We start from the raw sequence: 56,319 nt of genomic DNA on the forward strand, positions 1-56,319 counted from the left end.
ACGGCCGCCCCGTCGTTCGCCGCCAAGTGGCTGGTGCCGCGGCTGGGCCGGTTCGAGGAGTTGCACCCGCAGGTGGACGTGTGGCTGTCGGCGGGGCTGGAGCTGGTCGACCTGACCGCCGGCGAGGTGGACGTGGCGATCCGCTACGGCGCCGGGCGCTATCCGGGGCTGGAGGTGCGCCGGCTGATCGGCGAGACGGTGATCCCGGTGCTGTCGCCCGAACTGGCCGCCACGACGCCGCTGAACACGCCGGCGGACCTCTCGGGCCACATCCTGCTGCATGACGGCTCGCCCGAGCCGGACGATTCCTGCCCCGACTGGACCATGTGGCTGGCGGCCCGCGGCCTGCGCGGCATAGACGGGGCGCGCGGCCCGCGCTTCAACCAGTCGAGCCTAGTGATCGAGGCCGCCGTGAACGGCCGCGGCGTGGCGCTGGCCAAGCGCACCCTGGCCCAGGCCGACCTAGACGCCGGCCGGCTGGTGGCTCCGCTGCAGATCGCCACCGCCGTCGACTTCGCCTATTACGTGGTCCACCCGAAGGCCAAGGGGCGGCTGCCGCAGGTCAAGGCCTTCATCAACTGGATCGCCGCCGAGGCCGAAGCGCACGAGGCGGCGCTGAGAGCCCTGGACAACGGGGCCGGGATTTAGTCCTAAGCGCCCATGAACATCGTTGTAGACGAGCGGCCGCTGCCGGCCGACTGCGAAACCATGCTCGAGGTCCGCAAGGGCGTCGACGCCCTGGACCGCGCCCTGGTGCTGCTGCTGGCCGAGCGCCAGCGCTATATGGACGCCGCCGCCCGCATCAAGGGCGAGCGCCATACCGTGCTGGACACCGCGCGGATCGAAGACGTGGTGGACAAGGTCAAGGCCGCCGCCCGCGCCGCCGGGCTGTCGGAAGAGATCGCCGAACCGGTCTGGCGCACCCTGATCGACCGATGCATCGCCTACGAGTTCGGCGTCTGGGATCAGCTTCGCGGCGTGCGCAGGGACTGAAGCGCGCGCTCGTGCGCATAGGCCGCCACGTCGGCCAGGGCGATGTCCAGGGCATCGCGCACCGCATCTATGCCGCCGGGCCCTTCGGACTCGGCGCGCACGCACGCATCGCCAAGCTGGAAGGCGCCGATTCCGCGCGCCGCGCCCTTGATGGTGTGGACCGCGTCGCGCCACCCCTCCCCGGCCGGGTCGAGCAGGGCCGACCAGATCGCCGCCTGTTCGCGGAACAGGGTCAGCACCTCGTCGATCACCTCCCCATCGCCGGCGGTGAAGCTCTCAAGATATTGAAAATCAACGGCTCCGGTGAGGTCGCGCCTCGCCATGAAAATTCCCCCAAACAGCCCCTTGCTTTCGGTCAGGCTTCAAGTATGTTCCGCGCCCTTGCCGCCGGGCAACGCAAGGCCACGGTGACGAGACGGGTGTATAGCTCAGTTGGTAGAGCAGCTGACTCTTAATCAGCGGGTCCAAGGTTCGAATCCTTGTACACCCACCATTCATTCTCCCGCCAACGTGGCGTGATTTTTCTCTCCGCGAGTACCTTCAGGACGTCCGCGACAGGCGGCCATCTATCCCTGCGCCGGGCTCTCCGGGAGCCGCAATCACCATCCTCCCGCGAACCGAGACGTCGTTAACCGCCCGAGCGACGAACGTGACCTCGATCAGCCTTGATGCAGGATGAAGCCATGGCGATCCTGCAGAGGGTGAGCCGAGAATTCGACCGCAAGAATGGGACAAAGGTGTCTAAGTACCTGGACGGGGGCCTAGCAAAAGGTACGCCTTCCGCGTCCCCGCCTTTCCCATAGTGGAGCTTCATCCTTGCCCTCTGCAGGCCCGCCCGTCCAGCGCTGGCTATGGTACGACACCGAGACGGCCGACTGTGTCTCGCTGGATCGAACATCTTATGTCGAAACCATCTTTGATGGTCGACCCGTTCCGCTTCCGAAATGGGCCTGCAGAGCGCCCGATGGCGGCCTTCACAAGAACGCCGACCTCCTCGCGCTGGATGTGAATATCACCGAAGCGCCTAACACCCGCGATGAACTTAGCTGGACGTGCAACTATACTGTCCATCTACTTGCACATAGCTGGCTCGACGAGATTCGTGATCTCATCGACGAAGAGCGGATTGGGCTCGGCGTGCTCCGCCAGAGCGGCGAAGTCGTCGCGGGATGGTCGACGATTCATGAGCGTCGGCCGCCGCTTCTCCTAGCCACTGAGGGACATGTGAAGACCTGTCCCATCTGCGGCGGTTCCTACACGGTTCTTCATGGACGAGAGTACTTCTCCGATCCCGCGGTGATCGGGAGACCGCTCATCGTCAACAGCAATGGCCTGTTCGTCCGCGAAGACATCGCTAGAAGCCGACGTCTACGGACGCCCCGCGGGGCGTTCGAACCGGCGGTGGTCGAATTCGAACCTTCAGGCGTGTAGACGACGCCAGCGGCCGGGTTTCTCGTTCGGCGAGTTCGTCGGAGGGGGCGAGCGACCTATCCGAGCTGGAGGCTCGCCCCCTCCATTCGCCCGCGGGCGACCCCCCCGCCGCGGGCGAGGCGTCAGCGCCGGGCGCGCGCCAACTCGTCGACCGCCACCTGGTTTTGCAGGGCCAGGGCCTGCAGGGCCAAGCGCGTATAGGCTTCCGGATCGACCTCGAAGCGGCCCACGGCCGAAGCGTGCGAGGCGTAGCCGAGGCGGTTGTCCCAGGTGTCGACCGCGCGGCCTCCGGCCAGGGTGGAGACGGCGGGGCCGCGCCCCGAGCTGACCGATCCGAACGCCCCCGGCGCCTCGAGCGAGCCGTCGACCTTGTATTCCATGAAGCCGCCGTGCTGGCCGACGCGGACGCGCCAGGGCTCCATCGAGAACCCGCCGATTACCGGGCCGCCGTGGATCTTCGGCTCGAAGGACGCCTGCGCGCCGCGGGCGACGATGGCCATGGGGCCGCCGCCGGAAGCCTTCACATAGGCGTAGTTAACGGTGAAGCGCGGCGCGACCATGGTGGCGTCGAGCGACCGCGTCATACTGCGGACCGGCCCGAGATTGACCGGCATGGCGGTCTCCGGCCAGGAGCCGAGGCCGGTGGGATGCACCAGGGCGTAGGCCTGGCGGGCGCCGAGATTACCCATGGACTGGATCTCGATGTCGCCGGAGCCGGCCTTGAGCTGGGCTGCGCCGTCGGCGGCGCGCCACTCCTCCTGCGTCACCACCGTGAAGCCCGCAGCGGTCAGCCGTTCGATGAAGTCGGCATAGGCGCGGTCGGTGATCGCCTGGATCAGTTCGGGCTCGGCGCCGCTGAGCACCGTTTCGGCGCTGGCCGTGGTGTCGGTGGTCCGCGCGCGCGCTCCGGCGCTGACCATGAACGAAACGCGGTAGGAGGGCACGAACACCCGCGGGCGCACCTTGTCCCCGGCCAGCACGTTGCGGGTGAATTTCGCCGGCGGCGGGGATGGAAGCACGATCGGCGCATCGAGCGCCGCCGGACGCTCGGCCGCCGCCACGTCGCCCGCCATGACCACCGCCGCCAGCGCCGCCGCGCTCTTCGACCACTTCATCGTCCACCCTCCAGATCGAACTGCAGGGTGGAATCTGCAAAGGGCGCGGGGACGCCGCATCCCCGCATTGGATACCTGCGCCGACATCGCAGGAACGCCTGGACCTGCGTCCGTTGTGGCCGAGACGCCCCGAGCAAGGCTAAGCTGGCCGCCCCCGCAGGCCTGAAGAGTCTTCCTGGTGCAACGCCCACACGATCGCAGCTCGGCGCTCGAGGCCGAGCGCTTCTTCGAGCTTTGGGAGCGGCTGGAAGACGAGCTGGAAACCCGGGGCGGCGCAGGACTCGAGGCGATCCGGCAAGCCCACGAAGAGCCGTTCGCATGCCGCCCGCTGGCCCCGAGCTGGGGCCTGGCCGCGGCGGTCTTCGTCGGCGAACGCCCGATCTGGATCGGGCCTGCGTGGCGCGGCCTGTTCGGCGAGCCCCAGGGGGGCCTGCCCGCCATCGCCTTGCGCCCGCCCAGGACGGCGATCGCCTATGCGCCCCTGCCCGATCGGCGGGGCCAGCCGGTGCTGACCGCATTCGCCAGGGCGCCCGTCGCCAGCGCCTGGCCGGTCGCGAGCGCATGGCGCGAGACGGCGGGGGCCGACCGGAACGGCGCGGTGATCGCCATGGCCTTCGCCCCGACCAGGATGGGCGGCTTTGCGGACTTCGCCGCCCGCGTGCACGGGCTGAGCAGCGCCGAGCACGACCTCTTGGAGCAACTGGTCGCGTCCCGCGACTTGGAAACGGCGGCGGCGCGGCTGGGCATACTGGAGGCGGCGGCCCGCAAGCGCGTCCGCGGCCTGCTTCGGCGCACCGGGGCGCCGCGGCGCGCAGCGCTGCTGGCCCGCCTCACCCAGCTCGTGGCCGATGAGAGCGTCTGCGACTGGGCGCGGGAGGTCGGCCTGCGCCGCGCCCTGGGGCTTTCGCCCGCCGAGATGCGCCTGACCCACGCCCTGGCCGAGGGCCGCCCCCTGCCCGAGGCCGCCGCCGCGCTCGGCCTCAGCATCCATACGGTGCGCGACCAGGCGCGGGCGCTGCTGGCGCGGACCGGACTGACGCGCATGGCCGACCTGCCGCGATACCTGGCCGAAGCCCGCGCCCTGACCGCCTTCGCCGAAGCCGACGAGACCGGCCGCTCGGACCGGGAGGGGCTGCTGGGCGCAACGCGGATCTTCCACGCCCAGGGCCGCCAGATCGCAGCCGCAGACTTCGGTCCGCCGCAGGGCGACCCGGTGCTGTTCGTGCACGGCGGGATGGGATCGCGCCGGGTGGCCCAGCGCCTGCGGGAGGCGTTGCAGAAGCGGGGCCTGCGGCCGATCGGCGTCGACCGGCCGGGGTTCGGCCTCACCGATTTCACCTCGGACGGAACCGCGCCGTTCGCGGCGGCCGCCGACGACATGGCCCGGGTGCTGGACCAGATTGGCGTCGAGCAGGTGCGCCTGCTGTCGCGCGACGGCGGCGCGCCGGCCGCGCTCGCCTTCGCCGCGCGCCATCCGGGCCGCATCCTGGCCGGGGTGCTCATCTCGCCGCGCCATCCCCGAGCCGCGCCGCCGGGCCTGAAGATGATCGACGGCTGGGTCAGGATGGGCGCCGAGCGGCCGGGCGCCATCGTGGCGGTCTATGGCCTCTTGCGGCGCAAGGCCGGGGTGCGGCTCACCGAAACCCTGATGACGCGCCTGTTCGCCCGCCATCCGGCCGACGCGGCCCTGATCGCCGATCCGGCCTGGCGGCACGCCGCCGTCGCCGAACTCCTGACCTGCGGCGCCAGGACCGCCGCGGGGCTCAACGCCGAGCAGACCGCCTATCCGGACTGGAAGCCGCCGCCGCTCGCCGGGCCGGCGCCCTGGACGGTGGTGTCCGGCGCGCTCGATCCGCTCTGGGGCGCGGCAAGCGACGAAGACCCCTGGCGCGACCTTCCAGGCCTGCGTCACGTCAGGTTGGAGGGCGGCGGCCGGTTCATCCAGGACACCCACGCCGACGAGATCGCCGCGCTGATCGACGACCGCGGAAGCCGGCGCCTTCGCTAGGCTAGGCCGACGCGGAGACCGCCCCGTCGCCCGAGGCGGGCGGGCGGCGGTTCGCGGCCGCGACGATGGCGGCCGATGGAGCCGGGGCGACGGGCTCGACCGAAGGAAGCGTCTCGATCTCGCGCAGGGCGGCCAGGGCGCGCTCGATCAATTCGTGCGCCTCCTCGGCCGAGAGGGCGCGGCGGCAGGCGGTGAGGCCCAGCTCCAGCCGGCCGGCGTAGCTCTGCACGGTGATGTTCAGCGCATTGCCGTGATAGGGGATCGAGACCGGGAAGTAGTGAACCATCTCCGCCCCGGCGACATAGAGCTTGGCCGGCGGCCCCGGGACGTTGGAGATCAGCACGTTGCCGGACGGCGGCAACTGGCTGGCGATGCCCGAGCGGCCGATGAAGCTGGCCATGCCGCTCATCAGCCAGGGCGCGCCCAGCATGGGCACGTCGACGCCCAGGACGGGCTTGAGCTCGCGCACCACCGCCTTGCCCGCCTCCGACGAGGCGTGGATGGCCTTGAACCGCTCGGGCAGGTCCTTGATGTCGGTGGCCAGGTCGACGCGGATCATCGTCACCTGGTTGTTCATGGAATCGTCGTCGGCCGCACGCAGGCTGACCGGCACCAGGGCGATCACCGACTCCTTGGGCAGGACGTCGCGGTCGGCGAGAAAGCCGCGGACGGCGCTGCTGCACATCGCCATGACGATGGTGTTGATGGTGCCGCCCACCCGCTTGCCCAGCGCCTTCACCTCGTCCATCGGCAGGGAGAGGGTGGCGAAGGTGCGTTGATTGGTGATCGCGCAGTTGAAGATGGTGCGCGGTGCGGCCCCGACCGGCAGCGGACGCCCGCCATCGGGGCGGTAGTTCTTGGCCATGACGGTGGCGCTGGCCGACAGCGCCTTGGCCGCGGTCGGCAGGAGGTCGCCCAGCTTGCGGTACTGAGCCGCCGAATTGGCCACCGCCGCCTGCAGCAGTTCGCTGACCCCGAGCTGATAGCCGTGCCCCGTCCGGCGGCGGCGCGGCGGCGGCGTCTCGCGGATTTCCGGCGTGGCGTCGTAGAGCACCTTGGCCAGCTCGGCCCCGGCCTTCCCGTCGACGCCGCTGTGGTGGATCTTGGTGTAGAAGGCGATCCGGCCGTCCTCCAGCCCCTCGACCACGTACATTTCCCAGAGTGGCCGGCTGCGGTCGAGCAGGCTGGAGTGCAGCCGTGCGATCAGTTGCTCGACCTGGGCCATGCTGCCCGGCTTGCGCAGGGTCAGGCTGCGGACGTGGTAGTCGAGGTCGATGTCGTCGTCGTCGATCCAGACCGGCTCGGCCAGGTCGAAGGGCATGGTCGCCAATTTGCGCGTCAGGGCGCGGGAGAGATGGACCCGCCGGCCCACCATGTCCTTCAGTTCGTCATAGAAATCGCCCGCATAGCCTTCGGGCAATTCCAGCAGCATCAGGCTGCCGACATGCATCGGGGTTTCGGGCGTTTCGAGGTGCAGGAACGAGGCGTCGAGGCTGCTCAGGTGTTCCACTTGCGGATCCTCCCCACTCTTTTGATTTCCGAGGATGCGCCTGGCGGGCTCCGCGGTGTTTTCTTGGCCAAGAGCTTGGCGCTTCACAAGAAAGCCGTCAAACACGCGCGGCTGAGACGGCGAATTGTCCGGATATTCCGCAATATCGGCCGCGCACGATCTGCGCGGGGATCGCTCATTTTTTAGTGAGCGGCGCCCCGCCGCGGGGCCGATGGGGGCTTGCAGGAGCCGCCGCCTCTGGCCTGATGTGCGCCTGGGCGGCGATCGCGCCGCGGGGAGAACCTCATGACCTTGACGACAGACTTGACCGGCCGCGTGGCGCTGGTCACCGGCGCCTCCAGCGGCTTCGGCCATCGTTTCGCACGGGTGCTGGCCGCATCCGGCGCCGAGGTGATCGTGGCCGCGCGCCGGGCCTCGGCGCTGGAGGAGCTGGTCGCCGAGATCACCGCGGCGGGCGGCAAGGCCCGCGCCGCACCGCTGGACGTCACCGACCCGGCGGCGATCGCCGAGACGATCTCGGCCCTGCCGGCGCTGGACATCGTGGTCAACAATGCGGGCGTGGCCGGCGAGAGCATCGCCATCGACTGCGAGGCGGACGAATGGCGCTGGACCTACGACGTCAATGTCCATGGCGTGTTCTTCGTGGCCCGCCAGGCGGCGCTGAAGATGCGCGAGCAGGGCCGCGGCGGCAGCATCGTCAACATCGCCTCGATCACCGCCTTCCGGCCGGGCGGCGGGGCGGCGGCCTATTCGTCGTCCAAGGCTGCGGTCGCCCACATGACCCGGGCGCTGGCCATGGAGTGGGCGCGGTACGGCATTCGGGTCAACGCGCTGGCGCCCGGCTATTTCGAGACCGATCTCAACCGCGATTTCCTGAAGTCCGACTTCGGGCAGAAGATGATGAAGCGCGTGCCTCAGCGGCGGTTCGGCGAGGCCCACGAGCTGGACGGGCCGCTGCTGCTGCTGGCCTCGGACGCCTCGTCCTACATGACCGGCAGCATCATCACCGTCGATGGAGGGCATCTGGTCAGCGCGCTCTGACCGACGGGCCTGCTGGCCGCGGCTCCTCGCGCGGCGCGAATTGTCTTCTCTAATCCCTTACATTGCAAGGGCTTGACGGGAGGGCCGCGCCGCCGCCACGCTTCGCCTATTGGAGCGGCCCGCTGAGAGGTCGCCCGGGAGGTGCGCCGATGACTCGGCCGACGGACTTTTTGGACCTGTGGCGCGACGCGCTGCAGAAATGGGAGCGCCAGACCAACGAGGTGCTCAACGACGTCTCGGCCGACGAGGGCGTCAGCCGGGTGATGAACCAGTCGCTGGCGGCCATGTCGCGGCTGCAGGCGCAGCAGGGCGAGGCCATCGAACGCCTGCTGGTGCGAGCCAATCTGCCCAGCCGCGCCGACTTCCGCGTGTTGGGCGAGCGGCTGGACGGGATCGAAAGCCAGCTCGCCGAACTCAAGGGCCTCCTCCTCGGACAGGCCGCCGAGGCGCGGGGCGAACCGGCGAGCGAGGCGCCCAAGCCCGCGCGCACCCGCAAGCCGCCGCAGCCGGAGGCTCCGCGATGAGCGCCGCCGCCGCCGAGGCCCCTGACCCTCTGGATCGCATGCGCCGCGAGATCGAACGGGCGCGGGACCGCAACATCAAGGGCTGGAACTATCTGATCTCGCCGGGCGCGCGGCCGGGCGTGACGCCCAAGGACGTGGTGCTGAACCGTGGCACGCTGAGCCTCTATCACTACCGGCCGCAGGTGTCGGAGGTCTATCGCACGCCGATCCTGTTCGTGATGGCCACGACCAATCGCGCCTACATCTTCGATCTCGCCAAGGGGCAGAGCTTCGTCGAGTTCCTGCTCCAGCGCGGCTTCGACGTCTATGTCATCGACTGGAACCCGCCGCGCGAGGACGAGCGGCGGCTGCGGCTCGAAGACTATGTCCTCGACTTCATCCCGAGCTGCATCGCCGAGGTTCAGGCGCGGTCGGGCGAGGAGCAGATCAGCCTGGTCGGCTACTGCATGGGCGGGGTGCTGTCGCTGATGTATTCGGCGCTGCACGCGGACGGGCCGGTGCGCAACCTCGCCTGTTTCACCACGCCGTTCGACTGGAGCAAGTTCGGGCTGTTCAACCGCTGGGCCGACCCGCGCCACTTCGACGTGGACGGCATCGTCGACACCTTCGGCAACATGCCCGCCGACCTGATCGCCGCCTCGTTCGACATGCTGCGGCCGGTGACCAAGGCCGTGGGCCAGGTGCAGCTCTGGGACAACATGTGGAACGACGAGTTCGTGAAGTCCTATCGCGCCTTCGACCGCTGGGGCGCCGAGACCCTACCGTTGGCGGGCGAGTATTTCCGCCAGACCACCAAGGAGCTGATGTTCGCCAACAAGCTCTATACCGGCGAACTGGAGATCGACGGGCGGCGGGTCGACGTCGCCAATATCAAGGTCCCGTTCCTGCACGTCGCGGCCGAGCACGATCATATCGTGCGCACGGAGGCCTCGCGCGACCTGACGCCGCGCATCGGCTCCGAGGACAAGAAGGAGATCGTCCTGAAAGGAGGGCATGTGAGCCTCGTCGCCGGACCCAACGCCGTGCGCCGCCTATGGCCGCAACTCGACTCCTGGCTCGCCCCGAGGTCGGCATGAACGAGATCGCAAACGCACGCGCCCTGCCCCGCCAGCTCGATTGCGACGGCGAAGCGGTGACGCTTCGCCTGATGGAGGCCGCAGACGGCCCGGCGGTGCTGGCCTTCGCCGGCGCCCTGCCGGGGCACGACCTGCTGTTCCTGCGCCGCGACATCAGCCATCCCAAGGTGGTGGAAGCCTGGATCGGGGAACTGGGCTCGGGCCTGGAGACCCTGCTCGCCTGGAACGGAGACGAGGTGGCGGGATGCGCCACCATCGTGCGCGATCCGCTCTCCTGGTCGCCGCACGCCGCCGAACTGCGGATCGTGCTGTCGGAGAAGCTGCGCGGGCGCGGCCTTGGCAGCCTGCTGGCCCAGGAAGCCTTCGCCCGGGCCGTGGCCGGCGGGGCCGAAAAGCTGTTCGCCCAGATGACGGTCGACCAGAAAGGCGCGATCGCCCTGTTCGAAGGGCTGGGATTTTCGCCCGAGGCGGTCTTGCGCGACCATGTCCGCGACCGCGACGGCCGCAAACACGACCTCGTGGTGCTGAGCCACGACGTCGAGCGGGTGCGCGCACGCCACGCCGCCTTTGGACTGAACGACGCCTTCTGAGGATCAAGGAGAAAACGGCCATGGCCGAAACTGACAAGAGCGGCGCCGAGCGCTGGACCGATGGCCTCAAGGCGACCGGTGAAAAGCTGCGAAGCGCCGGCGAGCGGCTGGGCGAGAACACCCGTGCGGTCAATCTGCGGATGCTGGAACAGGCCGAGGAGAACGCCCGCGAGGCGTTCCGCGCCATGCGCGAGGCGGCCCAGGCCGGCTCGCTGAAGGACGTGGCCGAGATCCAGGCCCGCTACCTGCGCGAACAGGGCAAGCGCGGAACCGAGCAGATGCGCGAGATCGGCGAACTGATCGCCCGCTTCGGCCGCGATGCGGTCTCACCGGCCAAGGACGAGGCGAAAACCACCGCCAAGTCCGGCAAGGGAAAGAAGGACGCCTCCGAAGGATCGGCGGACGCCTGAAGCAAAGGCGGACACCTCAATCGGAAAGGCCCGGCTCTTCGCGAGCCGGGCCTTTTGCCTGTCCGATCAATTGATGCTGGGCGAGGACGGGTAGACCCCGCTGAGCCAGCTTTCGCGGCGGAACGGCTTCCACGCATCGACGGGCGTCGCCAGCCGGTCGGCCACGACATAGAGCACGGCGGGATTGACCCCCATGCCGCAATGGCTGCCGTGCACCTCGATGTTCTCGGCGCGGGCGTGAGACGGCTCGATGCAGTTCCGCCACGGCACCACGCCGTCCTCGCGGCTGTAGATCGAGGTGGTCGGCACCGGCAGCGGCTCGACGCTTTCACGCAGGCGGCGGGCCAGCGCCTCCCCGGCCAGGGCGTCGCCGGTCAGATGTTCGTAGAGCTTGGCCGGCGTCGTCGCCTGCGGGTCGCCGGTGAACGGCGAGCCGAGCGAGATCACCCGCTGGACCATGTCGGGCGCGGCGCGGGCCAGCTCGCGGGCCATGATGCCGCCGAGGCTCCAGCCGACGACGCTGACCTTCTGACCGGAGGTCTCGAAGATCATGCTCAGACGCTCGAGCAGCTTCTCGCCTTCCCATCCGATGGCCTTGGGCCCCAGGTTGCGCCCGAGCTTCCAGGCGTGGGCGTCGTAGCCCTGGCGTTCCAGATAGCCGCGCAGCAGCCGGGTCGACCGGTCGCTGGTGATGAAACCGGGCAGGACCAGGACGGGGCTGCCGTCGCCCCGAGGGGCCAGGGCCAGCAGCGGAGCGGCCAATGGAAGAGAGGCCAGCTCAAGGCTGGCGCGATGCAGCTCGGTCAGCGTCAGCAAGACGGACGGCGGCCTGATTCCGGAAGTCTGTGACGCTTGCATACACAACAGCTCCGTTTGTTTCGGGAAGCTTGACCCGTTCGCGGGACAGCGTCAACGCGCACACAAGCCGATGGTCGCAGATGAATCTGACCGAAATCTTCCCGGCCTCCCGCAATATCGGCGGCGGGCGGATGGCGCGCAGCGCCGAGCCGACCGATACTGCCGCCAGCCAGATCGAATTCGACAAGGGAAGAAACCTCCATGAAGACGCGCATCACCGAACTGCTCGGCGTCGAGCATCCGATCGTCCAGGGCGGCATGCATTTCGTCGGCCTGGCGCCGCTGGCCGGCGCGGTGTCGGAGGCCGGCGGGCTTGGGATCATCACCGCCCTGACCACCGGCTCGCCCGAGGCCCTGGCCCGCGAGATCGCCAAGTGCCGGGAAACGACCTCCAAGCCGTTCGGGGTGAACCTGACCTTCCTGCCTTCGGTCACGCCGCCGGACTATCCGGGCTATGTGCGCGCGATCATCGAAGGCGGTGTGAAGATCGTCGAGACCGCCGGCAACAACCCCTCGCAGGTGCTGCCGGTGCTGAAGGAGCATGGGGTCAAGGTGATCCACAAATGCACCTCGGTCCGCCATGCTCTGAAGGCCGAAGCCATCGGCTGCGACGCGGTCAGCGTCGACGGGTTCGAGTGCGGCGGCCATCCGGGCGAGGACGACGTGCCGAACATGATCCTGCTGCCGCGGGCGGCCGAGGAGCTGAAGATTCCGATGATCGCCTCGGGCGGCATGGCCGACGGCCGTTCGTTGGTGGCGGCCATGGCGCTGGGCGCGGACGGCGTCAACATGGGCACCCGCTTCCTGGCGACCAAGGAGGCTCCGGTCCACGACAACGTGAAGCAGGCGCTGATCGCCGCCAGCGAACTGGATACGCGCCTGGTGATGCGCCCGCTGCGCAACACCGAACGGGTGCTGACCAACCCGGCGGTGGAGCGGCTGCTGGAGACTGAACGACGGCTGGGCGCGGCGACGACCTTCGCCGACATCGCCGCCGAAGTGGCCGGAGTCTATCCGCGGGTGATGGTCGACGGCGAGGTCGAGGCCGGCGCCTGGTCGTGCGGCATGGTCGCGGGCCTGATCCACGACATCCCGACCGTGCGCGAACTGATCGAGCGGACCATGAGCCAGGCCGAGACCCTGATCCGCCGCCGGCTGGCCGGGGCGCTGGAAGGCGAAGCCCTGACGCCGGCCTGACCCGGAGACTGGACGAAGCCGCAGGCGCCGTGACGATGCTCGCCGCGGTGATGGCCCTCCCCGCTCCGCCCTTGAGCGTGATCCGTTGGATCACGCTCAAGACTCTTTGAATTTAGGGCGTTTTCTGCGCCGAACCGGCAGCCGCTTCGGCTGAAAATGCTCTAGCCTTCAACCGACTGGCTGGCGACCAGGGCGGTCATGTTGACCACGCCGCGGGCGGTGGTCGCGGGGCTGAGCACGTGCAGAGGCCGCGACAGGCCCAGCAACAGAGGCCCCACGGCGATGCCCTCGGTCACGCCGCTGACCAGGGTGAGCGCGATATTGGCCGCGTCGAGCGACGGGGCGATCAGCAGATTGGCGTCGCCGTCCAGGGGGCCGCTGGAGATATAGCGGCCGCGCACCGCCTCCGAGAGGGCCGCGTCGCCGTGCATCTCGCCGTCCACGGCCAGGCCCGGCGCCAGCTCGCGCACGATCGCCAGGGCCTGGCGCATCTTGCGCGCCGACGGCGAATTGGACGAGCCGAAGCTGGAGTGGGACAGCAGCGCCACCTTGGGCGTGACGCCGAAGCCGCGCACGGCCTCGGCCGCCAGGACGGTCGATTCGGCGATCTGTTCGGCGGTCGGATCGACGTTGACGTGGGTGTCGCAGAAGAACAGCGCGCCCTTGGGCATGATCACCCCGGAGAGGGCCGAGATGCGCGACACCCCCGGCCGGGCCGGAATGACCGGCAGCGCATAGGTGAAGTGCCGCCACCAGTCGCCGCCGCCGCCGACCAGGGCGCCGTCCACCATGCCCCGGCGCAGCAGCATGGCCGCCGTCACGGTCGGCCGGTTCACGGCCCGGCGGACGGCCGCGGCCGGCGGCACGCCGCGCCGCTCGACGATGGCGCGGTATTCGGCCGAGATCGCCTCGATGGCCGGATCGGCGTCGGGATCGAAGATCTCGATGTCGCGTCCGGGGGCCAGGCGCAGGCCCATCTCGCGCACCTTGGCCTCGATGGTCTCGCGGCGGCCGACCAGCACCGGGCGGGCTAGATTCTCGTCGACGACGGTCTGGACGGCGCGCAGGACCCGCTCGTCCTCGCCCTCGGCGTAGGCGATGCGGCGCTTGCAGTCGCGAGCCTTGGCGAAGACCGGGCGCATCAACTGGCCCGAGCGGTAGACATAGCCTTCCAGCTCGCGGTGATAGGCCTCGAAGTCGGCGATCGGACGGCGGGCGACGCCGGATTCCATCGCCGCCCTGGCCACGGCCGGCGCGATCTCCAGGATCAGGCGCGGGTCGAACGGCTTGGGGATCACGTAGTCGCGGCCGAACAGCGGGACCTGGCCGGCATAAGCGCTGGCGACCACGTCGCTGACCTCGGCGCGGGCCAGTTCGGCGATGGCCTCGGCGGCGGCCTTCTTCATCGCCTCGTTGATCTCGGTCGCGCCCACGTCGAGCGCTCCGCGGAAGATGAACGGGAAGCAGAGGACGTTGTTGACCTGGTTCGGATAGTCCGAGCGGCCGGTGGCGACGATGGCGTCGGGCCGGTTGGCCATCACCAGTTCCGGCAGGATTTCGGGCTCGGGATTGGCCAGAGCCATGATCAGCGGGCTCTTGCCCAGCAGGGGCAGCCACTCGGGCTTCAGCACCCGCGGCGCCGAGAGGCCGAGGAAGATATCCGCGCCGACCAGCACGTCGGGCAAGGTGCGCGCGTCGGTCTTGCGGGCGTAGCGCGCCAGTTCGGGCGTCAGGCCCTCGCGATCCTGGTGCACGACGCCGTTGATGTCGGTCAGGGTGATGTTGTCGGCCGGCAGGCCCATGCTGACCAGCAGGTCGACGCAGGCCAAGGCGGCCGCGCCGGCCCCCGAGGTGACCAGCTTCACCTCGGCCAGGCTCTTGCCCTGGATGGTCAGGGCATTGCGCACCGCCGCGGCGCAGACGATGGCCGTGCCGTGCTGGTCGTCATGGAAGACCGGGATGTTCATCCGCTGGCGCAGGGCGCGTTCGATGTAGAAGCACTCCGGCGCCTTGATGTCCTCGAGGTTGATCCCGCCGAAGGTCGGCTCCAGCGCGGCGACCACCTGGACGAAATGGTCGGGATCGGTGGAGGAGACCTCCAGGTCGAAGACGTCGATGCCGGCGAACTTCTTGAAGAGGACGGCCTTGCCCTCCATCACCGGCTTGGAGGCCAGCGGCCCGATGTTGCCGAGCCCGAGGACCGCCGTGCCGTCGGTGATGACCGCCACCAGGTTGCCGCGGGCGGTGACGCGCTCGGCCCAGGCCGCGTCCTCGACGATGGCCTCGCAGGCGGCGGCGACGCCGGGCGAATAGGCCAGCGCCAGGTCGCGCTGGGTGGCCATCGGCTTGGTGGGTTCGACGCTCAGCTTCCCCGGGCGGCCGATCTGGTGATAGGCGAGCGCTGCGCGCTTCAGGGAGTCATCCAAAGCCGGGTCCTTCCGTCGTCACTCTCTAGCGGGCGCGCCGTGAGGCGCAGCCTTCGATACGACGCAGGCGATCCCCGAGCCAGCCCGCAGGCGCGGAATTCCGACCGGGCGCCTCGACTTATCGCCGATCGACGCATCTTTCCCCGCCGGGCGCCGGCCTTGCGACCGCCGGCCGCACCCACGGTTAAGCCTGGAGAAAGTCTTTTCGGGGCAAGGATACGCCCGTGAGCGACACCAGCTATCTCGACCGCCGCGAACATGCGCGCGAGTCCGCCAATCTGCGGGCGCGTGTGTTCTATGGGCAAGGCATGGCGCACTGGGCCGACTGCATGATCGTCGACCTCAGCAAGGGCGGCGCGCGCCTGCAGATATCCTCGATCTATCCCCTGCCCTCGCGGTTCGTGGTGCTGCAGTTGCTGGGCGGCGTGGTCTATGACGTGCGGGTCCGCTGGCGGCGCGGCGACATGACCGGCGTGTCGTTCGACGCCCAGACCCAGATCGAGACCAGCAAGGAAGAGCGGCTGGCCATCGTCCACCAGGCCTGGAGCGCGCTGAAAGCCGCCTGAGGCGTCTCAGGCGTCCCAGGTGCGCCCGCTGTGGGCAACGTGGAAGTCGCCGCTGACCGACAGCACGATCCAGTCGCCGGAATGGGCGATCGTCCAGCCTTCCGGCGTGCAGACCTGCACGGCGCCGGCCTCGGTCATGGCGTGGGCGTCCTCGCCCAGCCAGGCCCATAGCCGGCTCCAGCTACGGGAATCGTGGGGCGGAGGCACCCGGAGCGCGGCGCCATGATCGAAAGCGGGACTGGAACGGGCGGACCTCATGGGCGCGAGTACGCCGCTGCGTCGGTCACCAGATTCTTAAAATGGGATCATTCCGTTCTGAGAGCTGCGGCGGGCCGGCGGGCCAGGGCGTGGAGCGATGCGGAGACCCCGCCGAGCCCGGCCAGCAGGGCCGCGCCGGACACCAGCAGGAAGACGCCCGACCAGTCGACCGCCCATTGCGCCTTGAAGACCTGGGTCACCACCGGCCAGGCGGCGAGCGCGCCCAGGGCGACGCCGGCGGCCCCGGCGATCAGGCCGACAGCGCCGTATTCGAGCACATAGGCCCCCAGCACCTGCCATCGGGCCGCGCCCAGCACCTTGAGGATCGAGGCCTCGCGCACCCGCGCCTGGGCCCGCGCGGCAATGGCGCCGGCCAGGACCAGCAGGCCGGCCAGGGCCGCGACCGCAGCCGCCGCCCGGATCGCGAGGGCCAGACGGTCGAACAGACCCGTCGCCGCCTCGAGTTGCTCGCGCACCGAGATGACGTTCACTTCCGGGAAGTCGGCGCCGAGCGCGCGGGTGACGCGGGCCTCCTGCTCGCGGCTGGCCTTGGCGATGGCGACGTGGCGCAGGTCTGCGCCCTCCAGGGCCGAAGGGGTCAGGATCAGCGGGAAGTTGGCGCCGAAGCCGCCCATCTCCACCTTGCGCAGCACGGCGAGCTTCGCCTCGATCTCGCGGCCGAGGACCGAGAGCATCACCGCATCCCCGACCTTCAGCCCGCCGCCGCGGGCGGCCTCGACCTCCATGGCCAGTAGCGGCGGGCCTGCGTAGTCCGCCGGCCACCAGCGCCCCTCGACGATCTGCGGGTCCTTGGGCTGGGGGCCGATGGCCGAGATCGAGATGTCGTTGTCGTAGGCCCAGCGCTCGCGCTCATCGACGGCCTTGCGGTTCACCGGCTTGCCATGGATGCGGACGATGCGACCGGTGAAGAACGGCGCGCGCAGATAGGTGTCGGCGGTGAGCGGCGTTCCGAAGGCGGCGGCGACCACACGGTCGAAGCGCGCGACCTCTCCGCCCGGAATCTCGGTGAAGACCAGAGCCGGCGCGGTTTTCGGTGCGATTTCAGCGACCTGGCGCAGAAGGCTCGACTGGATCAGCACCACGGCGGCGAGCAGGCCGACGCCAAGGCCGATGGCGGGCGCGGCCGTGCGCGCGGCCGAACGCGGACCCGCGAGATTGGCGAGGCCGATGCGCATGGCGCCGCGTGCGCGGCCACGCAGCCGGCCGGCGGCCAAGGCGGCCAGCCGGCCCATGCCCCAAAGCAGCGCGAACGAGACCGCCACGCCGCCGATCATCAGGGCCGCAGCCAGCGGCGTCGGGGCGGTGAGCACCGCCAGGGCGGCCAAGGCCAGAGCCGAAAGCGCGGCGGCGACGATTTCCAGGCTGAACCCGATCGCGCCCGAAGCCTCGCGACGGAACAGGCTGGCCGGCGGAGTGGCGCGCGCCCTGGCCAGCGGGACCAGCGAAAAGGCGGCGGCCGAGAGCAGGCCGAAGGCCGCGGCCCGCAACAGCGGCTCTGGATAGACCGCGAACAGGGCCGGGACCGGCAGGTCGTCCGGGATCAGTCCGGCCAGGACGAAGGGCGCAGCCGCGCCCAAGGCCACGCCGATCAGCACGCCGGCCAGGGCCAGGACGCCGATCTGCAGAAGATAGAGGTTGCGGATCAGGCTGCTCTGCGCGCCCAGCGCCTTGAGCACGGCGATGGACGGCTTGCGCTCCTCAAGGAAGGCGTTGACCGCGCCGAACACGCCGAGCCCGCCGGCGACCAGCGAGGCCAGGCCGATGAAACCCAGGAAATATTCGAGCTGGTCGATCAGCCAACTGACGCCGGGGGTGGCGTCGTTGCGGTCGCGCAGGCGCACGCCACGGTCCTTGATCGCCTGGCGCAGCGCCTTGCGGGCCTCGGCCGGCGAGGCCTGGTCCGGCAGCGCGATCCGCGCGGTTTCGAGGAACGGCAGGCCCGGCTGGAGGAAGCCGCCCTGCTCGACCGCCTCGCGCCGGACCATGACGCGCGGGCCCAGGGCGAAGCCGCGCGACAGCCGGTCGGGTTCCTGCACCAGTACGCCGTTGATCACGACCGGCAGCTCTCCCACCGTAATGCGGTCGCCGAGCTTGAGGCCCAGGCGATCCAGCAGCACGCGCTCGACCACCGCACCGGCCGCCCCGTCCGCGGCGGGTGTAAGCGCCCTGCGCAGCGATCCGCCTCCCTCCAGGGTGACCTCGCCGGCCAATGGATAGTCGGCGGAGACGCCGCGCAACTCGACCAGACGGCGCTCGCCCGAAGCGGCCTGGGCCATGGCGCGGGCGCTGACCACCCAGGCGACCTTGCCCGCGCGGTTCAGCGCCGCCTGCTCCTGAGGGGTGAAGCGCCGCTGCTCGACGGTGACGGCGACATCGCCGCCAAGAATCTCGCGGGCCTGGGCGGCCAGGCCATGGCGGAAGGCCTCGGCCGTCGAGCCGGCCGCGGCGATGGCGGCGACGCCCAGCGCCAGGCAGGCCAGGAATATGCGAAAGCCGCGAACCCCGGACCGCAGTTCGCGCAACGCAAAGCGCAGGGAAAGCGGCATCAGGCGCGCCCGCCGTCGAGCCGCACCTGGCGGTCGGCGCGCGCGGCCAGGGCCGGATCGTGGGTGACCAGTACCATGGCGGCCCCCTCCTCCGCCACCAGCCCGAACAGCAGGTCGGCGACCTTGGCGGCGTTGGCCGCGTCGAGATTGCCGGTGGGTTCGTCGGCGAACAGCAGCGCCGGGCGCGGGGCCAGGGCGCGGGCCAGGGCCACGCGCTGCTGCTCCCCGCCGGAAAGCTGATGCGGATAGTGGCGGGCGCGGCCGGCCAGGCCCACGCGGTCCAGCCAGGTACGCGCCACGGCCTCGGCGTCGGGCCGCCGGGCGATCTCCAGCGGCGCGGCGACGTTCTCCAGCGCGGTCATGTTGGGCAGCAGGTGAAAGGCCTGGAAGACCAGCGAGACCCGGCCGCGGCGCAGGCGGGCGCGGCCGTCTTCATCCAGGCGCGCCAGGTCCTGGCCCAGCAGTTCGACCGAGCCGCCGGTCGGCCGCTCCAGCCCGGCGGCCAGGGCGATGAGGCTGGACTTGCCCGATCCCGAGGGGCCGGTGATCGCCACCCGCTCGCGCGGCGCCACGGAAAAGCTCAGGTCCTTGAGGATATCCACCGGCCCAGCCGCCGAGGGAAGCGTCAGCGAGACGTTGCGGACGGCGAGCGGCGGAACGTCGGACAAGGGCGGTCTCCGATGGATTGAGCTTGGCGGGCTATGGCCTAGATAGGATGGCGAAATGGCCAGGACATCCATGCTTTTGCAGACGCGCAGAACCTTCCTCGCCGGCGCCCTGTCGACGGCGCCCGCGGTCGCGTTCGCGCAAGGCGCGCCGGTCGTCACCCTGCTGGGCGATTCGATCACCGCCGGCTTCGGCCTGCCAGCCAGCGCGGCGCTGCCCGCACAGCTCCAGGCGGAGCTGCGGCGGCTGGGGTCGAAGGCCGTGATCCGCGGGGCCGGGGTTTCGGGCGACACCACGGCCGGCGGCCTGGCGCGGGTGGATTTCAGCGTCCAGCGCGACACCTCGCTCTGCGTGGTCGCCCTGGGCGGCAACGACCTGCTGCAAGGGCTCGATCCCAAGCGCACCCGCGCCAATCTGGAGAAGATCGTCGCGCGGCTGAAGGCCCGGAAGATCGGCGTCGTGGTGGCCGGACTGCAACCGCCGCCGGTGATCGGCCGCGCCTACGCCCAGGAGTTCGCGGCGATCTTCCCAGCCCTGGCCAAGGCGCAGGGTGTGGCGCTCTATCCCAACCTGTTGGCCGGGGTGGCGCAGAACCCCGCCCTCAACCAGCGCGACGGCTTCCATCCCAACGCCAGGGGCGTGGCCGTCATCGCCAAGGGCCTGGCGCCGGTGCTGATCAAGGCGCTTCGGGCTTAAGCCTCATGCGGGGCCGGCGCGCGTGAGGACGCCGGCGCAGCAGCTCCGGAGGTCTTGCCGCCGTCCTCGAAGGTCACCGAGCCTGCGCCGCCGACGTCCGTCTCCAGGCGCTTGGGCCGGGTGGCCAGGCGCACGGAAGCCGAACCGGACACCTCCAGATTGGCGGCCTCGGTGGGGGCGATGGAGGCTTCGGCCGCGCCGGACAGGTCGACATCGGCGTTTTCGACCGCCAATCGGCGAAGGTCGGCCTCGCTGGAGCCGGAAAGCTCCAACTCCAGGTTCCTCACCTGCCCCTCGACCGTAACTTCCGAGGAACCGCTGGCCTCCAGGTCGAGCCGATCCTGGCGGAAGCTGCGAATGTCCAGGCGGCTGTCGCCCCCGACCTCGAAGGCGGTCACGTTGGGAGCCGTCATGGTGATGCGCAGCCGCGCGCCACCCAGGATCGGGCCGTCGAGGGAGAGCTTGCCGCCGGCCAGGGCGACGCGGTCGACCATCTCGCGCGGGCCCTTGATGACGAGCTTGGCGTCAGGGCCCTGGACATAGTCGATCACGGCCGGGAGCTCGAAGACGGCGCGGGACGACCCGTCCCAGGCCAGCTCCCTGGAGGCCTGCTCGCCGAGGTCGCTCCGACCGCCGACGCGGACGCTCGCCTGTCGGTCCCAGCGGCGGTCGTGCTCCCACGGGCCATCGTGATCGAAGATCAGCCAGCGCCAGTTGCGGGCGGCCAGTTCCGGGCCGCCGAGGGCGGCGGCCCCAGCCAGGGCGACGACGCCGGCCAGGAAACCGGCCACAGCGATAAGGACGAGAACGCGGATCATGGGTGCGGCTCCTTGTTCAGGCCTGCGCCTGGGCGGGGTCGATGGCCGGCTTCAGCAGCCGGTAGTGCAGTCGGCCGTACCAGACGAGGGCGTTGACCATGCCGACGACGACGATGGTCAGGATCGCCGCGGCCGAAGACGCCAGGGCCATCAGGCCGATCCCGGCCAGCAGGGCCGCAGCCGGGCCGCCCGGCGGGTCGAAGAACGGTCCGGCGGCGAAGACCACGCCCCCGGCCACGAACACGCCGACCGCCGCGACGATGCAGCCGAAGATCGTCCCGCCCACCGCCATCAGGATCGGCAACAGGACCAGGACATCGATGGCGCCGAGGCCAAGGACGGCGAAGATCGCCCCGGCCGCCGAGGTCGGATTGCGGGTCTCTTCCCACTTCTTGAGGCCAATCTCGGCGCGCAGCTCGCGGGCCAGGCGGGCCGGATCGCCCAGGGCGGCGGCGACCTCCTCCTCGGTACGGCCGGCGGCCGCGCCCTCCGCGAAGTGAGCCTCGTAGTCGGCCACCGCCTCGTTGATGGCGGCGGCGGGCAGGCCCGAAAGCCCCAGGCGCAGGCGGTCGATGAAGGCCTGGCGGTTCATCAGGCGTCTCCCAGGATGTTTTCGACCGCGCGGGAAAACGCAGCCCATTCGGCCTTTTGGGCGACGAAGCTCGCCTTGCCGGTCTCGGTCAGCTTGTAATATTTGCGCGGCGGCCCGGACGGGCTCTCGACCAGATAGGTCTCCACCAGGCCGTCGCTCTGCATCCGCCGCATCAGCGGATAGATGGTGCCTTCCCCCATATCGATCCCTTCAGCCAGCCGGCTCGCGATCTCGTAGGCGTAGCTGTCATGCGAGGAGAGCAAGGCGAGCACGCAGAGCTCGAGCACCCCCTTCTTCAGTTGGACTTGCACGGCTTCCGCCACGACGCGAACCTCCAGTTCCCGCTATCGACTAGCGCATGGTAGCGTGCATCACAAGGTAGCTTGCATTACATCTTAGTAAGGCTTGCGGCCTGCGGAACGGCGGCGCGTTTCCGCAAAGCCCCCCTGGGCGCCGGCGGCAGGTTCGCCAATAGTCGATGCATGATCCGCACCCTCGCCCTCACCGCCGCCGCGGCCCTCCTCGCCCTTCCCGCCATCGCCGCCGACTGGCGCCCGCTCGATCCGCAGAACACGCTGGTGATCGACACCAGCAAGGGCCGGATCGTCGTCGAGATGCGGCCGGACTTCGCGCCGAGGTCGGTGGAGCGCGTGAAGCTGCTGGCGCGCGAAGGCGTTTATGACGGCCTGCTGTTCCATCGGGTGATCGAGAACTTCGTCGACCAGACCGGCAACCCGGACAACAGGGGCGGCGGCTCGAGCCATCCGGACCTGGCGCCGGAATTCACCTTCCGCCTGAAGGGCCTGGATCACGCCAAGGTGGCGGTGCGGTCCAGCGACGGGATCGCAGGCTTCATCGGCGCCACGCCCTTCGCCGCCGGGTCGGACCTGGAGGCCGAGCGCGATAAGGACATCGGTCGCCGGGCCTGGGGCGCCTATTGCCCCGGCGTGGTCGGGATGGGCAGGAACGCCGCCGAGGACAGCGGCAATTCCGAGATCTTCTTCATGCGCGCCGCCGCCCGGCGGCTGGACCGCGCCTACAGCGTCTGGGGCCGCACGGTGGTCGGCTTCGACGTGGTGAAGGCCGTGGCGGTCGGCGTGCCGCCGGCCAATCCCGACCGGATGATCAAGGTGCGGGTCGCCGCCGACATGCCGCCGGCCGAGCAGCCCCGGATCGAGGTGATGGACGAACGCGGGGCGGCCTTTGCGGCGCTGGTCGAGAGGGTCCGCAAGGCCAAGGGCGCGGACTTCTCGATCTGCGACATCGAGGTTCCGGCCCGCGAGGTCCGTTAGAGCGCGTTAGGGCGAAGTGTAAGCGGTTCGCCCGCCCGAACGCGCTCTACAGTCTTGATTTAGAGCCCTTTTCAACGGGTTTGGTGATTCCACCAAACCCTAAGGGGCTCTAGGCCGCGGCCGTCATTCCCCTCGCCTGGCGACGGATCATCAACGAGGCGACCGCCGCGATCCCTGCGGCGAACCCGGCGATGACGAAGGCCTCCAGATAGCGTCCCTGGGCCGCGCGCAGCATGCCGGCCGCCATCGCAGCAGTCGCCGCCCCGGCCTGGTGGCCGGCGGCGATCCAGCCGAAGACGATCGGCCCGTCCTGATCGCCGAACGCCTCAGTGGCCAGGCGCACGGTGGGCGGGACCGTGGCGATCCAGTCCAGGCCATAGAAGACCGCGAAGATCCCCAGCGAGACCAGCGAGAAGTCGGTGAAGGGCAGGACCATCAGCGACAGGCCCCGCAGGCCGTAATAGACGAACAACAGTTTGCGCGGGTCGTAGCGGTCGGTGAGCCAGCCCGATGCGGTCGTGCCGATCAGGTCGAAGATTCCCATGACGGCGAGCAAGGTCGCCGCCCGCGTCTCGGGCAGGCCCTGGTCGGCGCAGAGCGCGATCATGTGCACGCCCACCAGGCCGTTGGTGGTCAGGCCGCAGACGAAGAAGCCGGCGAACAGCAGCCAGAAGGTGCGCGTGCGCGCCGCGCGCGCCAAAGCGCCGAACGCGCCGCGCAGGGCGCCGGCGGCCGGGACCGGCGGCGGCGGGGCGTAGTCCTCCGGCGCGCCATACGGCTTCTGGCCGATAGAGGCGGGCGATTCAGGCAGCAACAGCCAGACCAGGGGCGCGAGCAGCGCCGTCACCACGGCGATGGCCAGCACGACCGGACGCCAGCCGCCCGCCTCGGCCAGGGCGGCCATGCCCGGCAGGAAGACCAGCGAACCGCTGGCCGCCGAGGCGCTGAGCAGGCCCATCATCAGGCCGCGCCGCGCCACGAACCAGCGGTTGACCACCATCGCGCCCAGCACCATGGCGACCGCGCCGGAGCCGACACCGGCCATCACGCCCCAGGTCGCCACATATTGCCAAGGCTCGGTCATCAGCGACGAGAGGCCCGTCGAGACCGCCATCAGGACCAGAGCCAAGGTCACGGTGCGCCGCAGGCCGAACGACTGCATCAGGGCCGCGGCGAACGGGCCGGTGAGGCCATAGAGGAAGATGCCGACCGCCGCGGCCATGGAGATCGTGCCGCGATCCCACTGGAAGGCGCGCTCCAGCGGCAGCATCAGCACGCCCGGCGCCGAGCGCAGGCCCGCAGCGGCCATCAGGGCGATGAACACCGTTCCCGCCGCCACGAAGGCGTAGTTCCGGCCGAACGGCCGCTGGCGCGGGGACATGGCTATCTCGCCGCCTCGTAGACCACCTTGCCGCCGACGATGGTCATGACGGCGTGAGCCTTGGCGATCTGGTCGAAGGGCGCGCTCAGCAGGTCGACGGAGAAGACCGAGATGTCGGCCGTGCGCCCGACCGTCAGCGCGCCGAGCTCGGCTTCCCGTCCCGCCGCAAAGGCCGGGCCGCTGGTCAGCATGGCCAGGGCCTGGGCGCGGCTGACCGCCTCCTGCGGCCGCCAGTCGGGGCCGGACCGGCCCGCCAGGTCATGGCGATAGGCGGCGGCGTAGAACTCCACCAGCGGATCGCCCTTCTCCACCGGCGCGTCCGAGCCGCCGGCCAGCGCCGCGCCGGTGTGCAGCAGGCTTTCCCAGGCATAGGCGCCCTTCAGCCGCTCAGGGCCGAGGCGCGCCGGCGCGAAATAGAGGTCGCCGATGGCGTGGGACGGTTGCATCGAGGCGATCACTCCCAGTTCGGCGAAACGGGGCAGGTCTTCCGGCGAGAGGATCTGGGCGTGCTCCACCCGCCAGCGGGCGGCCTTCAACGCGGCGGGATCGCCCGCGAAGGCTTGCTGATAGGCATCGAGGACCAGGCGGTTGCCGCGGTCGCCGATGGCGTGGATGGCGACCTGGGCGCCGGACGTCCGGGCCCTGGCCAGCGCCTGGGCGATGACTTGGGGCGGCGTGACGATCAGGCCCGTCCCCTCGGCGTCGGCATAGGGCGCCAACAAGGCTGCGCCGCGCGAGCCGAGCGCGCCATCCATGAACAGCTTGACGCCGCGCACTCCGACCATACCGGCCCCGTCGCGCGACGGGCCGCTGGCCAGCACCTCGCCGCCCTCGGCCAGAGACATGTAGTTCTCCACGCGGACCGGCAGGAGGCCCTGGCGAGCCAGGGCTTCCTCCGTCGCCACCTCCTCGCGGCTGGCGGCCATGTTGTGCAGGCCGGTCCAGCCGCGCGCGGCGTAGACCCCCGCCCCGCGGCGGACCGCCTCGGCGCGGGCGGCGCCGTCCGGCGGCGGAACCTTGGCGCGCACCAGGGCCATGGCGTTGTCGATCAGCATGCCCGTCGGCTGGCCGGCCGCATCCTTCAGGATCTGGCCGCCCTCGGGCGCGGCGGTGGCCGCCGTGACGCCGGCCAGGGCCAGCATGGCGGAGTTGGCGACCAGGGCGTGGCCGTCGGCGCGGGTCAGCACCACCGGCCGGTTCGCCACCGCGCGGTCCAGATCGGCGCGGGTCGGGAACCGCCGCTCGGGCCAATGGGTCTCGATCCAGCCGCGGCCCGACAGCGCCTCCCGGCCGGGATGGGCCTCGTCCCAGGCCTTGAGACGGGCGACCAGGTCCTCGATCGAAGTCGCGCCCTCGAGGTTCAGGGTCATTTCCCGAAAGCCGATCCCCGAGAGGTGGGCGTGGGCGTCGACGAAGCCGGGATAGGCCGCCGCGCCCTTCAGGTCGATCTCGCGCGCGCCGGGCGCGGCCCTGCGGGCGGCGTCGAGCCGACCCGCGAAGGCGACCTTGCCGTCCTTGACCGCCAGGGCCTCGACCTGGGCCTCGCCGGTATGGATCGGCCCGCCGCGCAGCAGCAGGTCCTGTCCCGACGCCGAGGTCGCCGCGGCCAGGGCCGCCGCCAAGGCCAATGCGATGGTCGCGCGCATCTTTCGCCCTTCTTCCGATTCCGCACTCCGCATTGATCGACCATCCGGCCGCCCGACGCCACTAGCCACGACCAAGACGCGCCGCCACAGTGCAGTTCATGAGTCCCGGGGAGCGGCCGAAGACGCAAGGCGTGCGCGCGATCTACGGCCTGCTGGCCCTGATCGCGGCCGGCGTCGCGCTGTTCTACGCCGACCGCGTGTTCTACGAATTGCCGGTCTATGCTGCGGCCGAGGCTGGGCATCTCATCAGCGCGCTCTACGGACCGGCCCTGGCCGCGCACCCCGACCTGTTCCCCGACCTCGCCCAGCGCCGCGAACCGGCCTTCGACCTCCTGATCCGGGCGGTCACCTACGCCACGCAGAACCTCGTGCCCTGGATGCGTGTGGGCGGCGGACTGGCCTATTTCGCCGGCCTCGGCTGCGTGTTCCTGGCGGTGCGGCCGAGCCTGGACCGGCGGCGCGCGCTCGCCTTCGCCCTGCTGGCCCTGGCCTTCCCCTATTATCGCTTCGCCTTTGCGGTGTTGCCGACCGGATGGACCGTGGCGCTGATCGGCCTGGCGATCCTGGCGACGGCGCGGCTGGTGTTTGTGCGGCCGCTGGCCCATGCGGCGGCGGTCGGCGCGATCTGCGGCCTGCTTTGCATGATGGGCCCCCACGGCCTCGCCCTGGCGGCGGCCTTCCTGCTGCTGGCGCTGACCGACCTGGCGCTGGGGCGGCGCGACCTTCGCATCTTCGCCGGGCGGATCGTGGTGTTCGCGCTCGCCTTGCTGGCCTGCGCCAACCTCGTCCTGCTCCTGGCCGACCAGCCGCTGGACGCGCCGTTCTCCAGCTTCCTCGATCCGCGCCTGCTGGCGCTCGCCGGCGGATTGGACCCGCAGGCGGCCTCCATCGGCGGGCGAGCCTTCGTCGCCATGGCGGCGGCGAGCCTGATGCTGGCCGGCGCGCCCGCCCTCACCGGCCTCCTGCGGATCGAGCTGCGGTGGCGCTGGGCGCGCAAGCGGGCCCAATTCCACCTGGAGCCGCTGGAAGCCGCCTTCCTGCTGGCCGCGCTTGCCCTGGCGGCCAGCCTGGTGCTGATCGCGCTCCTGGCCATGGCCGACGGCGCCGATCCGGCCCGTATCTGGGGCCGGCAGTTCGAGTTCTTCACGCCCCTGCTGTGGCTGGCCGCCGCCCCGTTCCTGCGCGAGTTCGAGCGTGGCGGCGGCCGCTGGTGGCGGACCGCCGTGAGCCTGACGGCCCTGATCGGACTGGCGGGCTTCGCCGGCCGCCTGCTGACCGGAGCGGCCGTCCGCGCCTGGGACGCCGCGGCCCTCGACGCTTTTTCCGACCAGCCGCAGGTCCTGGCGCCGCTGGCCTGCGGCGTGATCGTGCTGGCGGCGCTCGCCATGTTCAGCGGCCGGCTGGCCGTCGAGCGCGTCTGGATCGGCGCCTTCGTCGCTCTGGGCGTGCTTTCCACCATCGCCGACGCCGCGTGGCGGGCGGACGAGACCCCGTCGCGGCTTTCGCTGATCGCCGAGGCGACGGCCGCCAACGCCCTGGCGTCCGGCCGGCCTGGCCAGGTGACGGTGCTCGCCCAGGATGTCGCCCAGGCCAGGCTGATCTACTGGCGCCTGCGCGGCCGGCCCGAGGCGGTGATCGTCAGCGCCGGCGCGCCCGATCCGGCCAGCCTCGCCCACGCCGACATGGTGGTCGCCGATCGGCCGGCCACACCGGGTCCTGGCTGGCGAGCGCTGTTGCATGGCCAGGAAATCAGCGTCTTCGTGCGCGACGGCGCAGGCGCCCCGCCGACCCGCGCCAAACCCACGCGCGTCGGGGGCCTTCTGTCCGCGCCCGGAAGCGGCTAATAGCGCGCAGGAGCATCCCGCCGCAGCGGTTGCGACACGACAGACCACGGACGGATTCGATGCTGAGCTGGTTCCAGGCGCTGATGCCGAAGGAATTGAAATTCTTCGATCTTTTCAGCGCGCACGCGGACAGGCTGGTCGAGGGTGCGGGCGCGCTGCGAGAGGTGATGCAGGGCGGCGACGGCGTCGCGGCGGCCTGCGCGCGAGTCGTCGAGCATGAGGACGCGGCCGACGCCATCACCCGCGAGGTGCTACTGAACGTCCGGCGCACCTTCATCACCCCCTTCGACCGCAGCGACATCCAGGACCTAGTGACCTCGCTGGACGACGCCATCGACCAGATGCACAAGACGGTGAAGGTGGTCAGCCTGTTCGAACTGCGCGACTTCGAGGACCCGATGCGGGAAATGGCCGACATCATCGTCGAGGCCGCCCTGCTGACCCGCGAGGCGGTCGGCCTGCTGCCGAACATGCGCCAGAACGTCACCCGCCTGAACCAGGTGACCGAACAGATCACCCACATCGAGGACCGGTCCGACGCCATCTACGACGCCGGCCGCAAGGCGCTGTTCCTGGCCCATCGCCACGCCGACCCGATGGCCTTCGTGGTCGGGGTAGAGGTCTACAGCCACCTGGAGAAGGTGATGGACCGGTTCGAGGACGTGGCGAACCGCATCAGCGGCATCGTGATCGAGCAGGTCTAGGCGCGTGGAGCTCCTCGCCGGCTACGGCCCGCTGCTGATCTTCCTGATCGTCGTGGCGCTGGCCTTCGACTTCCTGAACGGCCTGCACGACGCGGCCAACTCCATCGCCACCATCGTGGCGACTCGGGTGCTGCCGCCGTTCCTGGCGGTGGCCTGGGCGGCGTTCTTCAACTTCATCGCCTTCCTGTTCTTCGGCCTGCACGTGGCCAAGACGGTCGGGGCGGGGCTGGTCATGCCCGACCTGATCAGCGACGGCCTGATCTTCTCGGCCCTGATCGGGGCGATCGGCTGGAACCTGCTGACCTGGTGGGCGGCGATCCCCTCCTCCTCCTCGCACGCCCTGATCGGCGGGCTGGTGGGCGCAGGGATCGCTAAGGCCGGCACGGGGGCGGTCATGTGGGGCGGCCTCAACAAGACCTTGCTGGCCATCGTGCTCTCGCCCGGCACCGGCTTCGTGCTGGCCCTGATCCTGGTGCTGATCGTCTCCTGGCTGTTCGTGCGGCTGACGCCGTTCGCGGTCGACGGAGCGTTCAGAAAGCTGCAGTTCGTCTCGGCTTCGCTCTATTCGCTGGGCCACGGCGGCAACGACGCCCAGAAGACCATGGGCATCATCGCCGCCCTGCTGATCGCCCACGGTATGGGCCCGGCGGACGGCGAGTTCCACGTGCCGCTGTGGGTGGTGTTGTCCTGCCAGGCGGCGATGGGGCTGGGCACCCTGATGGGCGGCTGGCGGATCGTCCACACCATGGGCTCGCGCATCACCCGCCTGACGCCGATGCAGGGCTTCTGCGCCGAGACCGGGGGCGCCATCACCCTCTTCATGGCCACCAGCCTGGGGGTGCCGGTCTCGACCACCCACACCATCACCGGCGCGATCGTCGGGGTGGGCGCGGCCAAGCGGGTCTCGGCCGTCCGCTGGGGCGTGGCCAAGGAGATCGTCACCGCCTGGGTCATCACCCTGCCGGCCGCCGCGCTCATCAGCGCCATCGCCTACTGGGTCGCCGGGCGCTTCATGGGCTGAAGGCCGCTCAAGGCTCCAGGTTGCGGGCGGGGAAGTCGGCGGCGGGGTCGAAGTCGGCGCGAGGGAACGGCTTGCCGCGCTTGACGGTCAAGGTCAGCGTCCGCAGCGCGCGGATGTCCTTGGACGGGTCTTCGTCGGTGAAGACCAGGTTGGCGAGCTTGCCGGGCTCGACCGTGCCGAAGTCCGGGTCCTTGCGCACGGCCAGCGCCCCGTTGCGGGTCGCCGCGACGATGGCCTGCATCGGCGTGAAGCCGGCCCTGTCGACCAGCAGTTCCAGCTCCTCATAGAGCGCCGGGAAAGCCGCGCCGGGCGCCGAGAAGCCGTCGGTGCCGGCCGAGATGGTCACGCCGGCTGTCAGCGCCTGGTTGGTCAGGCGGGCGGCCAGATCGGTCGAGCAATAGCTGCGTGGATTGCCCTTCATCTCCTCGTAGATGCGGACGGTGGCGTCGAGGACGACGCCGTTCGCCTTCATCGCGGCCAGCAGCGGCGCGATCTTCGGATTCACGCCTGGCCCGAACCGCGCTTCCTGCACGGCGGCGCGGTGGTGGTACTGGCTGGGGACCTGATCCGAAGCCTCATACGCCAGCATGCAGACGTGGCTGACCGAGTCGACGCCGGCCGCCAGCACCTGACCAGGCGTGGCGGGAAAGACTGCGGCATGGGCCCAGACCGGTATCCCCTGGCGATGCGCCTCCGCGGTGATGCGGGCCACCTGCTCGCCCGGCAGGTTCGCATAGATCTTGATGGCCAAGGCTCCGATGCCACGGGCCTGGGCGACGGCCAGCGCCATGTCGGTGTCGGGCTTGATCGCCTGCATCCAGGAGACCTCTCCGCCCTTGGCGCCCAGGGAGGCGGCCTGGACGCGCGGGTCCTCGAAGAAGGAGGGGCCGGCCATCAGGGCGGCGTAGTAGATGTCCGGCCCCGCAAGCTCGCCGATGCGCGTGGCGCGCGACAGGTCGGCGATGTTGCGCATGTCGTCGGCCATGTCGCGGATCGAGGTGATCCCGCTATAGAGGTCGCGCCTCATCTGCTCCTTGGCGAAGCGGCGGTTGGGCGGGGTGGCCAGGTGCTCGTGACTGTCGGTCAGGCCCGGCAAGGCGAACTTGCCGCTCATGTCCACGACCTGGGTGTCGGGTGCGAGCTTGAAGGCGACCTGCCCCTCTTTCCAGACCCGCTCGATGCGTTCGCCGCGGACCAGGATCGACATGCCGGGCTGGGGCGCGGCGCCGGTCCCGTCGATCAGGGTGGCGTTCCTGTAGACGATGGCCGGCTCGGCCGCAGCCGCCTCGGCGGACATGAAAAGGGCGGCGGAGGCCGCCGCGAGGAATGTTCTGAACATCCCTCGAGACTAGACCGCGTCCGCCGCCCCGCTCAACGTGAAGCTTCAGCGCGGAAGCTTGCTGGTTCCCATCAGATAGGCGTCGATCGCCTGGGCGCATTGGCGGCCCTCGCGGATCGCCCAGACCACCAGCGACTGGCCGCGCCGCATGTCGCCGCAGGAAAAGATGTTCGGCGTGCTGGTCTGATAGTCGACCACATTGGCCTTCACATTGCCGCGCGGATCGAGATCGGCGCCCGACTGCTCGATGAACTCGTTGTGGCGCGGACCGACGAAGCCCATGGCCAGCAGCACCAGATCGGCCTTCAGGGTGAACTCGCTGCCGGCGACGTCCTGCAGGACCTGGCGGCCGTCGGGACCGGCGGCCCATTCGACGCGCACGCACTCGATCGCCTCGACCTTGCCGTTGGAGCCGATGAAGCGCTTGGTCTGGACGGCGAAGTCGCGATCGCAGCCTTCCTCATGGCTGGACGAGGTGCGCAGCTTCAGCGGCCAGTCCGGCCAGGTGAGCTGCTTGTTCTCGCGCACCGGAGGCTGGGGCATGATCTCAAGCTGGGTCACCGAGACCGCGCCGTGGCGGTTGGAGGTGCCGATGCAGTCGCTGCCGGTGTCGCCGCCCCCGATCACGACAACATGCTTGCCGGTGGCCGAGATGCCGCCGTTAGGGGCCGCGCGCAGTTCGTCGTCGCCGGCGTTGCGCTTGTTCTGCTGAGCCAGGAAGTCCATGGCGAAATGGACGCCGGCCAGCTCACGGCCGGGGATCGGCAGATCGCGCGGATCTTCCGCCCCGCCGGCCATCACCAGCACGTCATAGTCGTCCAACAGGCGCTGGACCGAGACCGTCTTGCCGACCTCGAAGCTGGTGCGGAAGATCACGCCCTCGCCTTCCATCTGGGCGACCCGGCGGTCGATCAGATGCTTCTCCATCTTGAAGTCGGGGATGCCGTAGCGCAGCAGGCCGCCGATCCGGTCGCTCTTTTCGAACACCGTCGGCGCGTGACCGGCGCGGGCGAGCTGCTGGGCGCAGGCCAGGCCCGCCGGGCCCGAGCCGACCACCGCGACCCGCTTGCCGGTGCCGCGCGGCGACATCTGCGGCTTGATCCAGCCTTCCTGCCAGCCGCGGTCGACAATCTCGCATTCGATGGTCTTGATGGTGACCGGAGTGTCGATGATGTTCAGCGTGCAGGACGCCTCGCAAGGCGCGGGGCAGACGCGGCCGGTGAATTCCGGGAAGTTGTTGGTCGACTGGAGGTTCTCCAGCGCCTCCTTCCAGTGCTCGCGATAGACCAGGTTGTTGAAGTCCGGGATCTGGTTGTTGACCGGACAGCCCTGGTGACAGAACGGAATGCCGCAGTCCATGCAGCGCGAGGCCTGGCGCGAGACGTCCGCCGCCGGCATGGCGTGGACGAATTCCTTCCAGGTCTTCACGCGCTCCTGCGGCGCCTCGTAGGTGCGTTCCTGGCGCTCGAACTCGAGAAAGCCGGTGACCTTACCCATAATCTCGTCCTCCGACCTTCTGCTCTATTCCGCCGCGACGGCCGCAGCCGCCTGGCGTTCGGCTGCCATGTCCTGCAAGGCGCGGCGATAATCCTTGGGCATCACCTTCACGAACGAACCCAGCACTGCGTCCCAGTTCTCGAGGATCTCGCGGGCGCGGGCCGAGCCGGTATGGAGGTGGTGGCGCTCAACCAGGATGCGCAGGCGCTCGGCGTCGAAGCGCAGCATGTCGCCCATGCCGTTGTTCTCCACCGACAGCGACTTTTGGCTGGGCCGGAAGGGCTCGTCCTCGCGCGTGGTCGGGCCGGCCGGTTCGACCGGCTCCAGATCGACCATGGCCCTGTTGCAGAGATCGGCGAAACGGCCGCCCGGGTCGTAGACATAGGCCACGCCCCCGGACATGCCGGCGGCGAAGTTGCGGCCAGTGTCGCCCAGCACCACCACGACCCCGCCGGTCATGTACTCGCAGCCGTGGTCGCCCACGCCCTCGACCACCGCCACGGCGCCGGAGTTGCGCACGGCGAACCGCTCGCCCGCCACGCCCTGGATATAGGCCTCGCCGGCGATGGCGCCGTAGAGGACGGTGTTGCCGACGATGATGTTCCTGGTCGGATCGCGGCGCGCCTCCGGCGGCTGGCGCACGACCACCCGGCCACCCGACAGGCCCTTGCCGACATAGTCGTTGCCGTCGCCGGTCAGTTCGAGGGAGACGCCGCGGGCCGCGAAGGCGCCGAAGCTCTGCCCCGCCTGGCCGCGGAACCGGATGGAGATCGTGTCCTCCGGCAGGCCGACATGGCCGTAGCGCTTGGCCACCTCGCCCGACAGCATGGCGCCGGCGGTGCGGTTGATGTTCTTGATGGCGTAGTCCAGGCGAACCGGCTCGCCCCGCTCCAGCGCCGGGGCGGCGTCGGCGATCAGGGCGTTGTCCAACGCCTTGCCCAGGCCGTGGTCCTGGCGGTCCATGTTCCAGAGGCCCTTGGCGCCCTGGGCCGGGGCTGCATAGAGCAGCTTCGACAGGTCGACGCCCTGCGCCTTCCAGTGATCGACGGCTTCGCGCGCGTCGAGCCGGTCGACCCGGCCGATCATCTCGTTGAGCGTGCGGAAGCCCAGGGACGCCATGATCTCGCGCAGCTCTTCGGCCACGAAGAAGAAGTAGTTGATGACGTGCTCGGGCTGGCCGGTGAAGCGCGCGCGCAGCACCGGGTCCTGAGTCGCCACCCCCACCGGGCAGGTGTTGAGATGGCACTTGCGCATCATGATGCAGCCGGCCGCGATCAGCGGGGCGGTGGCGAAGCCGAACTCGTCGGCGCCCATCAAGGCGGCGATAGCGACGTCGCGCCCGGTGCGCAGGCCGCCGTCCGCCTGGACCGCGACGCGGGTGCGCAGGCCGTTCAGCAGCAGGGTCTGCTGGGTCTCGGCAAGGCCGATCTCCCAGGGGGAGCCCGCATGGGTGAGCGAGGTCAGCGGCGAGGCGCCGGTGCCGCCCTCGAAGCCCGAGATGGTGATGTGATCGGCGCGGGCCTTGGCGACCCCGGCGGCCACCGTGCCGACGCCCACTTCGGAGACCAGCTTCACCGAGATGCGGGCGCGCTGGTTGACGTTCTTCAGGTCGTGGATGAGCTGGGCCAGATCCTCGATCGAATAGATGTCGTGGTGCGGCGGCGGGCTGATGAGGCCCACGCCCGGCGTCGAGTGGCGCACGCGGGCGATGTTCTTGTCGACCTTGTGGCCGGGAAGCTGACCGCCCTCCCCGGGCTTGGCGCCCTGGGCCATCTTGATCTGGATGTCGTCGGCGTTGACCAGGTATTCGGCGGTGACGCCGAAGCGGCCCGAGGCCACCTGCTTGATGGCCGAGCGCATGGAATCGCCGTTGGCCAGCGGCTTGAAGCGGTCGGCTTCCTCGCCGCCCTCGCCGGTGTTGGAGCGGCCGCCGATGCGGTTCATCGCGATGGCGAGCGTGGTGTGCGCCTCGCGGCTGATCGAGCCGAAGCTCATGGCGCCGGTGGAGAAGCGCTTGACGATCTCGCTGGCCGGCTCGACCTCGTCGATCGGAACCGGCGTCTCGTTGAAGTTGAACCGCATCAGGCCGCGGATGGTCAGCAGGCGCTGCGACTGCTCGTTGATGGTCTCGGCGAAGGCCCGATACTCGTCCGAACGGCCGCCGCGGACGGCGTGCTGCAGCTTGGAGACGCTTTCGGGCGTCCAGGCGTGGTTCTCGCCGCGCAGACGGAAGGCGTACTGTCCGCCCACGTCCAGCATGTTGGCGTAGATCGGATTGTCGCCGTAGGCGTCGCGGTGACGGCGCACCGACTCTTCGGCGATCTGGGCCAGGCCGATGCCTTCGATGGCGCCAGCCGTGCCGGTGAAATACTGCTCGATCAGGTCCGACGACAGGCCGACCGCATCGAAGATCTGGGCGCCGCAATAGGACTGGTAGGTGGAGATGCCCATCTTGGACATCACCTTCAACACGCCCTTGCCGATAGCCTTGATGTAGTTCTTGCGGACCTCATAGGCCGACAGGGTGATCCCCTGGCGCTGGCGCAGGGTCTCCAGGGTCTCGAAGGCCAGATAGGGGTTCACCGCCTCGGCCCCATAGCCGGCCAGGACGCAGAAGTGATGCACCTCGCGCGCTTCGCCGGTCTCGATGACCAGGCCCGTCTGCATCCGCAGGCCCTGGCGGATCAGGTGGTGGTGCACGGCCGCGGTGGCCAGGGCCGCCGGGATCGGGATGCGGTCGGAGCCGACGCGGCGGTCCGACAGGATCAGGATGTTCTTGTCGGCCAGGACGTTGTCGGTGGCCTCGCGGCAGACGCGCTCGAGCGCCCGCTCCAGGCCCGCTGCGCCCTCCTCCGCCGCCCAGGTGATGTCGAGGGTGGCGGTGCGGAAGGAGCCGTCCAGCAGTTCGCTGATCGAGCGGATCTTGCTCAGGTCCTCATTGGTGAGGATCGGCTGGGAGACTTCCAGGCGCTTGTGCGTGCCGGCCTGACGGCCAAGCAGGTTCGGCCGCGGTCCGATCATCGAGACCAGGCTCATGACCAGTTCCTCGCGGATCGGGTCGATCGGCGGATTGGTCACCTGGGCGAAGTTCTGCTTGAAATAGTCGTAGAGCAGCTTCGGGCGCTTGGAGAGCACGGCGATGGGCGTATCGGAGCCCATCGAGCCGATGGGATCGTCGCCGCTGACGGCCATGGGCTCCAGGAAGAACTGCTCGTCCTCCTGGGTGTAGCCGAAGGCCTGCTGGCGATCGAGAAGCTGGGCCGCGTCGTTGGACAGCGCCTCGTTGAAGGCGATCTCGGGCAGTTCCTCCAGCTTGAACTGGGTGCTCTTCAACCACTCCTCATAGGGCTCGGCCTCGGACAGGGAGCGCTTGATCTCCTCATCCTCGATGATCCGGCCTTCCTCCATGTCGATCAGCAACATCTTCCCGGGCTGGAGACGCCACTTGCGGACGATGCGTTCCTCCGGAACGGTCAGGACCCCGACCTCGGAGGCCATGATCACATTGTCCTGGTCGGTGATGATGAAGCGGGCCGGACGCAGGCCGTTACGGTCCAGAGTGGCGCCGATCTGGCGCCCGTCGGTGAAGGCGACGGCGGCCGGGCCGTCCCACGGCTCCATCAGGGCGGCGTGGTACTCGTAGAAAGCCTTGCGCTTGGCGTCCATCAGCGGATTGCCGGCCCAAGCCTCGGGGATCAGCATCATCACTGCATGGGCCAGCGGATAGCCGCCGGCGACCAGCAGTTCGAGCGCGTTGTCGAGGCAGGCGGTGTCGGACTGGCCGTGTGGGATCAGCGGCCACATCTTGTTGAGGTCCGGCCCCAGCAGGTCGCTTTCCAGCGTGCGGCGCCGGGCGTTCATCCAGTTCACATTGCCGCGGACGGTGTTGATCTCGCCGTTGTGCGCGATGAACCGATAGGGGTGGGCCAGCTTCCAGGACGGGAAGGTGTTGGTCGAGAACCGCTGGTGGACCAGGGCCAGGGCGCTTTCGCAGAGCTCGTTCTGCAGGTCCTCGTAGAAGGTCCCGACCTGATCGGCCAGCAGCAGGCCCTTATAGACCACCGTGCGGGTCGAGAAGGACGGCAGGTAGAGCTGGGTCAGGCCCGGCAGGTTCTTCCTTGCCGCCAGTTCGGCCAGCGGGTTCTGAAGCTGCTTGCGGACGGTGAGCAGCTTGCGCTCGAAGGCGTCCTGGTCCTTCACGTTCGGGCCGCGGCCGACAATGGCCTGGCGGATCACCGGCATCTCGGCCAGCACCGCCTCGCCCAGGCCCTTGGTGTTCACCGGCACGTCGCGCCAGGCGATCAGGCGCTGGCCCTCGACCTTCAGGAAGTGCTCGAACTGGCTGACGGCCACGTCGCGGGCGGCCTCGTCGCGCGGCATGAAGCACATGGCCACGGCGTAGTCGCCCGGCGGCGGCAGGTCGACGCCGGCCTTGCCGGCCCAGTCGCGCAGCAGGCCGTCCGGGATCTGGATCAGGATGCCGGCGCCGTCGCCGACCAGCGGATCGGCCCCGACTGCGCCGCGGTGATCGAGATTGATGAGGATCTCGAGGCCCGCGCTGACCACTTCGTGCGATTTTCGGCCCTTGATGTTGGCGACGAAGCCGACGCCGCAGGCGTCATGTTCGTTACGCGGGTCGTAAAGACCTTGCCGTTCGGGAGCTCCCATGGGGACACCTCGCTCTCAATCACACAGGCACGCGGCGAGGCCGGTTCGAAGACCGGTGTTGTCGCGTAAAATCGGCGCGCATTTACTCGGCAAGATCAGCCCTTGTCGATGGGCCGAAACCACTAGGCGAGAAAAGTTTTTCTAAGATGCGACGTCTAGTAGCAGTTTATCGGCGCTTGCCGCCGAAACGCACCCAGTCAGCACCATGGCGGTGGAAAGCTCCGAGCGGATCGTCCCCAGCATCTTCTCGACCATAGGCTGTCCGCCGGCGCCCAGAGCATAGGCCCAGGCCCGGCCGAGGAAGCAGGCCTTGGCGCCCAGGGCCAGGGCCTTGAGCACGTCGAGGCCCGAGCGAACCCCGCCGTCCATGAAGACCTCGAGATCGCTTCCCACCGCATCGACGATGGCCGGCAGGGCCGAGATCGAGGAACGCACGCCGTCGAGCTGGCGCCCGCCATGGTTGGAGACCACGAGGCCCTGCGCGCCCGCCTTCACCGCATCGCGGGCGTCTTCCGGGTCGAGAACGCCCTTGATGACGATCGGCCCGTCCCAGACCTCGCGCACGAAATCGAGGTCGGCCCAGGTCACCGAGCGGTCGAAGTTCCGGGCGATCCAACCGAGGAAATCAGTGACCCGCCGCCCGCCGTTCACCGCGCTCTGGACGTTGCCGAGCGTGTGGGGCTTGCCGTTCTGGTAGACGTCCCAGGACCATCCCGGGTGGGTCATGCCCTGCCAGGCCGTATTGAGCGCGCCCGAAAGAGCGGTCGCCCCGGAAAAGCCCGAGCGCACGTCCCGATAGCGCGCGCCGGGCAGCGGCAGGTCGACCGTGAAGACCAGCACCCGGCAGCCGGCGGCCTTGGCCCGGCCCAGCAGCTCGCGCATGTAGCCGCGGTCCTTGAGCATGTAGAGCTGGAACCAGGGCGGCGTTCCGGCGGCCGCCACCTCGTCCACCGAACAGACGCTGACGGTCGAGAGACAGAACGGAATCCCCGCCTCGGCGGCGGCGCGCGCGGCCTGGACCTCGCCGCGGCGGGCGTACATGCCGGCCATGCCGACCGGCGCCAGCCCCACCGGCATGGAAAGCTTCTGGCCGAAGATCTCGACCGACAGGTCCAGTTGGCTCATGTCGCGCATCACCCGCTGGCGCAGAGCGATGGCCTCCATGTCGGCGACGTTCCGGCGCAGGGTGGCCTCGGCGTAGGAGCCGCCGTCGATATATTCGAAGAACATGGGCGGCAGGCGCCGGCGCGCCAGTTCCCGATAGTCCGCGACCGATGCCGGTTTCATGCCCGCCCTCCCCTTTCAGCTTCGCCTATTGGTAGCGGCCGCGCGCGCGAGCCGCTAGGCAATGTGCATGAGCACGCTTCGTCCCTGGATGTTCGCGGCCGCCGTCGGCGGCTTCCTGGCCGTCGGCTTCGGAGCCTTCGCCGCCCATGGCCTGACTGATCCAAAGGCCAAGGAGTGGATGCACACCGGCGCGACCTACGCCTTCATGCACGTGATGGCGGTGTTCGCCGCCGCGTTCCTGGCCAGCCGCGGCGCGCGCCGGGCGCGGATCGCCCCGCCGCTGTTTCTGGCGGGGATCGTGCTGTTCTCCGGTTCGCTGTTCGCTATGGCGCTGGGCGCGCCGCGCTGGCTGGGAGCGATCACCCCGATCGGCGGGACGCTGTTCCTGGCCGGCTGGGCGGTCCTGGCCTGGGCCGCCCTGGAGCCGGCGCGGGACTGACCGTTTCGCGCGCCGCTTGCCTTCCGCGCAAGGAACCCTGGCATCCTGCCGCCGAACCCTGGAGGAGACCCCCGCATGTCGACCGCCCTCGACCGCCAGATGCCGCCCGTCAAGCACGCCGCGATCAATGGGATCGACATGGCCTACTACGAAGTCGGCCCGCGCGAGGGCGTTCCGATCGTCTTCTGCCATGGCTTCCCGGAACTGGCCTTCTCGTGGCGCCACCAGCTCAAGGCCTGCGAGGCGGCCGGCCGCTGGGCCATCGCCCCGGACCAGCGGGGCTATGGGCGCACCTCGCGTCCGGAGGCGATCACCGATTACGATATGGAGCACCTGACCGGCGACCTCGTCGGCCTGCTCGATCACCTGGGCGTCGACAAGGCGGTGTTCGTCGGCCACGACTGGGGCGGCATCGTCGTCTGGCAACTGCCGCTGATGCACCCCGACCGGGTCGCCGGGATCGTGGGTTTGAACACCCCCTTCATGCGCCGCGCGCCGCTCGATCCCATCGAAGGCATGCGCAAGGTGTTCGGCGAGGACATGTACATCGTCTGGTTCCAGAAACCTGGCATCGCCGATGCGGCCCTGGCCGCCGATGTCGACAAGACCATGCGCTTCTTCATGCGCAAGCCTGCCGAGCAGCCCGCTCCGCCCCCGGCGGCCGGCGGCTCCACCTTCGCCTTCGGCGAGGCGCTGAAGGCCTGGGACAAGAGCGACACGTCCAACCAGTTGCTGGCGCCCGAAGACCTGGCCGCCTTCGTCGAGACGTTCGAGGCCACCGGCTTCACCGGCGGGATCAACTGGTATCGGAACTTCACCCGCAACTGGGAACGCTCGGCCGACCTGCCGACGCGGATCGACGGCGTTCCCTGCCTGATGATCATGGCCGAGAAGGACGCGGTGCTGTCGCCCGCCATGGCCGAGGGGATGGAAGAGGTGATCTCCGATCTGGAGAAGGCGCTGATCAAGGACAGCGGCCACTGGACCCAGCAGGAAAAGCCCGACGAGGTGAACCGTCTCATCCTGGACTGGATGGACCGCCGCTTCCCGAAGTAGACTTGGCGGGATGGAACGCACCACCCCGCCCCTCGCCTTTTCGAGCACCGCTTACCGCCGGGGGCTGTTCCCGGACAACGAGCCCTACGCCTATGGCTGGCTGCCGACCGGTAGCCCGCACGAGATCTTCTACGAGGAGTGCGGCAATCCGGACGGCAAGCCTTGCGTCATCCTGCACGGCGGCCCCGGTGGGGCGATCAACCCGACCATGCGGCGGTTCTTCAACCCCGCCAGGTGGCGGATGGCGCTGTTCGACCAGCGCGGCTGCGGCAAGTCGCGGCCGAACGCCAGCCTGGAGGACAACACCACCTGGTCGCTGATCGAGGACATCGAGCGGCTGCGCACCCACCTGGGCGTCGAGAAGTGGACGGTGTTCGGCGGGTCGTGGGGCTCGACCCTGGCGCTGGCCTACGCGATCACCCATCCCCAGCGGGTCGAGGCGCTGGTCCTGCGCGGGATTTTCCTGCTCACGCAGCGCGAGTTGCGCTGGTTCTACCAGGACGGCGCCTCGTTCCTGTTCCCGGACGCCTGGGCGCGCTTCTGCGCCCCGATCCCCCCGGAGGAGCGGGGCGACATGATGGCCGCCTATCACAAGCGCCTGACCCACCCGGACCGCCGGGTTCAGGCCGAGGCGGCCGCCGCCTGGAGCCAGTGGGAGGGCGACACCATCTCCATCCGCGGCCCGGAGGCGCGCCCCTCGAAGTTCAACGAAATCGACTTCGCCATCGCCTTCGCGCGGATCGAGTGCCACTTCTTCGTCAATGGCGGCTTCTTCAAGGAAGACGGCTGGATCCTCAGCAATATTGACCGGCTGCGCGGCATCCCTGGCTGGATCGTCCAGGGGCGTTTCGACGTGGTGACGCCGATGGAGAGCGCCTGGCGGCTGAAGAACGCCTGGCCGGAAGCCGATTTCGACATCGTCTGGGACGCGGGCCACGCCTCGACCGAGCCGGGCGTCGTCGACGGCCTGGTCCGCGCGACCGAGCAGGCGCTGAAGCTGTAGGCCTCGGCGCCTACATCAAGGCGCCCTTGCCGCTGGTGACCTCCGAATAGCGGTGGACGCGCACGCCCTGCACCAGGCCAAAGCCGATCATCACCGTGACCATGACCGTGCCGCCATAGGAGAGCAGTGGCATCGGCACGCCCACCACCGGCGCCAGCCCCATGACCATCCCGCCATTGATGAGCACATAGAGGGCGAAGGTGGCGGTCGTACCCGCCGCCGACAGCCGGCCGAAATGCGAATGGGCCAGGGCCGCGGTGCGCAGCGCCATGAAGATCACCGCGCCATAAAGGAACAGGACGGAGAAGCAGCCGAGGAATCCGAACTCCTCGGCCAGGGTCGCGAAGATGAAGTCGGTCTGCTTCTCGGGCAGGAAGTTGAGCTGGCTCTGCGAGCCGAGGCCGTAGCCCTTGCCGAAGAAGCCGCCCGAACCCAAGGCGATCTTCGATTGCAGGATGTGATAGCCCGAACCGGAAGGGTCGCTTTCCGGGTCGAGGAAGGTCAGCACGCGCTTTCGTTGATAGTCGTGCAGCACGAACATCACGATCGGCGGCACCGCGGCCACGAAGGCGGCCAGGCCCGCGATGATGACTCGCCAAGAGAGTCCGGCCAGCACAACGATGGCCGCCCCGGTCATGGCGATCAGCATCGCCGTCCCCAGGTCCGGTTGGTGCATGACCAGGACCACCGGGGCGCCGATCATCACCGCCGGGACCAGCAGCCACCAGGAGAGCCGCGCCGCATCGGCCGAGACCCCGTGATAGAACCGCGCCAGGGCCAGCACGATGCCGAGCTTCATGATCTCCGACGGCTGGAAGCTGAACGGCCCGAAGGCCAGCCATCGCTGCGCGCCCATGCGGACGTCGCCGATCACCTCCACCGCCACCAGCAGCAGCAGGCCGACCCCGTAGATCGGATAGGCCAGGGTGAACCAGACCCGCAGGTCGATCATCGCCAGGCCGATCATCAGCACCAGGCAAAGGGCGAAGCGCGTCAGGTGCTTGGCCGCCCAGGGGTCCCACGAGGACCCGGCGATGGAGAACATCATCAGGGCGCCCGTTCCGGCGATGAGGCACAGGGCCAGGCAGAACAGCCAGTCGATCTCGCCCAGCTTGACGATCAGCCGGTCGCGTTCGCCGGGCCGGGTCAGCGCACTGACGGTCATACGCCGCCTCCGGTTGGCGTGGGTGTCAGGACGGGCGCAGGCGCCGCCGGCTCGGTGGGCGGCGGAGGCGTGACGGTGGGCGCCTCGGGCGCAACGCCCTCAGCTTCCATCGGTTCGGCCGCCTGCGGCATGGGCATCGGCTTTTCGATGCGCGAGCGCAGTTCGGGGTCCTTGAGCAAAGCCACGCGCATCACCTCGCGGGCGCGCGGGGCGCCGGCGGTGGCGCCGCCCAGGCCGCCATGCTCGACGATGACCGCCACCGCGTAACGCGGATCGTCCACCGGCGCGAAGGCCACGAACAGGTTGTGGTCCTTCAGCCGCCAGGTCACTCCGGCGCTGCTGCGCGAGGCCAGGCCCGCATAGGAGCGCACCTGCGCCGTGCCGGTCTTGCCGGCCATCTGGATGTCGCCCAGCCCGAGCTGGCTTTGGCGATAGGCGGTGCCGCCGGTGTCGTTGGCCACGGCGATCATGCCGCCGCGGACATAGTCGAGGTGTTCCCTGCTGAACGGCAGGTCCGGCACGTCGTCGCCGTGCGGCAGTTCGACCCCGCCCACCGACTTGATGAGCCGTGGGTTCAGCGCCTTCTTGCCGTTGGCCAACCGCGCGGTCATCACCGCCAGTTGCAGGGCGTTTACAGCCAGATAGCCCTGGCCGATGCCGTAGCTGACCGAGTCGCCCGGATGCCAGACCGGATCGCGCTTGACGGCCTTGCGCTTCCATTCGCGCGACCCGACCACGCCCTTCTTCTGGCCCGGAATGCCGATATCGAAGATCGTGCCGAAGCCCATGGCGTGGGCCGCCGACGCGATCGGATCGGGGCCGATCTTGAGCGCGGTCTGATAGAAATAGATGTCGCACGAGTTCTTGATGGCGTCGTGCATGTTCTGCGAGCCGTGGCCGCCGTGCCTCCAGCAGCGCCAGGTGCGGCCGCCCCAATACCAACTGCCGCCGCAATGGACCCTCACCTCCGGGTCGATGCCGGCCTGCAGCGCGGCCAGGCCGACGGTCGGCTTGAAGGTCGAGCCCGGCGGATAGGTGCCGGTCATCACCTTGTCGAGCAGCGGCTTGCGCTCGTACTGGGCCAGGGCGCGGTATTCCGGTCCGGAGAGGCCGCGTACGAAACGGTTGGCGTCGAAGCTGGGCGCCGAGGCCATGCACAGCAGATCGCCGGTGCGGCAGTCCATCATCACGATGGCTCCGCTCTCGTCGCCCATCACTTCCAGGGCGCGGTTCTGGATATCGACGTCGAGGGTCAGTTCGATCCTCTTGCCCGGCGTGGCGGGAATGTCGCCGGCCTCGTCCTGGCGGACCTCCCGCCCCCTGGCGTCGACCTCGACCTTGCGTGCGCCCGGCCTGCCGCGCAGATCGAGATCGAAAGCCTTTTCAACGCCTTGTCGGCCGATCCGAAACCCAGGATGCAGCAGGATGGAATCGGAGTTCGGCCCGGTCGGCGTCAGGTCCTCCTTGTTGACCTTGGCCACATAGCCGATGACGTGGGCGAACGCCCCGCCGTAGGGATAGACGCGCACCTCGCCCATGTCGGCGGTGACGCCAGGCAGTTCGGGCGCGCGGATATTGATCGCCGAGAATTCCTCCCAGCTCATGTCCTCGGCCACCGAGACAGGCACGCGCTTGGGCGTCTGGTGGATATCGCGCACCAGCCGCGCCTGCCGGGCCTCGTCGATGGGGACATAGGTCGCCAGGGTCTTGAGGGTGCCTGGAACGTCCAGATCGTCCTCGCGCGAGACGAGCAGGCGGAAGTTGGGGCGATTGGAGGCCAGGACCGCGCCGTTGCGGTCGACGATCAGGCCGCGCGGCGGCGGCACCAGCCGGAAATTGAACTGATTGGAGGCCGAGAGCTTCTCGTAGCGCTGGGTCTCGATGATCTGCAGATGAGCCAGCCGCGCGGTCAGGGCGGCCAGGCCCAGCCCCGCAAAGCCGCCCATGAGGAACATCCGGCGGTGGAAGACCCCCTGCCGTTCATTGACCTCGGAGAAGAAGATCGACGGCTCGGCCATCGGTCCAGAACCCTATCGGAAGCGCACGTCTGCATCCTCGAACCGGTCGATGAGCAGATGTGCGAAAGGAAACAATATGGCCGTCGCCAGGAATTGCCATCCGACGGAGACCGGATTGGCGCCGGCGTGCGCGCCCAGCATGGTGAAGAGATAGGCGCTGCCCATGGCCAGGCCGGTCGCCGCGGCGAACCAGGCCCACATCACCGGAAAGCTCTGGCCGGCCATCATGTTGCGCCCCAGCAAGGCCGCGCCATAGACCAGCAGCAGCGCCACCGCCCACAGCCCCATCGGCGCGCCCCACGCCAGGTCGAGGAACAGCCCCATCGCCAGCACCGCCAGCGGCCCGAGGATCGAAGGCCGGATGATCGCCCAGGCGAAAGCCGGAACCATCGGGAAGATCGGCTCGGGCAGGCCCAGCCCGAACGGCCTGAACGGCAGCGAGAACAGCACCGTCAGGATAAGGCACTGGAGAAGCGGAACTCCGATCCAGCGCCATGGGGCCAGGGCGCGCGCGCCGGCCATCTAGAACGGGACCTCGGGCGCGGGCGGCTGATCGGCGGCCGGAGCAGCCGGCGCGGGCGCCGGCTTGGGCGCGGCGGGGCGCAGCGCAGGCGGCTTAGGCGCGGCGGGCTTGGGCGAGGGAGCCGAGGCGCCTTCCGTGCGTTGGGCGGCCGGCGTGGAGGCGGTCCCTGGCTGTGCGGCCGTGGCGGGAGTGCGGGCGGCCGGCGTGACAGCGGTCACCCCGACTGCGGTCGCGGGCGCGGCCGGCGGCGGGGGCGTCATCTTCCGCAGTTCGGCAGCGGCGGCGGCGCTGAGTTGGGAGAAATCCTGGAAGAGCAGCACCTGGATGAAATCGACCGGGGCTGCGTCCGAGGCCAGGACCGCGCGCCAGCGTCCATCCAGCCCCTTCACGGCGATGCCGATCGGCAGGCCGCGGGGCAGCACGCCGCCGTCGCCGGAGGTGACGATGCGGTCGCCCTGCTTCACCGGGTCCTGGCCGCGCAGATATTCCAGCCGCGGGTTCGGGCCGCCGTCGCCCGCCAGGATGGCCCGGGCGTTGGTGCGGTCGATCATCACCGGGGTTCGCGAGGCGATGTCGGTCAGGAGCAGGATGCGGCTGGCCCCGTCGGTGACGCCGATGATCCGGCCGACCAGGCCGTTCTCGCTCATCACCGGATTGCCCTCGCGAATCCCCTTCTCCCGGCCGGCGTTGGCCAGGCGGGTGTTGGAGAACGGGCCGCGGCTCTCGCTGACCGTGCGGGCCGCAACCATCGGGATCGGCGGATCGGTCTTGAGGCCCAGCAGCGCCTTGTAGCGGTCATTGGTGTCGCGCAGGGCCAGGGCGGCGGTCCGCCACTCGCGCGCCTCGACCAGTTCAGCCTTCAGACGGCGGTTTTCGGAAACGGCGAAGAAGTAGCCGCGGACGCCCTCCACCCCATCGCCGATCCAGCGGCCGGGCGTGGCCAGAACGCCCGTCACCGGCGCGGCGATGGCGTCGCCGACCTTGCGCGAGGCGCCGTAGGCTTCGGTCTGGAAAGTCTCGCGGCGGTCGGACAGCAGCAGGACCAGGGCCGCCACCAAGGCGACGATCAAGGCTACGCCGGCCGTCCAGGCCAGCGGGACTTTCAGTTCGCCCAAGGGGTTGTCGCGCAGCGGCACCGGACCTATTCACCCTGAAGGCGCGGACCGGAGACTCAACCTCCAGGCCGCGACTCGCGAAAGTTTACGCCAGGGTGGACTCCAGCACGCCCTTCATCCACTTCGGATGCTCAAGGACCTTGCCGCAGCCCAGGGCCACGCAGGAGAGCGGGTCGTCGGCCACGGTCACCGGCAGGCCGGTGTGGTCGCGGATCTCGGCGTCCAGGCCGCGCAGCAGCGCGCCGCCGCCGGTCAGCATGATGCCCTTGTCGGCGATGTCGGAGGCCAGTTCCGGCGGCGTGGCTTCCAGCGCCATCTTCACGGCGTCGACGATCTGGCCGACCGGTTCGGCCAGCGAGTCCGAGGCCTGCTTCTCGCTGATGCGCACCTCGCGCGGCACGCCCTGCATCAGGTCGCGGCCCTTGACCTCGATCGACAGGCCCTCGCCGTCGGCCGGGGCGCGGGCGGTGCCGATCTCCTTCTTGATTCGCTCGGCGGTGGTTTCGCCGATCAGAAGGTTATGGTTGCGGCGCATGTAGCTGATGATCGCCTCGTCCATCTTGTCGCCGCCGACGCGGACCGAGCGCGAATAGACGATGCCCGAGAGCGAGAGCACCGCGACCTCGGTGGTGCCGCCGCCGATGTCGACCACCATCGAACCGGTCGGCTCGTGGATTGGCAGGCCGGCCCCTATGGCGGCGGCCATCGGCTCGTCGATCAGGCCCACGCGGCGACCGCCGGCGTTGAGGCAGGAATCGTTGATCGCGCGGCGCTCCACCGCGGTCGCGCCCGACGGCACGCAGACGATCACCTTCGGGTTCACGAAGCCCTTGCGGTTGTGAACCTTGCGGATGAAGTACTTGATCATCTCCTCGGCGACTTCGAAGTCGGCGATCACGCCGTCGCGCATCGGACGGATGGCTTCCATGTGCCCAGGCGTGCGGCCCAGCATCTGCTTGGCCTCGATGCCGACAGCGTGGACCACCTTGCGGCCCCCGACATTACGCAGGGCCACCACCGACGGCTCGTTCAGGACGATGCCCTTGCCCTTCATGTAGATGAGCGTGTTGGCGGTGCCGAGATCGATTGCGATGTCGTTGGAGATAGCGCCGAAGAGGGACGAGATCATGCAGGGCCCTGGGGGTAGGGAGCGGAATTGGGGGTATGCGAAGCCCGGGCTGACGACGCTTCGTTCCGAAACTCGAAACGTCAGGCGGCCTCAGCCTCCGCTTGCAGGACAGATGGTTCGTGTGCCCTGCCAGTCGGTTGATTTCAAGGCTTAATGATAGGTCTGTGGTTTCCCGTCGCACGCAGGCGCGCGCCGGGCTGTGGACGGACGCCAGGGCGGCTGACGATGAGGTCGGGCGCTTGACCAAATCGCGGCGAAAATGCGGCGCGGGCCGCCCGTCGATCACGGCCGCCAGGGCAGCGAACCATCGAGTGTCGCCTCCAGGCTACAGCCCAGGCGCCGGCGCCTCTCTAGACTGAGCGCCCGCAGACGCCGCGAGAGCCTCCCATGCCGCCCCGCCACGCCGTCCTCGGCGTCGAGAACGCCAGCTTCTTCTACGGAACCCACCGCGTCTTCGAGGGGGTGAGCTTCCAGCTTGACGATGCGCGTACGGCCCTGGTCGGGGAGAACGGCGCGGGCAAGTCGACCCTGCTGAAATGCCTGCTGGGCGAACTCACCCTGATGGACGGCAAGATCGTCCGCTCGCGCGGGCTCAAGATCGGCTACGTGCCGCAGGAGACGCCGCCGGAGCTCGCCGGCCTGACGGTGCGCGAGGCGCTGGAACGCGTCCTTCCCGTCCGCGACGGCTCGGAGGATTGGAAGGTCGACGTGCTGGCCGACGAGATCGGCCTGACCTACGAAACCACCCAGCAGCCCTTCGGCTCGCTGAGCGGGGGCTGGCAGAGGCTGTTGCTGATCGCCGCGGCCGCACGGCTGGCCGAGCCCGACCTGCTGATCCTGGACGAGCCGACCAACCACCTCGACCTGTCGAACATCAACCTGCTGGAGCGCTGGCTGGCGGACGAGACCCTGCCGATGCTGATCGTCAGCCACGACCGCGAGTTCCTCCAGAAGACGACCAGCCGGACCCTGTTCCTGCGCTCGGACGGCGCCCACAGCTTCAGGACGCCGTTCGTGGAGGCGCGCGAGGCCCTGCTGCAGCGCGACGCGGCCGACGCCGCCCGCCGTCAGCTCGAAGGCAAGGAGATCGAGCGCCTGCAGGCTGTCGCCGCGCGCTATCGCGTCTGGGGCGTGAAGAACGACGCCTTCCACAAGCGCGCCAAGGCCACCGAGAAGCGCATCGAGCGGATCGAGGCGGACCGCACCGGCGCCTATGTCGCGCGCGAGCGGCGGCTGGAGCTGCACGAGGGGGAGATGGACGCCAAGGTCGCCCTGCGGCTCCAGGGCCTGGAGGTCACCACGCCGGACGCCGCCCGACGGTTGATCTCCATCGACCGCTTCAGCCTGGGCATGGGCGACCGCGTCGCCTTGCTGGGCGTCAACGGCAGCGGTAAGTCGACCCTGCTGTCGGCCCTCGCCGCCGCCTTCGACCCGGACCAGCGACACTATGACGGCGCGGCGGCCGTGCGGTTCAATCCGCAGGCGCGCCTGGCCTATTTCGACCAGAGGATGGCCGACCTGCCGCTGCGGATCTCGGTGCTGGACTATGTGCTGGCCGCGGAGGGCGCCACCGACCGCGAAGCCAACGCCGTGCTGGCCAAGGCCGGCTTCGCCTATTCGCGCATCAAGGGGCCGATCGCCGACCTCAGCCACGGCGAGCGGGCGCGGCTGGTCTTCCTGCGCATGAAGCTGGCGCGGCCGAACCTCTACCTGCTCGACGAACCGACCAACCACCTGGACATCGAAGGCCAGGAGGACCTGGAGGCCCAGCTCGAAGGGGCCGAGATCGCCTGCATCTTCGTCTCCCACGACCGTTACTTCACCCGCAGCGCCGCCAACCGCTTCGTGGAGATCCGCAAGGGCCGGCTGGTCGAGATCGACGATCCCGACGCCTTCCTTGCGGCGCAGTAGGAGCCCGTAGCGAACCGGACTAAGACCTCGGCATGCAGAACATCCTCACCTGGGCCGGGCGCATCGCCCTCGTCGCCGTCCTGCTCGTCTGCCTTCAGGGGGCGCTGGACCCGCTCTACGACGCAGCCCGGTGGGCGCCGCCGCACGATGCGGTGATGCACGTCATCTATGGCTACCTGCTGACCGTGCTGTCGATCCTGGCCTTGCCGAAGGTGAAGCCGCGGGCCATCGGCGGGGTTTTCATCGCGCTCGGCGTCGGGCTGGAGGCGGCCCAGGCCATGGGCTGGGTCTCGGGCACGTTCCAGATCAAGGACCTGGCGGCGAACCTCGGCGGGGTGATCGCCGCCCTCGCCCCCATGGCCCTGGCCAAGCGCAAGGGGCGCTGACGTCCACCCCTCCGCTCATACGGGCGTTCGCCGGGATGAGCGGGTCCAGGCTCACCGGCGCGGCAGGACGGTGAAGCCGTACTTCCTGAAGATCGCCGCGGCGGGCGGGCTGCCCATATAGGCAAGGAATTTCGCCGCGTCGGGGTTGTTCGAGGCGGCGACCACCGCGGCCGGATAGACGATCTTCGGATGGGTCGCATCGGGGAACAGGCCGACGATCCGCACCTTCGGCTCAACCTTGGCGTCGGTGTCGTAGACGATCCCGAACGGGGTCTCGCCGCGCGCGACATATTGCAGGGCGGTCCGCACGTTCTCGGCCTGGGCGAGCTTGCCCGAGACGCTGTCCCAGACGCCGAGCGCGCTCAAGGAGGCCTTGGCGTACTTGCCGGCCGGCACGTCGGGACCGGCGACCGCCAGGCGGCCAGGCCCCAGGGCCTTGGCCAGCGGCATGCCCCGGCCGATGCGGATCGTCGCCTTGGAATCGGCCGGGGCGATCAGGGCCAGCCGATTGGTCAGCAGGTCGCGGCGGCTGGCTGGCACGATCAGCTTGCGCTCGGCCAGATAGTTCATCCAGTCGCTGTCGGCCGAAACATAGACGTCGGCCGGAGCGCCCTGCTCGATCTGGCGCGCGATGGCCGAGGAGGCGGCGTAGGAGAACCGCGCCTCGCCTCCCGTCTTGGCGTAGGCCGCGCCGACCTCGTCGAGGGCGTTCTTCAGCGAGGCGGCGGCGAAGACGGTGACCGTCTCGGCATGGGCCGCCCCGCTCATCAAGGCGGCGGCGGCGAGCGATGCGATCCAGCGAAGGAGCTTCATGGGCTGGCTTTCTTGATCAGTGATGGGCCGCAGCGGCGGGCTTGGCGGTCGAGAGCCGGATGACCTCGATCTTCTCGACCATGCGGGCCGAGCGGGCGGGCCGCAGGTCGTCGGACACCACGATGCGGAACGGGCCATCGCCCGCCGCCAGCGGCGCGCCGTCGGCGCGGTCGACCAGCAGCACCTTGCCGGCGCGGGTGCCCGGATCGGTTTCGGCCAGGCCCAGCACCACCTGATAGCCGTCCTTGCCGGTGATGCGGATCACCGTGGCCAGTTCCGCGCCGTGGACGGCCTTGCCCTGGGCCGCGCCGACGCGGGCGACGATGTCGCCCAGCGGCACGCCTTCGAAGGTCGAGGTCTTGCCGTGCTGGGTGGCGGTGACCGAGACGTGCGGCAGGGCCGCCAGGTCCGCGGCGCTGAGCGTGGCCGCCTGGCCGTCCGGCCCCTGAAGAGCGATGCTCTGGGCCAGGGCGGGGCCGGCGAGAACGGCCAGCGCGGCGGCGAGAACGAGCTTCATCTGCGATCCTATTCCACGGCGAGGATGACGTGCGGCGCCTTGACCAGGGCGGTGACCGGCTCGCCGACCGTCAGGTCCATGGCCTGGGCGCTTTCCTTGGTGATGGTGGCGGTCAGGGTCTTGCCGCCGGCCAGCGACAGGGTGATCTCGCTGGACACCGCGCCATCCTCGCGCGTCAGCACGGTTCCGTGGAGCTGGTTGCGGGCCGAGGTGACCAGCCCCTCCCCCTTGGCCAGGACCACGAAGCTCGACTTGATGAGCGCGACGGCCGGCTTGCCGACCGCAAGAGCCAGGTCGGCGACGCTCTGGCGGGTGACGATGGAGACGATGTCAACGCCCTCGGCGACCTGCAACGTCACCTCGGTGTTGACCGCCCCGTCGGTGACGGCGCTCACCACCCCGCGCAAGGCGTTTCGCGCGCTTGTCTTCATGCCCAGGCTCCAGAACAGTTCACCAAGTTCGCCATCAGCCTCCAGCCGCGCCTGGAGGCGCGCCAGGGTGTCGCCCAGCTCGGCCTCGACCTTGCCAAAGGCCTCGATCACGGCGCGGCCGCGGGCAGTGACGCTGGCGACGCCACCCGACCGGCCGCCGGGCTGCGCCTCGACCAGAGGCGCGTCGAACAGGTTGTTCAGCGCCTGAACCCCGTCCCACGCGCCCTTGTAGCTGAGGCCGAGCTGCTTGGCCGCGGCGCTGATCGAGCCGAGGTCGGCGACGGCCTTGAGAAGCGCGATCCGCTCGGCCCCGACCCGGCTTGCGCCGCGCCGCAGGAAGAAGGCCGCGTCCAGATGACCGTCAGCGCTCATGGAATTACAGCCTCATGCGAAGGTCGACGAAGAAGCTGCGTCCCTCCTCCGGGAAGCCGTCGACGAGCTGGTAGTTCTGGTCGGTCAGATTACGGCCGCCGACGATCACGTCGACCTTGTCGGTCACCGACCATTCGACCGAGAGGTTGGCGAGCAGATAGTCGCCGGTGCGATAGAAGCGCGGCGGATTGATCAGCGAGCTGGAGGTCACGGTCCAGCGCTTGCTGGCCGTCTCGATGCTGGGCGTGACGCGGATGGCGTCGGTCACCTTCCAGTCGACATAGGCGAACAACTTGTGGTCGGGCACGCCGCTGGGGCGGAAGGCCGCGTTGGTCGGGTCCTTCAGCTCGCGGTGGATGTAGGTGTAGGCGCCGCCCAGACGGACACTGTCGGTGAGGTCGGCGGTGACCGACAGCTCGCCGCCGTAATATTCGCCATCGCCGGCGTTCTTGGTCTGGTTGACCGTGCCGAAAGGCGGGCCCAGCGGCACTGGGATCTGGATCAGGGCGTCCTGAATGTCGCTGTAGAACAGCGCGCCGGAGAGCTCGACGCGGTCTAGCCGGGTCTGGCCGCCGACCTCGAAGCTGGTGGCCCGCTCGGCGGTCAGGTTGGGATTGGGCACCGCCGTCCCGAACCGCGAGCTGAAGCGCTCGAACAGGGTCGGGAAGCGCGCGCGCGAGGAGACGCTGGCGTGCAGGGCCGTGACGTCCGACACCTGCCAGCGGGCCGCGGCCTGCCAGTTCCAGGCGTCGTCGTCGGTCAGCGGATAGTAGACGAACTGGCCGCTGTTGTAGTCCTCGGCCCGGATCAGGTGGCGCCAGTCGTAGGAGACGCCGAACACCAGGTCGAGGTTCGCGCCGGCCTTGAAGGTGTCCTCCACGGCGAAGGAGCCGGTAGCCTCGGTGGTGGTCTGGCGCGGCTCGACCGCCGGCGGGGCGAAGGTCTGCTGCCACTCGTCATGGCGATCCCGACGGTAGTACGCCGCGACCTTCAGCGTATTGGCCGCGCCGACATCGACGCCGAGCTCGACATTACCGCCAAAGGCCTCGTCCTCGTAGGGCGAGACGAAGGCCCGGCCCACGGTCTGGCTGTTCTGGCGCGCGTTGTCGTATGAGAACAGGCCGTTCTCGAAGGTGTTGCGATAGAGCCGGGTGCGCAGATAGGCGCCCTCGGCGATCTTCGTGTGCGAGAGGAAGGCTAGGCTCTCGATGTTCCAGTAGGGCCAGTCCCAGTACCGCGTGCTGGCGGTGTCGGTCACGTGATAGGGCGCGTTCTTCGAACCTTCCTGGCGGATGTAGTTCAGCGAGTATTCGTCGGTGTCGTTCGGGGTCAGGCCGGCCTTGAGATTGATCCGCCAGTCCTCGGTGTCGGAATGCTCGCGCTCGCCGCCGTTCTCCAGGGCCGTGGGCTTGAAGTCGTCCGACAGGCGGAAGTGATCGCGCTCGGACCGCGCGCCGCTGAGCTGGAGGTAGAACCCGTCCTGCCGCGTGCCGATCAGGCCCGAGACGGTATTGCCACTGAACTCGCCGGCGCTGTCGATGGCCGCATTCACGCGGATCTCGCCGTCCAGGGCGCTGGTCGGCTTGCGGGTGACGAGGTTGATCGCCCCGCCCAGGCCGCCGGGGCCGTCCAGCACCGAGACGTAGCCCTTGGAGACCTGGATCTGCGAAAGGTCGGCGGTCAGGAAGCGGGCGAAGTCGATGCGGTTGTCGGCGGGCAGGAAGACCCGCACCCCGTCGATGGAGAGCGTCGTCTGGAAGCGGTCGAAGCCGCGCACATAGACTAGCCGCTCGTTGCGCGAGCCGCCGGAATTGCCGGCCACGGCGCCCGGCACGAGATCCAGGGCGCGGTCGAGGCTGGACTTGTCGAAACGGCGCAGGTCCTCGGAACCCACGATGCTGCCGCCGATCAACTCGCCGCCGCGGGCGCGGGCGGTCACCTGCAGTTCGCCCAGGGTGTAGGCGTCGTCGGCCGATTGGGCGTGCGCCGCCATCGGCGCGGCGAAGGCAAGGAGGAAGGCGAGCCGTTTCACGGTGAACACTCACGTCGTTATGAATTATGACTTCATAACGCCTCCCCCTCCGCCCGGCCACGGCGCAGCTACGATTAGCCCAGCGCCGTGACCATTACGCCACAGGCGGTCAGCGCGCCGCCGATCGCCTGGCGCAGGGTCAGGCGCTCCTTGAACAGCCGCCGGCCAGCCGCCGCGGCGATGGGCGCCTCGATCACCCCCACGGCGCGGACCGCTCCGGCCGGCGCCATGGCCAGGGCCGCGAACCAGCAGGCCGAGGCCGCCGCGCCGAAGAAGCCGGCGCCCAGCGACTGACGCCACGAGACCGCGACCGCCCTTAAGGCCGCCGGCCGCGTCACGGCCAGGAAGGTCAGCAGGCCGGCCGACTGCAGGGTCTGGGCGACGCAGACCGAGGCGGTGGCCGCAAACAGCGGATGGGCCGGGTCCAACGCCACGCCGGCCTGGCGATAGGCGTTGAGGGTCATCCCGAAGGCCAGGCCCGAGGCGAGGCCGAAGAGCGCGCCGCGCGCCGCCCCCTTCTCCGCGCCCGCCTTGGGCCAGGAGAGGACGGCGAGGCCGACGGTGGTCGCGGCGACTCCGGCCCAGGCCTGGAGGCTGAGCGCGTCACCGACCGCCAGCCCCATCAGGGCCGCCAGAGGCAGGGACGACTGCTGCATGAAGGTCGCCACCGCAAAGCCCGAGCGGCGCATGGCCACCAGCAGGGCGGCGGTCGCGGCGACCTGCCCCGCCGCGCCGGCCACGACCGCCAGACCGAAGCGCCAGGAGAGGCGCGGCGCGGCGTCCGGCGTCAGCGCCGCCACCACGGCGAAGATGAGCAGGGCGAACGGCAGGCCGAACAGGAAGCGCACCAGGGTCGCACCCCACGGCCCGGCGTCGCCGACCAGGCCGCGTTGCAGCGCGTTACGCGCCACCTGCAGCGGCGCGGCCGCCGCCGTCAGTATGATCCAGAGCATGGGAAAGCTCGCGCGCCCCGAACCCTTAGCTTCAGGTCTGTTCGCCTGAAGCTAAGGGTTCAATTCAAAGAGGTCAGGAGCATGATGGACGCCGAAACCGGCATCCACTTTCGGCTATCATGCTCCTGTGACGGGCGGCGATCAGAAGCCGCTGGCGATCGCGTCGGGCGCGCTCTTCTCCTTGCGGGCGAAGAGGTTGTTCAGCGCGTTGACATAGGCCTTGGCCGAGGCGGTGAGGGTGTCGGTGTCGGCGGCCTGGCCGGTGGCGATGCGACCGTCCTCCTCCAGCCGGACCGAGACCTGGGCCTGGGCGTCGGTGCCCTCTGTCACCGCATGCACCTGGAACAGGCGCAGGATGGCCGTGTGCGGAACCGCCTCGTGGATGGCGTTGAAGACGGCGTCGACCGGGCCGTCGCCGGTCGCCGCGGCCGCCCGCTCCTGGCCGTCGACCGTGACGATCAGATTGGCCTCCTGCGGGCCGTCGGTGCCGGCGATCACCCGCAGATGCTTGACCTGGATGCGGTCGGCGCTGGAGGCCAGGGCGTCGTCGACCAGGGCGATCAGGTCGTCGTCGAAGACGTGCTTCTTCTTGTCGGCCAGGTCCTTGAAGCGCTGGAAGGCCTCGTTCAGGGCGTTCTGGCCCAGCTCGTAGCCCAGTTCCTTCAGCTTCTCGCGGAAGGCGTGGCGGCCCGAGTGCTTGCCCATGACCAGGTTGGTCGAGCCCTGGCCTACGTCCTCGGGGCGCATGATCTCGTAGGTCTCGGCGTTCTTCAGCATCCCGTCCTGGTGGATGCCGCTCTCATGGGCGAAGGCGTTCTTGCCGACGATGGCCTTGTTGAACTGCACCGGGAAGCCGGTGATCGCCGAGACGTAGCGGCTGGCGCGGGTGATGTGCGAGGCGTCGACCCCGGTGTGATAGGGTAGCCGGTCGCCGCGCACGCGCAGGGCCATCACCACCTCTTCCAGGGCCGCATTGCCGGCCCGCTCGCCGATGCCGTTGATGGCGACCTCGACCTGGCGCGCCCCGCCCTGCACGCCCGACAGGCTGTTGGCGACGGCCAGGCCCAGGTCGTTGTGGCAATGGGTCGAGAACACCACCTCGTCGGCGCCCGGTACATTGGCGATCAGGTCGCGAAAGATGTCCGCGTATTCAGAGGGATAGGTGTAGCCGACGGTGTCGGGGATGTTGATCGTGCGGGCGCCCGCGCGGATCGCCGCCTCAACGCAGCGGCGCAGGAAATCGCGCTCGGTGCGGGTAGCGTCCTCGGCCGACCATTCGACGTCGTCGCACAGGTTGCGGGCGTGGCCGACCGAGCGGCTCACCATCTCCAGCACCTGCTCGGGCTCCATCTGCAGCTTCCACTTCATGTGGACCGGGCTGGTCGAGATGAAGGTGTGGATGCGGCCGCGGGCGGCGGGGCACAGGGCCTCGGCGCAGCGCTCGATGTCGGCGGCGCCGGCCCGGGCCAGGCCGCAGACGGTGCTCTCGGTGACGATCTCGGCGATGGCGCGGACGGCCTCGAAGTCGCCGTTCGAGGCGATCGGGAAGCCAGCCTCGATGACGTCGACGCGCATGTCTTCGAGGATCTTCGCCAGTTCCAGCTTCTCTTCCAGCGACATGGACGCGCCAGGCGACTGCTCGCCGTCGCGCATGGTGGTGTCGAAGACGATGACGCGATCATTGGAATCGCGGGCGGAAGCGTCGGTGGCTTGGGTCATGGGTGCGAACTCTTTTCGCGGGCGTTCGGGAAGCGGGCGATGGGTTTGATGTCCCCTGAGCGCCCGGCCGCGGTCTCGCGCAGCCTAAAGGATCGCCCAGGGGCGGCTAAGCCCCAGGCCAAGAAGCAGTTGGCAGGTTTGCTTCGTACGCATGAGCCGGTGTGTACAGAAACCTGCCCAATTCCGCAAGACTGTTGCGCATATGGGCGGATTTCGCCGCCGCAGAGCAAGATTTTTCCAAAATCCATCGGCAGTACTTTGGAAACCCGGCCCGATCGGCAGGTTTACGGTCGAAGATTCCACAATCGCGCCGAGCGCGCTCAGTCGTCGTCCGGCAGCGGGCCGCTGATGGCGTCCTCGCGCGCCTTGAGCCAGCGCCGCGCAAACCAGCCGATGGCGATCCAGGCGGCCACGATCACGGCGAGCCAGACGAGGTGGGCGCCGCCCTCCCCCTTCAGCACCTGGACGATGGAATTGCCGGCGAAGGCGGTCAGGACGATCTTCGGGACGATGCCGATGGCGGTGCCCAGGAAGAAGTGGCGCACCCGCATCGGGGTGACGCCGGCGGCCATGTTGACGACGATGAACGGCGCCGAGGGCACCAGCCGCACGATCAGGCTGGCGAGGAAGCCGTTGCGGCCGACCAGGTCCATGAACCGCCGCACGCCGGGGCTCGACAGGATCTGCAGGCTGCGCGCCCCGGCGAGGCGGCCGAT

50 protein-coding genes and 1 tRNA gene (2 of these 51 running past the window's edge) are annotated in these 56,319 nt (G+C 69.6%); 22 read left to right on the forward strand and 29 right to left on the reverse strand.

Annotation, left to right across the window (positions count from 1 at the left end):
* Together gcvA and ACE3TL_RS00255 are read left to right on the forward strand one after the other, a co-directional pair.
* Positions 1-648, forward strand: the 3' portion of a protein-coding gene (gene gcvA, locus ACE3TL_RS00250) for a transcriptional regulator GcvA (protein WP_374576652.1). The gene continues 309 nt to the left of window position 1, outside the view; only the last 648 of its 957 coding nucleotides appear in the window; its start codon lies off the left edge, out of view; the stop codon is at positions 646-648.
* A 12-nt stretch (positions 649-660) separates the two neighbouring features.
* Positions 661-993 (forward strand): chorismate mutase, encoded by a 333-nt coding sequence (locus tag ACE3TL_RS00255; protein WP_374576653.1) that lies wholly within the window; start codon positions 661-663, stop codon positions 991-993.
* Here the strand turns inward: ACE3TL_RS00255 and ACE3TL_RS00260 are convergent.
* Positions 966-1,316, reverse strand: coding sequence for an Hpt domain-containing protein (locus ACE3TL_RS00260; RefSeq protein WP_374576654.1), 351 nt, complete (start codon positions 1,314-1,316; stop codon positions 966-968). The two genes, ACE3TL_RS00255 and ACE3TL_RS00260, sit on opposite strands and share 28 nt — an antisense overlap.
* A gap of 94 nt (positions 1,317-1,410) precedes the next feature.
* On the opposite strand from ACE3TL_RS00260, the gene ACE3TL_RS00265 reads away from it, so the two are divergent.
* Positions 1,411-1,486 (forward strand) — tRNA-Lys (locus ACE3TL_RS00265).
* Positions 1,487-1,809: 323 nt separating this feature from the next.
* Positions 1,810-2,424: a hypothetical protein gene (locus ACE3TL_RS00270; protein WP_374576655.1), complete on the forward strand. Its 615-nt coding sequence runs from the start codon at positions 1,810-1,812 to the stop codon at positions 2,422-2,424.
* A 122-nt stretch (positions 2,425-2,546) separates the two neighbouring features.
* Here the strand turns inward: ACE3TL_RS00270 and ACE3TL_RS00275 are convergent, their stop codons facing one another.
* Complete coding sequence (locus tag ACE3TL_RS00275) at positions 2,547-3,539, reverse strand: hypothetical protein (protein ID WP_374576656.1); 993 nt, start codon at positions 3,537-3,539, stop codon at positions 2,547-2,549.
* A 178-nt stretch (positions 3,540-3,717) separates the two neighbouring features.
* Between ACE3TL_RS00275 and ACE3TL_RS00280 the strand changes: the two genes are divergently transcribed.
* Positions 3,718-5,547 (forward strand): alpha/beta fold hydrolase, encoded by a 1,830-nt coding sequence (locus ACE3TL_RS00280; protein WP_374576657.1) that lies wholly within the window; start codon positions 3,718-3,720, stop codon positions 5,545-5,547.
* A 1-nt stretch (position 5,548) separates the two neighbouring features.
* Here the strand turns inward: ACE3TL_RS00280 and ACE3TL_RS00285 are convergent, their stop codons facing one another.
* Positions 5,549-7,057 carry a wax ester/triacylglycerol synthase family O-acyltransferase gene (locus ACE3TL_RS00285; protein ID WP_374576658.1) on the reverse strand — a complete coding sequence of 503 codons (1,509 nt, stop codon included), beginning with the start codon at positions 7,055-7,057 and terminating at the stop codon, positions 5,549-5,551.
* A gap of 285 nt (positions 7,058-7,342) precedes the next feature.
* Between ACE3TL_RS00285 and ACE3TL_RS00290 the strand changes: the two genes are divergently transcribed.
* The 5 genes from ACE3TL_RS00290 to ACE3TL_RS00310 all read left to right on the forward strand — a co-directional run bounded on the left by ACE3TL_RS00290 (position 7,343) and on the right by ACE3TL_RS00310 (position 10,698).
* Positions 7,343-8,098, forward strand: a complete 756-nt coding sequence (locus ACE3TL_RS00290; protein ID WP_374576659.1) for an SDR family NAD(P)-dependent oxidoreductase — start codon at positions 7,343-7,345, stop codon at positions 8,096-8,098.
* Between the two features lie 149 nt (positions 8,099-8,247).
* Positions 8,248-8,622, forward strand: a complete 375-nt coding sequence (locus ACE3TL_RS00295) for a hypothetical protein (RefSeq protein WP_374576660.1) — start codon at positions 8,248-8,250, stop codon at positions 8,620-8,622.
* The gene (locus ACE3TL_RS00300; RefSeq protein ID WP_374576661.1) at positions 8,619-9,698 is read left to right on the forward strand and encodes an alpha/beta fold hydrolase; all 1,080 of its coding nucleotides are present in this window, start codon (positions 8,619-8,621) and stop codon (positions 9,696-9,698) included. Before ACE3TL_RS00295 ends, ACE3TL_RS00300 begins: the two co-directional genes overlap by 4 nt.
* The gene (locus ACE3TL_RS00305; RefSeq protein WP_374576662.1) at positions 9,695-10,288 is read left to right on the forward strand and encodes an N-acetyltransferase family protein; all 594 of its coding nucleotides are present in this window, start codon (positions 9,695-9,697) and stop codon (positions 10,286-10,288) included. Before ACE3TL_RS00300 ends, ACE3TL_RS00305 begins: the two co-directional genes overlap by 4 nt.
* A gap of 20 nt (positions 10,289-10,308) precedes the next feature.
* Entirely contained in the window at positions 10,309-10,698 is a 390-nt protein-coding gene (locus ACE3TL_RS00310; RefSeq protein WP_374576663.1) for a phasin family protein, read from the forward strand.
* A 66-nt stretch (positions 10,699-10,764) separates the two neighbouring features.
* On the opposite strand, the gene ACE3TL_RS00315 is transcribed toward ACE3TL_RS00310, so the two are convergent.
* The gene (locus ACE3TL_RS00315; RefSeq protein ID WP_374576664.1) at positions 10,765-11,514 is read right to left on the reverse strand and encodes a hypothetical protein; all 750 of its coding nucleotides are present in this window, start codon (positions 11,512-11,514) and stop codon (positions 10,765-10,767) included.
* A gap of 243 nt (positions 11,515-11,757) precedes the next feature.
* Here ACE3TL_RS00315 and ACE3TL_RS00320 point away from each other — a divergent pair, with 243 nt between their 5' ends.
* Positions 11,758-12,753, forward strand: a complete 996-nt coding sequence (locus ACE3TL_RS00320) for an NAD(P)H-dependent flavin oxidoreductase (protein ID WP_374576665.1) — start codon at positions 11,758-11,760, stop codon at positions 12,751-12,753.
* A gap of 161 nt (positions 12,754-12,914) precedes the next feature.
* Here the strand turns inward: ACE3TL_RS00320 and ACE3TL_RS00325 are convergent, their stop codons facing one another.
* Positions 12,915-15,179 carry an NADP-dependent malic enzyme gene (locus tag ACE3TL_RS00325; RefSeq protein WP_374576666.1) on the reverse strand — a complete coding sequence of 755 codons (2,265 nt, stop codon included), beginning with the start codon at positions 15,177-15,179 and terminating at the stop codon, positions 12,915-12,917.
* A 224-nt stretch (positions 15,180-15,403) separates the two neighbouring features.
* On the opposite strand from ACE3TL_RS00325, the gene ACE3TL_RS00330 reads away from it, so the two are divergent.
* Positions 15,404-15,745 carry a PilZ domain-containing protein gene (locus ACE3TL_RS00330; RefSeq protein WP_374576668.1) on the forward strand — a complete coding sequence of 114 codons (342 nt, stop codon included), beginning with the start codon at positions 15,404-15,406 and terminating at the stop codon, positions 15,743-15,745.
* Between the two features lie 6 nt (positions 15,746-15,751).
* Here the strand turns inward: ACE3TL_RS00330 and ACE3TL_RS00335 are convergent, their stop codons facing one another.
* The 3 genes from ACE3TL_RS00335 to ACE3TL_RS00345 form a co-directional block, all read right to left on the reverse strand.
* Positions 15,752-15,952: a hypothetical protein gene (locus tag ACE3TL_RS00335; RefSeq protein WP_374535096.1), complete on the reverse strand. Its 201-nt coding sequence runs from the start codon at positions 15,950-15,952 to the stop codon at positions 15,752-15,754.
* Between the two features lie 98 nt (positions 15,953-16,050).
* Positions 16,051-18,570 (reverse strand): ABC transporter permease, encoded by a 2,520-nt coding sequence (locus ACE3TL_RS00340; protein WP_374576669.1) that lies wholly within the window; start codon positions 18,568-18,570, stop codon positions 16,051-16,053.
* On the reverse strand, positions 18,570-19,238 hold the full coding sequence (locus ACE3TL_RS00345) for an ABC transporter ATP-binding protein (protein WP_374576670.1): 669 nt from the start codon (positions 19,236-19,238) through the stop codon (positions 18,570-18,572). Before ACE3TL_RS00345 ends, ACE3TL_RS00340 begins: the two co-directional genes overlap by 1 nt.
* Before the next feature lie 70 nt (positions 19,239-19,308).
* Between ACE3TL_RS00345 and ACE3TL_RS00350 the strand changes: the two genes are divergently transcribed.
* Positions 19,309-19,932, forward strand: coding sequence for an arylesterase (locus ACE3TL_RS00350; protein WP_374576671.1), 624 nt, complete (start codon positions 19,309-19,311; stop codon positions 19,930-19,932).
* Here ACE3TL_RS00350 and ACE3TL_RS00355 read toward each other — a convergent pair.
* From ACE3TL_RS00355 to ACE3TL_RS00365, 3 genes are read right to left on the reverse strand one after another with little or no spacing between them, the layout of a single operon-like run.
* Positions 19,929-20,750 carry a GIN domain-containing protein gene (locus tag ACE3TL_RS00355; RefSeq protein ID WP_374576672.1) on the reverse strand — a complete coding sequence of 274 codons (822 nt, stop codon included), beginning with the start codon at positions 20,748-20,750 and terminating at the stop codon, positions 19,929-19,931. The two genes, ACE3TL_RS00350 and ACE3TL_RS00355, sit on opposite strands and share 4 nt — an antisense overlap.
* 16 nt (positions 20,751-20,766) lie before the next feature.
* On the reverse strand, positions 20,767-21,342 hold the full coding sequence (locus ACE3TL_RS00360; RefSeq protein WP_374576673.1) for a DUF1700 domain-containing protein: 576 nt from the start codon (positions 21,340-21,342) through the stop codon (positions 20,767-20,769).
* Entirely contained in the window at positions 21,342-21,665 is a 324-nt protein-coding gene (locus tag ACE3TL_RS00365) for a PadR family transcriptional regulator (protein ID WP_374576674.1), read from the reverse strand. The genes ACE3TL_RS00360 and ACE3TL_RS00365 overlap by 1 nt, the downstream gene beginning before the upstream one ends.
* 159 nt (positions 21,666-21,824) lie before the next feature.
* On the opposite strand from ACE3TL_RS00365, the gene ACE3TL_RS00370 reads away from it, so the two are divergent.
* Positions 21,825-22,634, forward strand: a complete 810-nt coding sequence (locus ACE3TL_RS00370) for a peptidylprolyl isomerase (protein WP_374576675.1) — start codon at positions 21,825-21,827, stop codon at positions 22,632-22,634.
* Between the two features lie 109 nt (positions 22,635-22,743).
* Here ACE3TL_RS00370 and ACE3TL_RS00375 read toward each other — a convergent pair whose 3' ends face one another.
* Together ACE3TL_RS00375 and ACE3TL_RS00380 are read right to left on the reverse strand one after the other, a co-directional pair.
* A complete protein-coding gene (locus tag ACE3TL_RS00375; protein ID WP_374576676.1) occupies positions 22,744-24,015 on the reverse strand; it encodes an MFS transporter in 1,272 nt (423 codons plus the stop codon).
* Positions 24,016-24,017: 2 nt separating this feature from the next.
* Positions 24,018-25,661 carry an amidohydrolase gene (locus ACE3TL_RS00380; RefSeq protein WP_374576677.1) on the reverse strand — a complete coding sequence of 548 codons (1,644 nt, stop codon included), beginning with the start codon at positions 25,659-25,661 and terminating at the stop codon, positions 24,018-24,020.
* 131 nt (positions 25,662-25,792) lie between these two features.
* On the opposite strand from ACE3TL_RS00380, the gene ACE3TL_RS00385 reads away from it, so the two are divergent.
* Genes ACE3TL_RS00385 through ACE3TL_RS00395 form a run of 3 tightly spaced genes read left to right on the forward strand, consistent with a single transcriptional unit; the run spans position 25,793 to position 29,230 of the window.
* Positions 25,793-27,505, forward strand: a complete 1,713-nt coding sequence (locus tag ACE3TL_RS00385; protein WP_374576678.1) for a hypothetical protein — start codon at positions 25,793-25,795, stop codon at positions 27,503-27,505.
* A 59-nt stretch (positions 27,506-27,564) separates the two neighbouring features.
* The gene (locus ACE3TL_RS00390; protein ID WP_374533353.1) at positions 27,565-28,209 is read left to right on the forward strand and encodes a DUF47 domain-containing protein; all 645 of its coding nucleotides are present in this window, start codon (positions 27,565-27,567) and stop codon (positions 28,207-28,209) included.
* Positions 28,210-28,213: 4 nt separating this feature from the next.
* Positions 28,214-29,230, forward strand: a complete 1,017-nt coding sequence (locus tag ACE3TL_RS00395) for an anion permease (protein ID WP_374576679.1) — start codon at positions 28,214-28,216, stop codon at positions 29,228-29,230.
* Positions 29,231-29,237: 7 nt separating this feature from the next.
* On the opposite strand, the gene ACE3TL_RS00400 is transcribed toward ACE3TL_RS00395, so the two are convergent.
* From ACE3TL_RS00400 to ACE3TL_RS00415, 4 genes are all read right to left on the reverse strand, one after another.
* Positions 29,238-30,569, reverse strand: coding sequence for an amidohydrolase family protein (locus ACE3TL_RS00400; protein ID WP_374576680.1), 1,332 nt, complete (start codon positions 30,567-30,569; stop codon positions 29,238-29,240).
* A 45-nt stretch (positions 30,570-30,614) separates the two neighbouring features.
* Entirely contained in the window at positions 30,615-32,066 is a 1,452-nt protein-coding gene (locus tag ACE3TL_RS00405; RefSeq protein ID WP_374576682.1) for a glutamate synthase subunit beta, read from the reverse strand.
* A gap of 24 nt (positions 32,067-32,090) precedes the next feature.
* Positions 32,091-36,734, reverse strand: a complete 4,644-nt coding sequence (gltB, locus tag ACE3TL_RS00410; protein ID WP_374576683.1) for a glutamate synthase large subunit — start codon at positions 36,732-36,734, stop codon at positions 32,091-32,093.
* Positions 36,735-36,875: 141 nt separating this feature from the next.
* Positions 36,876-38,021 carry an L-lactate dehydrogenase gene (locus ACE3TL_RS00415; protein WP_374576684.1) on the reverse strand — a complete coding sequence of 382 codons (1,146 nt, stop codon included), beginning with the start codon at positions 38,019-38,021 and terminating at the stop codon, positions 36,876-36,878.
* A gap of 67 nt (positions 38,022-38,088) precedes the next feature.
* Between ACE3TL_RS00415 and ACE3TL_RS00420 the strand changes: the two genes are divergently transcribed.
* The 3 genes from ACE3TL_RS00420 to pip all read left to right on the forward strand — a co-directional run bounded on the left by ACE3TL_RS00420 (position 38,089) and on the right by pip (position 40,519).
* The gene (locus ACE3TL_RS00420; protein ID WP_374576685.1) at positions 38,089-38,460 is read left to right on the forward strand and encodes a DUF423 domain-containing protein; all 372 of its coding nucleotides are present in this window, start codon (positions 38,089-38,091) and stop codon (positions 38,458-38,460) included.
* 75 nt (positions 38,461-38,535) lie between these two features.
* Positions 38,536-39,516: an alpha/beta fold hydrolase gene (locus ACE3TL_RS00425; RefSeq protein WP_374576686.1), complete on the forward strand. Its 981-nt coding sequence runs from the start codon at positions 38,536-38,538 to the stop codon at positions 39,514-39,516.
* Between the two features lie 10 nt (positions 39,517-39,526).
* On the forward strand, positions 39,527-40,519 hold the full coding sequence (gene pip, locus ACE3TL_RS00430; protein ID WP_374576687.1) for a prolyl aminopeptidase: 993 nt from the start codon (positions 39,527-39,529) through the stop codon (positions 40,517-40,519).
* A 10-nt stretch (positions 40,520-40,529) separates the two neighbouring features.
* On the opposite strand, the gene rodA is transcribed toward pip, so the two are convergent.
* From rodA to ACE3TL_RS00455, 5 genes are all read right to left on the reverse strand, one after another.
* Positions 40,530-41,684 (reverse strand): rod shape-determining protein RodA, encoded by a 1,155-nt coding sequence (gene rodA, locus ACE3TL_RS00435; RefSeq protein WP_374576688.1) that lies wholly within the window; start codon positions 41,682-41,684, stop codon positions 40,530-40,532.
* Positions 41,681-43,702: a penicillin-binding protein 2 gene (mrdA, locus tag ACE3TL_RS00440; protein ID WP_374576689.1), complete on the reverse strand. Its 2,022-nt coding sequence runs from the start codon at positions 43,700-43,702 to the stop codon at positions 41,681-41,683. Before mrdA ends, rodA begins: the two co-directional genes overlap by 4 nt.
* Before the next feature lie 12 nt (positions 43,703-43,714).
* A complete protein-coding gene (locus tag ACE3TL_RS00445; protein WP_374576690.1) occupies positions 43,715-44,224 on the reverse strand; it encodes a hypothetical protein in 510 nt (169 codons plus the stop codon).
* On the reverse strand, positions 44,225-45,361 hold the full coding sequence (gene mreC / locus ACE3TL_RS00450; RefSeq protein WP_374576691.1) for a rod shape-determining protein MreC: 1,137 nt from the start codon (positions 45,359-45,361) through the stop codon (positions 44,225-44,227). It lies immediately after the preceding gene.
* A gap of 64 nt (positions 45,362-45,425) precedes the next feature.
* On the reverse strand, positions 45,426-46,469 hold the full coding sequence (locus tag ACE3TL_RS00455) for a rod shape-determining protein (RefSeq protein WP_056020526.1): 1,044 nt from the start codon (positions 46,467-46,469) through the stop codon (positions 45,426-45,428).
* Positions 46,470-46,856: 387 nt separating this feature from the next.
* Here ACE3TL_RS00455 and ACE3TL_RS00460 point away from each other — a divergent pair, with 387 nt between their 5' ends.
* On the forward strand, positions 46,857-48,380 hold the full coding sequence (locus ACE3TL_RS00460) for an ABC-F family ATP-binding cassette domain-containing protein (RefSeq protein WP_374576692.1): 1,524 nt from the start codon (positions 46,857-46,859) through the stop codon (positions 48,378-48,380).
* A 32-nt stretch (positions 48,381-48,412) separates the two neighbouring features.
* Positions 48,413-48,766: a hypothetical protein gene (locus ACE3TL_RS00465; RefSeq protein ID WP_374576693.1), complete on the forward strand. Its 354-nt coding sequence runs from the start codon at positions 48,413-48,415 to the stop codon at positions 48,764-48,766.
* A gap of 51 nt (positions 48,767-48,817) precedes the next feature.
* Here the strand turns inward: ACE3TL_RS00465 and modA are convergent, their stop codons facing one another.
* The 7 genes from modA to ACE3TL_RS00500 all read right to left on the reverse strand — a co-directional run.
* Positions 48,818-49,579 carry a molybdate ABC transporter substrate-binding protein gene (gene modA, locus ACE3TL_RS00470; RefSeq protein WP_374576694.1) on the reverse strand — a complete coding sequence of 254 codons (762 nt, stop codon included), beginning with the start codon at positions 49,577-49,579 and terminating at the stop codon, positions 48,818-48,820.
* Between the two features lie 16 nt (positions 49,580-49,595).
* Positions 49,596-50,096 (reverse strand): molybdopterin-dependent oxidoreductase, encoded by a 501-nt coding sequence (locus ACE3TL_RS00475; RefSeq protein ID WP_374576695.1) that lies wholly within the window; start codon positions 50,094-50,096, stop codon positions 49,596-49,598.
* An 8-nt stretch (positions 50,097-50,104) separates the two neighbouring features.
* Positions 50,105-50,899: a TOBE domain-containing protein gene (locus tag ACE3TL_RS00480; protein ID WP_374576696.1), complete on the reverse strand. Its 795-nt coding sequence runs from the start codon at positions 50,897-50,899 to the stop codon at positions 50,105-50,107.
* Between the two features lie 4 nt (positions 50,900-50,903).
* A complete protein-coding gene (locus tag ACE3TL_RS00485) occupies positions 50,904-52,931 on the reverse strand; it encodes a TonB-dependent receptor plug domain-containing protein (RefSeq protein ID WP_374576697.1) in 2,028 nt (675 codons plus the stop codon).
* A gap of 74 nt (positions 52,932-53,005) precedes the next feature.
* Positions 53,006-53,884, reverse strand: coding sequence for an EamA/RhaT family transporter (locus ACE3TL_RS00490; protein WP_374576698.1), 879 nt, complete (start codon positions 53,882-53,884; stop codon positions 53,006-53,008).
* Between the two features lie 141 nt (positions 53,885-54,025).
* Entirely contained in the window at positions 54,026-55,603 is a 1,578-nt protein-coding gene (locus tag ACE3TL_RS00495) for a 2-isopropylmalate synthase (RefSeq protein ID WP_374576699.1), read from the reverse strand.
* Between the two features lie 320 nt (positions 55,604-55,923).
* On the reverse strand, positions 55,924-56,319 hold the 3' portion of the coding sequence (locus ACE3TL_RS00500) for a TVP38/TMEM64 family protein (protein WP_374576700.1). 336 nt of this gene lie beyond the right edge of the window; the window shows 396 of its 732 coding nt (coding positions 337-732); the start codon falls outside the window, past its right edge — the gene reads right to left on this strand; the stop codon is at positions 55,924-55,926.

The organism is Phenylobacterium sp. (genome assembly GCF_041920015.1).
Lineage (GTDB): Bacteria > Pseudomonadota > Alphaproteobacteria > Caulobacterales > Caulobacteraceae > Phenylobacterium.

Excerpts from the sequence above, each read along its gene's own strand:
- ACE3TL_RS00415 (WP_374576684.1), bottom strand. The coding sequence starts at position 38,021 with ATGAAACCGGCATCGGTCGCGGACTATCGGGAACTGGCGCGCCGGCGC.
- ACE3TL_RS00495 (WP_374576699.1), bottom strand. The coding sequence starts at position 55,603 with ATGACCCAAGCCACCGACGCTTCCGCCCGCGATTCCAATGATCGCGTC.
- ACE3TL_RS00295 (WP_374576660.1), top strand. The coding sequence starts at position 8,248 with ATGACTCGGCCGACGGACTTTTTGGACCTGTGGCGCGACGCGCTGCAG.
- ACE3TL_RS00300 (WP_374576661.1), top strand. The coding sequence starts at position 8,619 with ATGAGCGCCGCCGCCGCCGAGGCCCCTGACCCTCTGGATCGCATGCGC.
- ACE3TL_RS00290 (WP_374576659.1), top strand. The coding sequence starts at position 7,343 with ATGACCTTGACGACAGACTTGACCGGCCGCGTGGCGCTGGTCACCGGC.
- ACE3TL_RS00420 (WP_374576685.1), top strand. The coding sequence starts at position 38,089 with ATGAGCACGCTTCGTCCCTGGATGTTCGCGGCCGCCGTCGGCGGCTTC.
- ACE3TL_RS00400 (WP_374576680.1), bottom strand. The coding sequence starts at position 30,569 with ATGTTCAGAACATTCCTCGCGGCGGCCTCCGCCGCCCTTTTCATGTCC.
- ACE3TL_RS00390 (WP_374533353.1), top strand. The coding sequence starts at position 27,565 with ATGCTGAGCTGGTTCCAGGCGCTGATGCCGAAGGAATTGAAATTCTTC.
- ACE3TL_RS00425 (WP_374576686.1), top strand. The coding sequence starts at position 38,536 with ATGTCGACCGCCCTCGACCGCCAGATGCCGCCCGTCAAGCACGCCGCG.
- ACE3TL_RS00370 (WP_374576675.1), top strand. The coding sequence starts at position 21,825 with ATGATCCGCACCCTCGCCCTCACCGCCGCCGCGGCCCTCCTCGCCCTT.
- ACE3TL_RS00405 (WP_374576682.1), bottom strand. The coding sequence starts at position 32,066 with ATGGGTAAGGTCACCGGCTTTCTCGAGTTCGAGCGCCAGGAACGCACC.
- ACE3TL_RS00260 (WP_374576654.1), bottom strand. The coding sequence starts at position 1,316 with ATGGCGAGGCGCGACCTCACCGGAGCCGTTGATTTTCAATATCTTGAG.
- modA (WP_374576694.1), bottom strand. The coding sequence starts at position 49,579 with ATGAAGCTCCTTCGCTGGATCGCATCGCTCGCCGCCGCCGCCTTGATG.
- ACE3TL_RS00375 (WP_374576676.1), bottom strand. The coding sequence starts at position 24,015 with ATGTCCCCGCGCCAGCGGCCGTTCGGCCGGAACTACGCCTTCGTGGCG.
- gltB (WP_374576683.1), bottom strand. The coding sequence starts at position 36,734 with ATGGGAGCTCCCGAACGGCAAGGTCTTTACGACCCGCGTAACGAACAT.
- ACE3TL_RS00360 (WP_374576673.1), bottom strand. The coding sequence starts at position 21,342 with ATGAACCGCCAGGCCTTCATCGACCGCCTGCGCCTGGGGCTTTCGGGC.
- ACE3TL_RS00305 (WP_374576662.1), top strand. The coding sequence starts at position 9,695 with ATGAACGAGATCGCAAACGCACGCGCCCTGCCCCGCCAGCTCGATTGC.
- ACE3TL_RS00320 (WP_374576665.1), top strand. The coding sequence starts at position 11,758 with ATGAAGACGCGCATCACCGAACTGCTCGGCGTCGAGCATCCGATCGTC.
- pip (WP_374576687.1), top strand. The coding sequence starts at position 39,527 with ATGGAACGCACCACCCCGCCCCTCGCCTTTTCGAGCACCGCTTACCGC.
- ACE3TL_RS00475 (WP_374576695.1), bottom strand. The coding sequence starts at position 50,096 with ATGAAGCTCGTTCTCGCCGCCGCGCTGGCCGTTCTCGCCGGCCCCGCC.
- ACE3TL_RS00455 (WP_056020526.1), bottom strand. The coding sequence starts at position 46,469 with ATGATCTCGTCCCTCTTCGGCGCTATCTCCAACGACATCGCAATCGAT.
- ACE3TL_RS00490 (WP_374576698.1), bottom strand. The coding sequence starts at position 53,884 with ATGCTCTGGATCATACTGACGGCGGCGGCCGCGCCGCTGCAGGTGGCG.
- ACE3TL_RS00275 (WP_374576656.1), bottom strand. The coding sequence starts at position 3,539 with ATGAAGTGGTCGAAGAGCGCGGCGGCGCTGGCGGCGGTGGTCATGGCG.
- ACE3TL_RS00350 (WP_374576671.1), top strand. The coding sequence starts at position 19,309 with ATGCTTTTGCAGACGCGCAGAACCTTCCTCGCCGGCGCCCTGTCGACG.
- ACE3TL_RS00480 (WP_374576696.1), bottom strand. The coding sequence starts at position 50,899 with ATGAGCGCTGACGGTCATCTGGACGCGGCCTTCTTCCTGCGGCGCGGC.
- ACE3TL_RS00445 (WP_374576690.1), bottom strand. The coding sequence starts at position 44,224 with ATGGCCGGCGCGCGCGCCCTGGCCCCATGGCGCTGGATCGGAGTTCCG.
- rodA (WP_374576688.1), bottom strand. The coding sequence starts at position 41,684 with ATGACCGTCAGTGCGCTGACCCGGCCCGGCGAACGCGACCGGCTGATC.
- ACE3TL_RS00460 (WP_374576692.1), top strand. The coding sequence starts at position 46,857 with ATGCCGCCCCGCCACGCCGTCCTCGGCGTCGAGAACGCCAGCTTCTTC.
- ACE3TL_RS00355 (WP_374576672.1), bottom strand. The coding sequence starts at position 20,750 with ATGATCCGCGTTCTCGTCCTTATCGCTGTGGCCGGTTTCCTGGCCGGC.
- ACE3TL_RS00310 (WP_374576663.1), top strand. The coding sequence starts at position 10,309 with ATGGCCGAAACTGACAAGAGCGGCGCCGAGCGCTGGACCGATGGCCTC.
- ACE3TL_RS00380 (WP_374576677.1), bottom strand. The coding sequence starts at position 25,661 with ATGCGCGCGACCATCGCATTGGCCTTGGCGGCGGCCCTGGCCGCGGCG.
- ACE3TL_RS00255 (WP_374576653.1), top strand. The coding sequence starts at position 661 with ATGAACATCGTTGTAGACGAGCGGCCGCTGCCGGCCGACTGCGAAACC.
- mrdA (WP_374576689.1), bottom strand. The coding sequence starts at position 43,702 with ATGGCCGAGCCGTCGATCTTCTTCTCCGAGGTCAATGAACGGCAGGGG.
- ACE3TL_RS00340 (WP_374576669.1), bottom strand. The coding sequence starts at position 18,570 with ATGCCGCTTTCCCTGCGCTTTGCGTTGCGCGAACTGCGGTCCGGGGTT.
- ACE3TL_RS00465 (WP_374576693.1), top strand. The coding sequence starts at position 48,413 with ATGCAGAACATCCTCACCTGGGCCGGGCGCATCGCCCTCGTCGCCGTC.